Origin of the sequence: Streptomyces sp. NPDC087263 (genome assembly GCF_044744645.1) — a bacterium.
Taxonomy (GTDB): domain Bacteria; phylum Actinomycetota; class Actinomycetes; order Streptomycetales; family Streptomycetaceae; genus Streptomyces.
On the sequence record NZ_JBIUYT010000007.1, the window covers coordinates 1 to 56,178 of the forward strand.

The following is a 56,178-nucleotide window of genomic DNA, read 5'->3' on the forward strand; positions in this document are numbered from 1 at the left end:
TTATCCCCATCGGCGCCCCGGGGGTGGCCCCCCCCCCCCCCCCCCGCGCCCGCGCCCCCCCCCCCCCCCCGGGGGGGGGGGGGGGGGGCCCCCCCCCCCCGCCCCCCCCCCACCACCCCTCGACCATTCCTGCATCACGTCCCGGCTCAGGCCACCGCGTCGATCCATGTCCTGATGTCGTCCGGCGAGAGCGTCCCCTTGGCCGCCACATGATCCCCGGAGGACTCGCCGCGCAACCGCCGCCCGATCCACGGGACCAGGTATTCGCGCGCCCAGTGGATGTTGTCGCGCCGGACCTCGAGCGTGCCGCGCGGTGGGAGCGGCGGCCACGGCTGGTCAGGGTCGGCCGGCACTTCGAGGCCGAGGACCTGGCCGGCCCGGAGCGCGACGCGGGTGTGGCCCTCGGGTGACAGGTGGAGGCGGTCGCCGTCCCAGGCGCGGCGGTCCTGAATCGTCTTCAGGGACCACAGGTCCAGGACAGGGCAGCCGTACCTGTCGGCGATGGCCCGTAGGTGCCCGTTGTACGTGGCGATCTTGCCGCGCATGTGTTTCAGCACGGGCACGCCACGGGTGTCGAACCCGGTCGTCACCAGGACGGTGCCGACGACGGAGGTGAGGTCGGCGACCGCGCGCTCGAAGCGCTCCGCGACCTCGTCGGGGTCGACGCCGGGCCGGATGATGTCGTTGCCGCCCGCGCAGAAGGAGACCAGGTCCGGCGCCAGCTCCTTCGCCCGCGAAAGCTGGTGCTCGATGATCTGGTCGAGCAGTTTGCCGCGGACGGCGAGATTGGTGTAGGTGAAGTCGCCCTCGGGGCGCCGGTCCGCGAGCAGTACCGCGAACCGGTCCGCCCAACCGACAAAGGCCCCGTCAGGCCCGGGGTCGCCGACGCCCTCGGTGAAGCTGTCCCCCACCGCTACGTACGACCCGATCACTGATCTGTTGCCACTCTTCGAATCGTCTGCCACAACAACCCATGATTCACCTTCGAGTGTGACCTACGCGACCGTATTATGGGGTTGACGGGTGGTGACATAAGCCACGCATAAAGTCTGGGTCAAGCTCGGAATAAGGGCCCACCAGGGGTAGTTGAACAGCCACCGCGTCTGGAAGGGAATGCCCGAGGGCGCGACATCCTGAGCACGAAACGCCGAAGGCCGGACCCTGGGGATCGTGGGGTCCGGCCTTCGGCGGCGAGCGAGAGACGTCAGCCGACGGTGACACCGTGGGAGCGCAGGTACGCAACCGGGTCCACGTCCGAGCCGTAGTCCGGCGTCGTGCGGATCTCGAAGTGCAGGTGCGGTCCGGTGACGTTGCCGGTCGCCCCGGAGAGGCCGATCTGCTGCCCCTCGGTCACGGTCTGGCCCGCCGAGACGGAGAGGGAGGAGAGGTGGGCGTACTGCGAGTACTGGCCGTCGGCGTGCTGGATGACGACCTGGTTACCGTACGCGCCACCCCAGCCCGCCGAGACGACGGTGCCCGCGGCGACGGACTTGACGGTGGTGCCGGTCGGGACCACGAAGTCCACGCCCGTGTGGTAGCCGCTGGACCACATGCTGCCGGCGACCTTGTAGCCGGTGCCGATGGTCGCGCCCTCAACCGGCAGCGCGTAACCGGAACTGCTGCTGGAGGCCGCGGTGTCGTCGGCCTTGGCCGTGGGCTCGGCCGCCGTCTTGGCGGACGACTCGGACGCCTTCGAGGACTTCGTCGACTTGGACGACTTGGTCGCGCTACTCGACGCGGCGGCCTTCTTGCCGATCGTCAGCTTCAGACCCGGGTGGATGAGCGCGGGGTCCTCGCCGACAGCCTTGCGGTTGTCCGAGTACAGCTTCTTCCAGCCGCCACTGACGCTCTGATCGCCGGCGATCTTCGAGAGGGAGTCACCGGCCTTTACCGCATAGGTCTTCGTCGCGGTCTTCTCGGCCGCGGCGGGAGCGGAAGTGGCGGCCTTTTCGGCAGCCGTGGCAGCCTTTTCCGACGCCGTGGAAACAGTGGAAGCCGTGGAAGCCGAGGTCGCGGCATGGGCCCCGGTGGCTCCCATGAGCGGCAGCGCGAGCGCGGCGCCACCCGTTCCGGCCACGGCGATCGAGCGCGTGAAACGCTGGGACTTGGGACGGCGGTGCTTACCCTTCGCGGGCATGACGAATTCCTCTCCGGCGCCTGCGAGGTGAGCTGTCGGGTGCGGGCTGGAGATGCCCGGCCGCGCTGCTGCGCGGCTATACCCCTAGCCGTTCCGGAGACCGGAACAGGCGTCTTACCTGTGGGTCCCCCGCTCCTGCCACATACGGGTGAGTGTGCGGATTCCGGTCGGCGGCAGGATTGGGCGTCCGTCCGGATTGAGGGTGAACGTAAGCTAAATAAGACCGCGTCGACAAGCATGTGGATTTTCTGCGCCTGCGCCACCCTTGATCCACGCCGGAATTACCGTCACCCTCCGTCGACGGAGGGCCTTTCCGGCCCGGCAATTCACCAGAGAATCCGGGCAGGTTGACAAAGAGGCGCCGCAACACATCGTCACGAATATGACGCTGCTCACGCACGTTGACCCAGGATGCCTTATTACAGGGCCAGTTGTAATGAAACAGCTAATCCGGACAGAACAGCCAGATGCGACGCAGTCGGATAACTACCGCATCATCGTCCGCACCGATCTCCCCCATCGAGCCTCCATAGATGCGGACAGACAGGAATAAATCCTCACACCATCGCGCACCCGGCAGTTCCGGAGGCGACGGCCCGCACCTGCGAAGACAACGCCTGTGGACAACTCATTGCCCCAGGAACCCATGTCGTATCGTCGAGAGCGCAACGTCCGTCGGCGGGCGACGCCGAGCAGCGCCGACGGCTGACCGGGAGGAGCCCCCGTGACACAGCAGGTCCCGTCGACCGAACCCGAGCTGACCGCTGTGCGCAACTTCCGGGACGTGGGCGGCCTGCCCACCGTGGACGGCCGTCGGGTGAAGTACGGGGTGCTGTTCCGCAGCGGACATCTCGCGCATGCCACGGAGGACGACGCCGCGTTCCTCGCCTCCCTCGGCCTGCACACGATCTTCGACTTCCGCAACGCTTCGGACCAGAAGCTGGAGGGTCCGGACGTCGAGCTGCCGGGCGTGCGCAACGTGAATCTGCCGCTGACCGACCCGGCCGACGGCTCCGAGTTCTGGAAGATGGTCCGCGACGGCGATCTCGAACAGCTGCGCACGCTCCTCGCGGACGGCAAGGCGGCGAACCGGATGATCAACTCCTACCGCGCCATCGTCAAGGAGCGCACCGCCGAGCATTCCCAAGTGCTGCACTCGATGGCCGAGGACAGTGTGCCCGCGCTGATGCACTGCGCCGCGGGCAAGGACCGCGCCGGCCTCTCCATAGCCGTGACACTCCTGGCCGTCGGCGTCGAGCGCGAGGCCATCGTGGCCGACTACCTGGAGTCGAACGCCCTGCACCGTCGCTACAAGGTCCACCGCAGCAGCTCCTCCGCGTCGGCGTACTCCCCGGAGGTCATGGAGCTGCTCAGCCCGCTGTTCGACGCCCGCGCCGAGTACCTGACCGCGGCCTTCGAGACGATCGAGGAGACCTGGGGCAGCGTCGACGTGTACCTGGAGCGGGGCCTTGGGCTCACCCCGGAGCTGCGGGCCGGGCTGCGCGAGCGGCTCCTCGACTGACACGGCACAGGTCTCCCGGTCCCGGCCGACGGGTGCCTACTGGTTCTGTGCGCCCAGCGTGAACAGCAGGTAGACGAAGGCCGCGAAGAGGTGGCCGACGGCGACGTAGATGATCAGCCGTACCCACAGTGCGCGGGGGAGCTTGTCGTCCATGGAGCGGCGCGGGCCGGATTCCGTGGGATCGGTCATGGCGTCTTCTCTCCCAGGGTCGGGTGGTCGGTCGCCGGGCCGAGGCACAGCGCGGCGGTGGGGCTCTGTAGCAGGGTGTGTACGAAGAGCAGCTCGGCGCCGTCCCGGTCGGCGGCGGCGATACGGTGCGGGGTGAGCGAGTCGAAGTGCGCGCTGTCCCCCGGGGCGAGCACATGCGCGCGGTCACCGAGGCGCAGCCGCAGTCGCCCCCTCAGGACGTGGAGCCACTCCTCACCGGGGTGGACGCGCACGATGTCGCCCTGCGAGCCGTACGGGACGTGCACGCGCAGGGCCTGCATCCCGCGGCCCGAGCCGCCCGCCTGCCAGTAGGTCCAGCCGCCCGCCGCGGTCGGCTCCATGTCGGCGGCGCGCACCACGGCGTCCCGCTCGGGGACCGTCTCGCCGAGCAGCTCGGAGACGGTCGTACCGTAGATACGAGCGAGTGCGAGCAGCATCGGCAGCGAGGGCTGGCGCTGCCCGGTCTCCAGGCGCGAGAGGTGGGCGGGCGAGAGCCCGGCGGCACGGGCCGCGGACTCCAGGGTCAGGGAGGCCCGGCGGCGCAGCCCACGCAGCTGGGGTGCGACGACGTGCAGCTCGTCGGCGGCTCCCTGCGGGGAAGGGTTCATACCCTCGGCGGTGCTCATGCCTCCATTGAGCCCGAGCCTTACCTCTGGGGCAAACTTCTTGCCCCAGAGGCAAAAGTCAAACGGTTCGGCACCCCTGCGGTCTCAGCAACCGCTCCGTCACCGGTTCGCCACCGCCTGCTTCACCAGGGTCTTCCCGAAGTCCCACATCAGCCCGCCCCCGCCGTGCGCGTCGTCCATCACGGCCGTGAAGGCATCCACGAAGCGGTCCACGTCCCCCTCATCGATGACCAGCGGCGGGATCAGCTTGATCACCTCCAGATGGTCACCGGAGACCTGGGTGAGGATGCGGTGCCGTTGCAGCAGCGGCACGACCACCATCTGGGCGAACAACCCCTTGCGCGCGGCTTGCAGCATCGTCCAACGACTGCGCAGCTTCAGCGACTTGGGCCGCCCGAACTCGATGCCGATCATCAGCCCCCGGCCGCGTACGTCACTCAGCAGCTCGTACTTGTCCACGAGCGCCGCAAGCCGGGACTTCAACTGCTCTCCCGTGGCACGGGCGTTGGCCACGATCTGCTCGTTCTCCATGACCGAGAGCACGGCAAGGCCTGCCGCCATGGCCTGCGCGTTCGACCCGAAGCTCGCCGAGTGCACCAGGACCCGGTCGATCGACGAGTAGACCTTCTTGAAGATCCAGTCCTTGCCCAGCGTGGCGCCGACCGGCACATAGCCGCCCGACAACGCCTTGGCCACACACACCAGGTCCGGTTCCACACCCTCCTCGTGCTGATAGGCGTAGAAGTCCCCGGTCCGCCCCAGGCCCGTCTGCACCTCGTCGACGATGAGCAGCGCCTTGTGTTTGTGCAGCAACTCCTGGGCGGCGCGCAGATATCCGGGCGGTGTCTCGTGCACCCCCTTGCCCTGGATGGGTTCGACGATGAGCGCGGCGACGTCGCCCTTCTTCAACTCCCGTTCCAGGGCGTCGAGATCACCGAGCGGGACGGCCGTGTCGGGGAGCAAGGGCGCGAAGCCGTCGCGGAAACCGTCCTCGCCGTTCACGGACAGCGACCCGGTGGTCAGCCCGTGGAAGGCGTGCGGGCAGTACAGGATCCGCGGTTTCCCGGTCGCGTACCGGGCGAACTTCAGCGCGGTCTCGACAGCCTCCGTGCCGCTGTTGCCGAAGAACACCCGGTCCAGGTGCGGACTGTGGACGAGCAGCCGCTCCGCGAGCAGCCCGGGCAGCGGCTGGCAGTCGAAGCGGGTGAGGTCGGCGAGCGAGGCGTCGAGGACGTCGTGCAGTGCCTGGCGGACCACGGGGTGATGGCGGCCCAGGCCCATCACCCCGAACCCGGCGAGCATGTCCAGGTAGTCCGCTCCGTCCGCGTCCCAGAAGTGGGCGCCCTCGGCCCGCTCGTACACCTTGTCGAAGCCGATGGTGTGCAGCATGCGCGGGAGCTGGTGGTTCAGGTACTTGGTGTGCAGCTCGTAGCGCTCGGCTCCGCGTTCGGCGAGCAGCGCGCCGAGGTCGAACTCAGGCTTCGCGGAAGGGGACTTCACCGAGTTCGACTTCTCGGAAGAGGGCTTCCCCGAGGAGGAGGTCTCCCCAGAAGGCGCCTTCCCTGAAGGGATGGTCATTCCTGTTTCTCCTTGGACAGCTCGTCCTTGACTGCCAGACCGGCGCTGATCCGCCCGGCGATCTCGACCGGCGTGAGACCTATGTCGGCCAGCACCTCACCACGCTTGGCATGCGCGAGGAACTGCTCCGGAATGCCGAACCGCCGTACGGGTACGTCGACGTCCGCGTCCCCGAATGCCAGCGCGACCGCCGCGCCGACACCGGCCGCCCGGCTGTTGTCCTCGACGACGGCCACCATGCGGTGCTCGGCGGCGAGTCCAGGCAACGAGGGGTCGACCGGCTTGACCCAGCGCGGGTCGACGACGGTGCAGCCGATACCGCGGGCTTCGAGCAGTTCGGCGGCCTGGAGGCAGACCGGTGCCATGACACCGACGGCCACCAGGAGCACCGACGGCCGGTCCCCCCGGTGCAGGACGTCCATGCCGCCCACGTGGTCGACGGCGGGAATCGCCGGCCCCACCGACTCCTTCGGGAACCGGATCAGCGTCGGCGCGTCGTCGACGGCGACCGCCTCCCGCAGCTGCGCCCGCAGTTGGTCGGCGTCGCGCGGCGCGGCGATCCGGAGCCCCGGCACGACCTGGAGGATCGACATGTCCCACATGCCGTTGTGCGAGGCGCCGTCCACGCCCGTGACGCCCGCCCGGTCAAGCACGAAGGTGACACCGCACCGGTGCAGTGCCACGTCCATCAGTAGCTGGTCGAAGGCACGGTTGAGGAAGGTGGCGTAGACGGCGACGACGGGATGCAGGCCGCCGGTAGCCAGCCCTGCCGCGGACACCGCGGCATGCTGCTCGGCGATGCCGACGTCCCACACCCGGTCGGGGAACTTCTCGGCGAACTTGCCGAGCCCCACCGGATGCAGCATGGCCGCCGTGATCGCCACGACGTCCTCGCGCTCCGCCCCGATCCTGACGATCTCGTCGCCGAACACGGAGGTCCAGGAAGGCCCGTTGGCGGGCGCGAGGGGCTCGCAGGTGAGCGGGTCCATCACGCCGACCGTGTGGAAGTGGTCCTCCTCGTGCGCGAGCGCGGGCTCGTATCCACGTCCTTTCTCCGTCAGGCAGTGGATCAGCACAGGCCCGTGGAAGCGTTTCGCACGCCGCAGCGCGGATTCCATGGCCCGCACGTCGTGCCCGTCGATCGGCCCGACGTACTTGAGCCCGAGATCCTCGAACATGCCCTGCGGCGCGAAGGCGTCCTTGAACCCCTTCTTCGCGCCGTGCAGCGACTCGTAGACGGTGTTCCCGATGACCGGCGTGCGCAGGAGTACGTCCTTGCCCCAAGCGAGGATCTGCTCGTAACTGTCCGTCGTCCGCAGGGTCGCCAGGTGATTGGCGAGACCGCCGATGGTCGGCGAGTACGAGCGCTCGTTGTCGTTGACGACGATGATCAGCGGCCGGTCCTTGGCGGCGGCGATGTTGTTCAGCGCCTCCCACGCCATGCCCCCGGTGAGCGCGCCGTCGCCGATGACCGCGACGACATGCCCCTTCTCGCCCTGCACCTGGCGGGCCTTGGCAAGACCGTCCGCCCAGCCGAGCGCCGTGGAGGCGTGGCTGTTCTCGATGATGTCGTGCTCGGACTCCTCGCGCGACGGGTAGCCGGACAGGCCGCCCTTGCCGCGCAGCTTGGAGAAGTCCTGACGTCCCGTCAGCAGCTTGTGTACGTAGCTCTGATGGCCGGTGTCCCACAGGATGCGGTCGACGGGCGACTCGAAGGCCCGGTGGAGCGCGATGGAGAGTTCCACCACCCCCAGATTGGGCCCGAGGTGACCGCCGGTCCTTGCGACCGCGTGCACCAGGAACTCCCGGATCTCGTCGGCCAGTTCACCGACCTCCGCCTCGGACAGCGCCTTCAGGTCGCGTGGTCCCCGGATGCTCTCCAGAATCGTCACGCTCGGGCCCCCTCTCGGTCCGTGCTGATCAACTCACGGTGACGGCCGGTTCGCCGGACGCGACGCCGTCGTTCTCCATCTGCTCGGCGATCTTCATCGCCTCTTCGATGAGGGTCTCCACGATCTTCGACTCAGGCACGGTCTTGACGACCTCGCCCTTGACGAAGATCTGCCCCTTGCCGTTGCCGGAGGCGACCCCCAGGTCCGCCTCCCGCGCCTCACCGGGGCCGTTGACGACGCAGCCCATGACCGCGACGCGCAACGGGACCTCCATCCCCTCCAGGCCGGCCGTGACCTCGTCGGCCAGCTTGTACACGTCGACCTGGGCGCGCCCGCAGGACGGGCACGAGACGATCTCCAGGCGCCGCTCCCGCAGCCCGAGCGACTCCAGGATCTGCATGCCGACCTTGCACTCCTCCGCGGGCGGCGCGCTCAGGGACACCCGGATGGTGTCCCCGATGCCCTCGCTGAGCAACGCCCCGAAGGCGACAGCCGACTTGATGGTCCCCTGGAACGCCGGTCCTGCCTCCGTCACACCGAGATGCAGCGGATAGTCGCACTGGGCGGCCAGCTGCCGGTACGCGTTCACCATGACCACGGGGTCGTTGTGCTTCACCGAGATCTTGATGTCCCGGAACCCGTGCTCCTCGAAGAGCGACGCCTCCCACAGCGCCGACTCGACGAGCGCCTCGGGCGTCGCCTTCCCGTACTTCTTCAGCAGCCGCTGGTCGAGCGACCCGGCGTTGACGCCGATCCGGATCGGGGTGCCCGCGGCGGAGGCCGCCCGCGCGATCTCCCGCACCTTGTCGTCGAACTGCTTGATGTTGCCCGGGTTCACCCGGACCGCCGCGCACCCGGCGTCGATGGCCGCGAACACGTACTTCGGCTGGAAGTGGATGTCCGCGATCACCGGGATCTGCGACTTCCTGGCGATGGTCGCGAGGGCGTCCGCGTCGTCCTGTGTGGGACAGGCGACGCGGACGATCTGGCAGCCGGACGCGGTGAGTTCCGCGATCTGCTGCAGGGTGGCGCCGATGTCCGACGTACGCGTCGTCGTCATCGACTGCACCGACACCGGCGCTCCGCCCCCGACCGCCACCGGTCCGACCTGGATCTGCCGCGAGAGGCGGCGCTCCGCGATCGGTCGGACCGGCACCTCGGGGAGGCCCAAGGAAATGGCGGTCATGACGTCACACGCGGCTTTCCATGAAGGTCTCGCGTGAGGCGCGGATGGACTCCTTGAGGGAGCTCATGGTGGCGAGGACGGCCGTCGGCTCGTAGCCGCAGTGCGCCATGCAGTTGGCACACCGGTCGTCCTTGCCGCGGCCGTAGGAGTCCCAGTCGGTCTCCTCCAGGAGTTGCTTGTACGTCTGGACGTACCCGTCGCTCATCAGATAGCAGGGTTTCTGCCAGCCGAAGAGCGAGTAGCTCGGGATCGCCCAGGCCGTGCACGGGAAGTCGACCTTGCCCTCCAGGAAGTCGAGGAAGAGCGGGCTGTGGTTGAGGCGCCAGCGGCGCCGGTTGCCGCCCGCGAAGGCCTTCTTGAAGAGCTCCCGGGTCTGCTGGACGCCGAGGAAGTGCTCCTGGTCGGGAGCCTTCTCGTAGGCGTAGGCGGGCGAGAGCATCATCTCGTCGACCTTCAGGTCGTCGTTGAGGAAGTTGAGGACCTCGATGATGGTCTGCGGGGTGTCGGTGTTGAAGAACGTCGAGTTGGTGGTGACCCGGAAGCCGCGGCGCTTGGCCTCCTTGATGGCTTCGACCGCCTCGTCGAAGACGCCTTCCTTGGCGACGGACTCGTCGTGCCGCTCGCGCAGCCCGTCGATGTGCACGGCCCACGCGAAGTACGGCGAGGGCTTGAACTTGTCCATCTTCTTGCGCAGCAGCATCGCGTTGGTGCACAGGAAGACGAACTTCTTCTTGGCCACCAACTGCCGCACGATCTCGTCGATCTGAGGGTGCATCAGCGGTTCGCCGCCGGCGATGGACACCATCGGCGCGCCCGACTCGAGCACGGCGCCCACGGCCTGGGCCACGGGCATCCGCTGCTTCAGCACCCCGGCGGGGTGCTGGATCTTGCCGCAGCCCTCACATGCGAGGTTGCACGCGAAGAGGGGTTCCAGCTCGACGATCAGCGCGAATTTGTCCCGCTTCCTGAGCTTCTGTTCAAACAGGTATGCAGCGACCTTCATGGACTGCCGAAGCGGCATGGCCATCTGGCTCACCTCCGAGGGAGCAGCAAAGAACGGTGCCATTCATAAAAAGCGGGAAGGACGGCACGAAGAACACGGAAAGCTGATATTCCACCGCGCACCGTACCGATACGGACGAGTTCATGTTCTGGAGCGTCCACGACCACCCGTACGGCCGCAACCGGGCGCACGCCCGTGCGCACGGCGCTCCGGAGCGTGGACGCCGATTCCATGTCGACCGCGATCGCGCCGGTTGCGAGCAGAGCCGCCCGTTCGTGACCGCGTACGACGTGATCGGAGCCCACGAGCGGCCCCGTGTGGACGGTGCGCCCGGGCAGGGCACGCACCAGTTCCTTGACCAGTAGTTCGGTGCCCACGCACGGCGTGCTGCCGTGCGTGTCCCGAGTCTCTTCGGCGACGACCAGGTCCCCGGGGTGCATGCCCGGGGCGAGCCCCGCGCAGAACCCCGTGGCCAGGACGGCCGCCTCGCTCAGTGCCGGGTCCGCGAGGATCCGGGTGACCGCCCGCTCGGCGGCCCGGGGCCCCATGCCCGTACGCAGCACGGTGACGGACCCGTCGGCGCCGCCACGGTCGCCGCTGCGCAGCGCGAGGTGCTCGATGCCGAGCGCGCAGGCGATGAGCAGCGGGGCCGGTTCGGGCTTCGTACTCATCAGCCCCCCTTGGCCACGGCGAAGGGTTCGCCGTGGACGTACCGGCCGAGCGCGGTGAGGGGGAAGACCTGGCGGTAGAGGTGGTAGTTGATCGAGAAGTCCCACGGGAACCCGGTGCCGGTGAAGTACGGCTCGTCCCAGGAGCCGTCCGCCAGCTGGGTCTCCGCGAGCCAGCCGACCCCGCGCTCGGCGGCCTTGGAGTCGCGCTCCCCCGCCGCGAGCAGTGCGAGCAGCGCCCACCCGGTCTGGGAGGCCGTCGAAGCGCCGCGGCCGCTCCACTCGGGGACGTCGTGGTAGGAGCGCAGGTCCTCGCCCCAACCCCCGTCGTCGTTCTGTACGGTCTCCAGCCAGGCCACGGCCCGCCGGATCGCCGGGTGTGAACCGGGCAGTCCGGCGGCGACCAGCGCGGGCACCACCGACCCTGTGCCATATACGTAGTTGACGCCCCAGCGCCCGAACCAGGAGCCGTTCGCCTCCTGTTCGGCGAGCAGCCACTCGATGCCCCGGCGGGTGCGCGGATCGTTCGAGAGCCCCTCGAAGGCGAGCATCTCGACGACATGCGCGGTGACGTCGGCGGACGGCGGGTCGATGACCTCTCCGAAGTCGCAGAACGGCAGCCGGTTGGGGAAGGCGCTGGTGTTGTCGACGTCGAAGGCGCCCCAGGCACCGTTCTTCGACTGCATGCCGAGGTTCCAGCGCACTCCGCGCCCGATGGCGTTCTCCAGGCGCTCAGGGTCGTGGTGCTTGACCCGGCGCAGCGCGAGGACGACCTCGGCGGTGTCGTCGATGTCGGGGTAGTTGTCGTTGTGGAACTCGAACGCCCAGCCGCCCGGCTGAAGATGAGGCCGCTTGACCGACCAGTCGCCGGGCCGGACGATCTCCTCCCCCAGCATCCAGTCCGCGGCCTTCACGAGCTGCGGGTGGTCGGCGGGTACGCCCGCATCGGCGAGGGCGATGGTGGCCAGACAGGTGTCCCACACCGGTGACTGACAGGCCTCGATCATCCGGGCGCCGTCCTCCCGCCAGATGGCGAAACGGTCCAGCGACTCCAACCCGGCGCGAATCACCGGGTGTTCGAGGTCGTAGCCGAGCAGATGGAGTGCGATGACCGAGTACACGGCGGGCGGCTGGATTCCTCCCCAGCAGCCGTCGTTCTCCTGCCGCTCGATGATCCAGCGCCCTGCCGTGTTCATCGCGGCTCTGCGCAGCCGTCGTGGCGCGAACCTGCGGTAGTGGTGCAGAGCCCTGTCGAGGCGTTCGAACACGCCGCCCCAACTCGCCACCGGCGCAAGAGGCTTGACCGGGTTGGGATTGCGGGCGTCGGTGTGCAGCTCGTCGAGCGGGAACGGCGCGGGGCGTACCGGACGCTTCGCCGAGACGATGGTGAGCGGCACGATCGTCTGCCGCGCCCAGCACCCGAAGTCGTAGATGTTGAGTGGCATCCACTTCGGGAAGTAGATGAGTTCCGGAGGGAGTTCGGGCAGGTCGTCCCACTTCCACCAGCCGAACAGGGCGAGCCAGATCCGGGTGAAGACACGGGCCGAGGCGATACCGCCCCGCTCGCGGATCCACGCGGACGCCTTCGCCATGTGCGGCTCGTCCGGGCCGTCCCCGGCCAGCCGCAGGGCGACGTACGCCTCGATGGTGGTGGAGAGTTCACCAGGTCCGCCGTAGAACGTGGCCCAGGTACCGTCGTCGCGCTGCTCGCCGCGGATGAAGAGGCCGGCGGCGCGGGTGGTCGTCTCGTCGAGGATGCCCAGGAACTGCCGCAGGAGCAGGTCTTCGGCGTCCATCGTGACGTTCGTCTCGAGGTCGCCCTTCCACCAGCCCTGGGGGTCCTGCCGAGAGAGCAGGAAGTCGGTGGCACGCTCTATCGCGCGCGTGGCGGCGTCTCGGGTCTCGACTGTCCCGGCCGCCCCGGGAGTTGTCGTTTCTGCGGTTTCGCGGGCCGAGGCAGTGCGGGGCGGCATGGCCCCGGTACTTCCGTCGGTCGTCGCTGTCATGGCTTCCCCTTCGTGCAGTGGCATGTCTCTGCTGTGGGTCCGCCGTCGGCCGGTGCGCGTTCTCCCACGGCACCGGCCGGCGACTACGCGAGGTTTATTCGACCGATACTGATCATCTCTTTCGTACGACGACGAAGTCGGCGAGCTCCACGAACTGGGCCCGCACCTGTTCCGGCATGCGGATCGTGTCCAGGGCCTCGACGGCGATCGCGTGCTGGCGACGCGCCTCCTGGGCGGTCCAGTCGCGGCCGCCGGCCTCCTCGATGAGCGCGGCGCGCACGGCGAACTCCTCCTCGGAGAAGTTCTCGAAGTCACTGGACTTGGCGTCGGCCGCGAGCAGTTCGCCGAGGCGCTCGGAGGCCGGGCCGCCCGCGGCGAGCGCGGCCACCACCGGCAGGGACTTCTTGCGCTGGCGCAGATCGCTCCAGGTCTGCTTCCCGGTGGCTTCCGGGTCGCCCCAGATGCCGAGAAGGTCGTCGACGGCCTGGAAGGCGAGGCCGAGGTGGTAGCCGTACTTCTCCAGGGTGTCGGCCATGTGGTCGTCCGCGCCGCCGAGCACCGCGCCGATGGAGCAGGCGCAGGCGAGCAGGGCGCCCGTCTTGTTGCCCTCCATCTCCAGGCACTCCTCGACGGTGACACGCTCGCGGTGCTCGTAGGAGATGTCCTGGGCCTGGCCGTCGATGAGGGCGCGGGTGGCGGCGGTCAGGCGCCGGGTGGCCCGGCCCGCCTCGGCCGTGCCGAGTTCCAGCAGGACCTCGTTGGCCAGCGCGAACAGGGCGTCGCCGACGAGGATCGCCTGAGCGGGGCCGTGCACCTTCCAGACGGTGTCGCGGTGCCGGCGCTGTTCGTCGCCGTCCATCAGGTCGTCGTGCAACAGCGAGAAGTTGTGGACCAGTTCGACGGAGACCGCGCCCGGCACGCCCACCTCGGGAGCGGCACCGGCGGCCTGCGCGGACAGGACGGCGAGCGCGGGGCGTACGGCCTTGCCGCCGTCGCCGTCCGCGGGGTTTCCCTCGGCGTCGATCCAGCCGAAGTGGTAGGCGGCGACAGTGTCCATGGGAGGCGCCAGGCGGTCGACGGCCGCCCGCAGCACCGGTGTGGCCAGGGTCCGGCCGCGCTCCAGGAGCGCGGTCACGTCCACCGCGTCGGCAGCCGTTTCGGCCGTGGGCACAGTGGGCACAGTCTCTCCTCTTGTTGCGGTACCGGGGGTGCGGGGGCCGGCCGCGCGCTGATCGAGCATCAGGCTGCCACCTCTGCTTCGAAGAGATGGTCGCGAGGCCGGCCCAGGGCGCCCAGCGCGGCTTCCGCCGCACCGACACCACTGCGGACCGCACTCTCCATGGTCGCGGGCCACCCTGTGGCGGTCCACGCTCCGGCCAGATACAGACCGGGAGCCTTGGTGCGAGCGCCGGGCCGCAGCCGCCCGACGCCTGGGGTGGGGGCGAACGTCGCCGTACGCTCCCGGGTCACGAAGAAATCCTTCACTTCCGCACCGCGCGCGCCGGGCAACAGCCGCTCCAGCTCCGGCAGATAGCGCTCGCGCAGCACGGACACCGGCTCGTCGATCTCGTCCTGCGCGGCCGACTGCGAGAGGGCCAGGTACTGCCCCTCCCGCAGCCCGGAGGCCTCGGTGCGGTCGAAGACCCACTGCACCGGGGAGCCGAGCGCCGCGAAGAAGGGCCGCGTGAGCACCGTGCGGTCGTAGACGACATGAACGTTGAGAATCGGCGCCGTGCCGATCTCCAGGAGCCGCTCCGGGGCGTCGAGCGCGCCCTCGGGCAGCAGATCGTGTGCTTCACGATGCGGTACGGCGAGGACGACCGTGTCGGCGTCGAGCGTCTCGCCGGGAACCTGAACCCTCCAGCGCCCGTTTCCGTTGGGGGAGATGGAGGTGACGCGTGTACGGACTTCGGTACGCACGCCCGCGGAGTCGAGCGCCTTGCGCGCCAGCGTGTCGTGCAGTTCGCCCAGCGGGACGCGCGCCCAGCCGATGTCGGCCGCGCCCGGGTCGGACAGCAGACCGGTCTTGAACACCATCGCGGCGAGCCCGAGCGAGGAGTCTTTGGCCACCGCGTTGAGGGTGGCGACCCCCACCAGGTCCCACAGTGCCTCGACGGCACGCTCCGACTGACCGTGCGCGGCCAGCCAGCTGCCGAAGTTCTGCGCGTCGAGCGCCGGATCGGCGAGGTCGAGCCCCTTGAGCGCCAAGGCGGCCCGCCCGACTTTGGCGCGCTCGAAGAGCGACAGGTGTGGATACGTCGCCAGGCTTTTCGCCAGATGCAGCGGGACCGGCAAGGCGGTGCGGCCGATTCTGCCGAGCCGCCGCCCCGGTTTCGCCTCGGCGTCGAGAACGGGCACGTCGAGACGATCCTGCAGCGGCGCGAGCGCGGTTGCGTCGACGCGGTCGAGGAACCATCGGTAGGCGGTGCAGCAGCGCAGATACACATGCTGCCCGTTGTCCACGGTGAGGTCGCCGCGCTGGAAGGAGAAGGCGAGCCCGCCGAGCCTCGGTCGGCCTTCGAGCAGCGTCACGCGCACCCCGGCGTCGGCGAGTGCCAGCGCGGCGGTGATCCCGGCGAGCCCTCCGCCGACCACCACGGCGGTTGCCGTGCCCGGGCGACCCGCGGTGTCCGCGGGCTGCGTGACGTCACTCATCGTGCACTCTCCCCCTGGGCCGTAACGCGAAGATCGAACGGTGCGCGGCAGGCCATTGAAGTCAGGGACGCCCCGCGACGGCGGAGGGTTGCGTGCCACTTTTCGCCAATGGAATCACCTTGGCCCAGATTGTCCATCAGGCGCGCCTCCTGACGGTCCGGCGGGATACATGCCGGGCGTCGAGTCCCGAGAGGCCGCGCACGGCGACGTACGCCTTCTCGCGGCCCGGCAGGGAGACACGGCCGCGCAGCACGGCCTCCGGCTCGCGCTCGATGCGGTCCAGGAGGCGGCGGTAGATGCCGGCCATGGCCGCGACACAGGCGCCGCTGCGCCGGTCCAGCATGGGCAGCAGCCCGTAGCCCTCGGCGAAAAGAGCGCGGGCCCGACGCACTTCGAAGTGCACGAGGCCCGCGAAGTCGGAGCCGGGCGGCGGCGTCGGCCCGTTGAACCCGGCCGAGCAGCCGAACTTGGCGAGGTCGTCGGCGGGCAGATAGGTACGCCCGCCCTCGGCGTCCTCACGCACGTCCCGCAGGATGTTGGTGAGTTGGAGCGCGAGCCCGAGCGTGTCGGCATACTCCGGCGCGCGCTCGACCCCGCGCGCCCCCGGTTCCGTACCGAACACGCCGAGCGAGAGCCGCCCGATCGCTCCCGCCACACACCGGCAGTACACCTTCAGGTCGTCCCACGTCTCGTACGTCTCACCGCGTACGTCCATCAGGACGCCGTCGATGAGTTCGTCGAGGCCCTCGAGGGGGACCGGGAAGTACTCGGCGGTATGACTGAGGGCGACCGCGACCGGGTCGGTGTCGTCCTCGTCGACGGAACCGTCACGGACCCGGGCGAGCAGTGCCCGGGTGTCCTCCAGGCGGGACGCCTTGACGTCCGTCGGGAGCGCACCGTCGCCGATGTCGTCCACACGCCGTGAGAACGCGTAGAGCGCCGACATGGCGCGGCGCTTGGACGTCGGCAGAAGTCTGATGCCGTACGCGAAGTTACGCGCCTGCTGACTCGTCACTGCTTCGCAGTAGCTGTAAGCGGCGAGTACCGGTGCAGGCACGTGCTGGTCCGACTCCACGGTCCGGATCACCCCTTTCCTCGCAGGGTCACTCCCACCTCGCGCAGCAACTGGAGCTTGCCGGGCTTCGGCGGGCCGGGAAGTACGTCATATTCGGCGGCGGCGATCGCATGGATCGCCGCCCTTCCCCCCGCAACGAACCCCGCGAGCAGCAGCTTCAGCCTGCCGTGGACGCTACCCACGAGGGGGGTGCCTTCATTCAGGAGGTGCCGGGCGCGTTCTGCTTCGTATGCAACCAGTGCACGCACCGATGCGCCTGCCGTGGGCAGGGCCAGATCCGTCTCTTGGACATGAAAGCGCTTCATGTCCTCGGCGGGGAGATAGACACGGTCGCGGCCGAGGTCCTCGGCGACGTCCTGGAGGTGTTCGACGATCTGCAGCGCCGTGCACACCGCGTCGGAGTGGCGGACGCGCTCGGGGGTCTCGGTGCCCGTGACGGCCAGGACGAGACGGCCGACGGGGTTGGCGGAGAGTTCGCAGTAGGCGAGGAGATCGTCGTAGGTCTCGTACCGCGTGACCAGCTGGTCCTGGCGGTTCGCCGCGATCAGGCCGAGAAAGGGCTCGGGGGTGAGGCCGGCGCGCCGGACCGTGGGCTGGAGGCGGCGCAGCAGCGGGTGGCGCGGGGTCGAGTCGAACACGCGGTGCAGGTCGGCCTCGAAGGCGTCGAGGAGGGCGAGGCGGTCCTCGGCCTCGGTGGGCGGTACGCCGAGCAGGCGGGCATCCGCGCCGCCCGGGGCCAGGTCGCCGTCACCGATGTCGTCGACCAGGCGGGCGAAGCCGTACACGGCCATCAGGTCGTCGCGCCAGACCTTGGGCAGGAAGAAGGGCGCCACGGGGAAGTTCTCGTCCGCGGCCTTGTCGAGGGTGTCGCGCTCCGGGTCACCGGTGCGCGCCGTCCCGGCTTCGGTCACCGCTCGCCGCCCGGCGCGGCGACGGCACACGCATCGCGGAGCTGGAGAGTTTCCGTAGCCATTGCCGTCACATCTCCCGTTCTACACTGCTCACCCAATAGTGCCCATTTCGGACACGCCGCGCATACGTCCGCGCGGCGCAGCCGTGCCGGGTGCGCGCATTATCGCCCTACTTGCCGCGAATCAGCACCGGTACAGCTTACGTTGTACAACGCGACACAGTCCGTCGGGGTGTCCTGCACATCACAAGAACACACCGATTGGCGTCAAGATTCCTAAGCGCGCCAGGAGTTGGCGTTTCCTTTGCAGACGCAGGGCCCCGCCGAAGAGTTCCGGCGGGGCCCTGGGCCCTGTCGTCGGACTCCCGCCTCCGGCGGACGACAGGAGTCCGACGACAGGGCCCAGGCGAAATGGGCTACTTGCCCGTGAACTTCTCGTACTCCTTGAGGACCTCTTCGGTGGGGCCGTCCATCCGCAGCTCACCGCGCTCCAGCCAGAGAACTCGGTCGCAGGTATCCCGGATCGACTTGTTGTTGTGACTGACCAGAAACACCGTGCCGGCGCTCTTGCGCAGCTCCCGGATGCGCTCCTCGGAGCGCCTCTGGAACTTGCGGTCACCGGTGGCCAGCGCCTCGTCGATCATCAGCACGTCGTGGTCCTTGGCGGCCGCGATGGAGAAGCGCAGGCGGGCCGCCATGCCGGACGAGTAGGTGCGCATGGGGAGGGTGATGAAGTCACCCTTCTCGTTGATACCCGAGAACTCGACGATCTCCTCGTAGCGCTCCTTGATCTGCTCGCGGGACATGCCCATCGCGAGCCCGCCCAGGATGACGTTCCGTTCGCCCGTCAGATCGTTCATGAGGGCGGCGTTGACGCCGAGCAGGGAGGGCTGGCCGTCGGTGTAGACCTTGCCCTTCTCCGCGGGCAGCAGTCCGGCGATGGCGCGCAGGAGGGTGGACTTGCCTGAGCCGTTCGAGCCGATCAGGCCGACGGCCTCGCCCCGGTAGGCGGTGAAGGAGACGCCTCGGACGGCGTGCACCTTGCGCACCCCGCGCTCCTCGCCGCGCCTGAGGATGCGGCTGAGCGCGGAGGTGGCGCTGCCCTTTCCGGCCTTGGTGCCGTTGACGCGGTAGACGATGTGCAGCTCGTCGGCGATGACGGTGGGAATGTGCGAGTCGGTGCGCTGCTCAGCCACGTCCGTACCTCTCTTCCGCCTTCCAGAAGTACACGAACCCGCCGACCGCGACGAGGACGGCCCAGCCGCCGGCAACGGTCCAGACGTGCGGGGGCAGGTTCTCGGAGCCGTAGGAGTCGATGAGCGAGAAGCGCATCAGGTCCATGTAGATCGCGGCGGGGTTCCACTGCAGGATGTCGGCGATCCACTTCGGCTTTTCGGCGAGCATCACAGGGATGGAGTACATGACGCCTGACGCGTACATCCACGTACGCATCACGAACGGCATGAGCTGCGCCAGGTCCGGGGTCTTGGAGCCCAGCCGCGCCATGATCAGCGCGAGGCCGATGTTGAAGAGGAACTGCAGTGCGAGGACCGGGACGATCAGCAGCCACGAGGGGCTCGGATAGCTGCTGAAGCCGATCGCCACGGCGAACAGCACGATCATCGAGAACAGCAGCTGCTGGAGCTGTTGCAGCGAGAAGGAGATGGGCAGGGCGGCGCGCGGGAAGTGCAGCGCCCGGACCAGTCCGAGGTTGCCGGAGATGGCCCGGACCCCCGACATCACCGAGCTCTGGGTGAAGGTGAAGGTGAAGACACCCGTCACCAGGAACGGGATGTACACCTCGACCGACATACCGCGGTCGGCCTGCAGGATCAGACCGAAGATCAGGAAGTACACGAACGCGTTGAGCAGTGGTGTCACGACCTGCCAGAGCTGGCCCAGCTTCGCCTGGCTGTACTGGGCGGTCAGTCTCGCCTGCGAGAAGGCGAGGATGAAGTGCCGTCTTCCCCACAGTTGACGCACGTACTCGGCGAGCCCCGGCCGGGCGCCGCTGACCGCGAGCCCGTATTTGGCGGCGACCTCGGCCGCGGAGAGCCCGTCATCGGGCGACGGTCGTTCGCTCACCGCGACTCCGCCGTCATGCGTTGTCTCACTCACAAGTGGAAACTTTCGTCTTCAAGGTGCGCACAGCCTGGTCGGGCGTAGGCATGAGCCAGGGACCTGGGTACGGCCACGAACGGTCTCAGAAATGAGCTTGTCAGATGACAGGAGGTCGGCCCAGTCGGGTCAGCCGCCACACCGTACGCCACTTCATGGGACGCCTGGGGCCGCACGGACTGGTCCAGCCTTCCCGGAATCCGCCGAACCAGGCCCGCAGCGCGGGCTTCGAGGGGCGGCGGGCCAGGGTCAGGAGCATCCACACGCCCAGGTAGACCGGGACGAGGGGGGCGGGGAGGTTGCGGCGCGCGAGCCAGACGCGGTTGCGGGCCACCATGCGGTGGTAGACCGCGTGCCGCGAGGGCTCGGTCGTGGGGTGGTTCAGCACCATGTCGGACCGGTAGTCGATCATCCAGCCCGCGTCGAGAGCCCGCCATGCCAGGTCGGTCTCCTCGTGTGCGTAGAAGAACTCGTCCGGGAGTTCGCCGACTTCGGAGAAGACCTTCGTACGGACGGCGTTGGCGCCGCCGAGGAAGGTGGTGACCCGGGAGTTGCGCATCGGGTCGGAGGCCCGCAGCCGCGGGACGTGGCGGCGCTGGGTCACGCCCGTCTTCGGGTCGGCGATGCGGAAGCTGATGATGCCGAGCCGCGGGTCGGCCGTGAAAGCCTGGCGGCACATCTCGGCGGTGTCGTGGCGGGCGAGGAGGCCGTCGTCGTCCAGGAAGAGGAGGACGTCGACCTCGCTGCCGCCGGGGCCGAACGCCTCTATGCCGACGTTTCGGCCGCCGGGTATCCCGAGGTTCTCGGGCAGTTCGACCGTGCGTATGCCGTCGGGGACGACGGGCAGGGGCGAGCCGTTGCCGACCACGACCACCTGGACCGCGTCGCCGTCCTGCTTGGCGACCGAGTCGAGGAGGGCCCGGAGTTCCTCGGGGCGGTTGCCCATGGTGATGATGACCGCGCCGACCTTCATCGCCGCGCCCGCCTCCACCGCCGCGTCCACCTCCATCGCCGCGCTCACTTCAGCCTGCTGGAGGCGAGGATGGACACCAGGTGCAGCAGGGTCTGCAGGATCGCGATGCCTGCCAGCAGTGCGATGCCGAGGCGGGTCCAGAAGAGGTCGCCGCCGATCAGGTCGAGGACCGCGACGAAGAGGATGAAGAGGCTGGCCTCGACGCCGCCCACCAGCCGGTGGAACTTCAGGGCCGCGGCCGCCCGGCGGGCCAGGGCGAGACCCGAGGAGCGCGGCGTGGATGCCTCGTCCTTGACCGCCGCCAGGCCGCTGCGGGCCCGCGCCACGTCGACCAGGTCCGTCTCGGCCTTGATCAGGATCGCGCCGAGCGCGGCCAGGGTGCCCACGAAGGCCCACAGCCACTCGGGGCTCTCGGAGCCGTCCCACAGGTCCGCGCCGCGCAGGCCGAAGCCCACGAGGAGGGCCGCCTCGGACAGGTAGTGGCCGATGCGGTCCAGGTAGACGCCGGTGATCGAGGTCTGCCTGCGCCAGCGGGCTATCTCGCCGTCGACGCAGTCAAGCAGCAGGTACAGCTGGATCAGGACCGCGCCGAGCAGCGCCCCGGTCAGACCCGGCACAAGTAGCACCGCACCCGCAAGGACACCGGCGACGACCATCAGATGGGTGAGCTGGTTGGGCGTGATCCTGGAGTTGACCAGGAACGGGTCCACCCGCAGCGAGATCTCTCGCATGTACAGGCGTCCCGCCCAGTGCTCGCCGCTGCGCCGGTCCTTCACCCCTTGGGGGTGAACGACGGGGCGGAGTTCAGCTACTGATGGCCTTGGCATAGTCGGCGTAGATGTCCTTGATCTGGTGGGTTTTCAGGTCTAGGTGTTCGAGGATCGTGTAGCGGCCGGGCCTGGTCTGCGGGGCGAACTCCACGACCTGGCAGAACTCGTCGACGGTGAAGCCGATCTCTTCCGGTGTCACCGGCAGCCCGTGCCGGTGGAGCACCTCGGCCATGTACGCCGACTCCTCGTGCGCCCCGCGCAGATACATCGCGAAGGCCGCGCCCAGGCCGCACTGCTCGCCGTGGCTCGCCGCACGCTTGGGGAAGAGGAGGTCGAAGGCGTGGTTGATCTCGTGGCAGGCGCCGGAGGAGGGGCGTGAGTCGCCCGACACCGACATGGCGACACCGCTGAGGACCAGGGCCTCGGCGAGCACCTGGAGGAAGCCGTTGTCGCCGATGCCGCCGGGGTGCCGCAGCACGGCCTCACCGGCCTGGCGCGCCATCGCGGCGGCGAGGCCGTCGATCCGCTCGCCGTTGACATGATTCGCCAGTTCCCAGTCCGCGATCGCGGAGATGTTGGAAACGGCGTCGCCGATACCGGCGCGCACGAAGCGCGCGGGGGCCTCCCGGATCACGTCGAGATCGATGACGACCGCGATGGGGTTCGGCACACCGTACGAGCCGCGCCCGGCGTCGTTGTCGAGTGTCGCGACCGGCGAGCACAGGCCGTCGTGCGCCAGGTTCGTGGGCACCGCGACCAGCGGGAGGCCGATGCGTGCCGCGGCGAACTTCGCGCAGTCGATGATCTTGCCGCCGCCCAGGCCCACGACCGCGTCGTAGTGCCCGGCCTTCATGGCCCCGGCCAGTTCGATCGCGTCGTCGAGTGTACCGCCGCCGACCTCGTACCAGGTGGCGCCGGGCAGATCCGGGGCGATCCGTTCGCGCAGCCTGGCCCCGGAACCGCCGCTCACCGCGACGGCCAGCTTCCCCGAGTGCGAGATCCGCTGGTCGGAGAGCACCCCCGCCAGGTCGTCCAGGGCACCCGGACGGATGTCGACGACGACTGGCGAGGGGATGAGCCTCGTCAGTACCGGCACGCGATCTCACGTCCCTTGGCAAGGTCCTCGTGGTTGTCGATCTCGACCCACGGGACGTCCCCGATCGGTGCGACGTCGATCTGGAAGCCGCGGTTCACGAGCTCCTGGTAGCCGTGCTCGTAGAACTGCTGCGGGTCGGTCTCCCACACCGTCTTCAGGGCGTCGGCCAGCTCGTCGGCGGCCGCACCCTCGATCAGGGTGACACCTATGTACTCGCCGGTGGCCTCGCTGGGCTCCATGAGCTTGGTGATCTTCCGGACGCCCTTGTCGGGGTCCACGACGACCTTCATCTCCTCGTCGGCGAGCTTCTTCACCGTGTCGACGGCGAGGATGATCTTCTTGCCCTCGCCGCGGGCGGCGAGCAGTGTCTTCTCGACGGAGACCGGGTGCACCGTGTCGCCGTTGGCGAGGATCACGCCGCCCCTGAGGGCGTCACGGCCGCACCACAGGGAGTAGGCGTTGTTCCACTCCTCGGCCTTGTCGTTGTCGATGAGGGTGAGCTTGAGGCCGTACTTCTCCTCAAGGGCCGCCTGACGCTCGTACACGGCTTCCTTGCGGTAGCCGACGATGATGCCGACCTCGGTCAGACCGATCTCCGCGAAGTTGCCGAGGGTGAGGTCCAGAACCGTGATGCTGTCCTCCACACCCGCCGGGCCCACCGGCACGAGAGCCTTGGGGAGGCTGTCGGTGTAGGGGCGCAGACGCCGGCCTGCGCCGGCCGCCAGCACGAGGCCGATCATGCGGGTTCTCCTTCATCGTGTACGGCGGGTGCGCCGCCCAAATGAGCGGTCACCCAGAAGCGGATGCTCTCGGTGAGCACCAGCAGGGCGACGGCCACGGCGAGAGCCGTGAGCGCGACCTTGAACTGCACGACGGTGAGCAGCCCGGCCAGAACGACGACCAGCAGCGTCCTGCCCTCGTGCCCGCCGATCGCCCGCACCAGCCAGTGCGGCGGCGCGCCGGCGTTGCCGCGAATGCGGTACACCGTGTCGTAGTGATGGTAGGCGACAGCGGCCACCAGGCCGAAAGCTGCGGGAAGTGCTCCGTTCACCTCCGCTTTGGCCGCAAGCACCAGAACGGTGCCGTATTCGGCCGCGCGGTAGATCGGCGGGACCAGCCAGTCGAGGGCGCCTTTGAGGGGGCGGGCGAGGGCCACGGGCGACAACAGTACGTAGATCACGGCACCCAGGACGGGCCACCCGCTGCCGTACGGGGCAAGCGCGGCGCCGAGCACGACGAGGGCTCCGGCGAGGAGCGCGACGTACGCCGGACCACGGCTCAGGGCCCCGCGCGTGAAGCGGGTCAGCAGCTCCGCGAGCGGGCCCGAGTCGGTGAGGTCGGCGAGGGCCTTGGCCGCGCGGTCGGTGCGTTGGGCCTTACGGGTGAGGGAGCGGAGCACGCGGCCCGCCGTGGTGTACGTCGCCGCGAAGGCGCAGCCGATGAGCAGCGCGTAGAAGGTGATGCGCGGTGTCGTCAGCGCGGTGAGGACGGCGATCATGGCCCAGCGTTCGCCGATGGGCAGGACGATCATGCGGCGCAGCCAGACCGTCCAGCCGACGCTGTCGAGCCGGTCCGAGAGGGCCGCGGTGGGGCTGGTGTTGGCGGTGGCGTCGTGATTCGCCTCGTTGAAGGAGAAGTCGACGACGTGACGGCAGGTCTGCAGCACCATCGCGCCGAGGGCGAGCGCCCATACGTCATCGCCGCCGCGAGCCGCTCCGAGGGCGAGGCCCGCGTAGTAGGCGTACTCCTTGGCACGGTCGAAGGTCGCGTCGAGCCAGGCGCCGAGGGTGGAGTACTGGAGGGAGTAGCGGGCGAGCTGTCCGTCCGTGCAGTCCAGGACGAAGGAGAAGAGGAGCAGCAGGCCGGCCGCGACGAAGCCGACGCGGGTGCCGGTGGCGGCGCAGCCGGCGGCTATCAGGGCGGTGAGCAGTGAGGCGGTCGTCACCTGGTTGGGGGTGAGGCCGCGGCGGGCGCACCAGCGGGCTATGTAGCGCGAGTACGGGCTGATGCAGTACGTCGTGAAGAAGCCGTCGCGGGCCTTGACGGCGCTGCGCAGTCGTACGGCCTCGTCGTCGACGGCGGAGACGGCCTGCCGTGCCTCGTTGCGTTCCTGCGGATCGGTCGGGACGGCGGCGACGAGCGTGCCGAGCTCGGGGCGGTGAACGTCCACGCCGTCGGCGTCGAGAGCCGTGGTGATGCGGTCGGCGAGGTTCTCCGTGGCTATGGCGAGGCCGCCCGCGGTGGAGCTCTCGCGGGCGACCGCCCCGGTCAGCGCCCGGCGGGCGGCGGGCTGCACCGAGACGGCGCCGGGCAGTGCGGCGACGGGGAAGCGGGGGTCCGTGAGGCCCAGGCGCAGCGCGTGCACGTGTCCGACGAAGCGGGCGTCGACGACGGCGACCCGTTGGTCGGCCGGCACGGCGGCCAGGAGTGTCCCGGCGTCACCGGCGTCGTGGGCGAGCCGCACGTCGAAGCCGAGCGACCGCAGATCGCCCTCGAGCGACGATCCGGGGACCGGCTGACCGGTGAGGATGGCGGTCGACAGCGAACTCACTCCCTGGGTGCCCGGCGCGGCCTGGCGCCGGGCGTGTACGTGACGTGGACGCCCAGAGGCTGGTCCGGGCGGCGTGTCGGCAGAGGCTATCGGATGAACAGAAGCGGCTGTTCACCGATCGTTCAGGCCCGATCAACCAGATCTGCCTAGTCGCCTCCGCCGCGATCATCATCAGGGATCCGGGGTCCGCGTCACAAACCGGGCCGCCATATCATCTGATTTCCGGCATCCTGTTACGGACCTTCGCGCGCCCCTCCGCACCGACCGGCACCGGCGCAGGGCCGCCGGACCGGAGCACCGGCATAGGGTTGGCGCCCATGACATGGCTGATCACAGGCGGAGCCGGATACATCGGTGCTCACGTGGCGCGGGCGATGGCCGGGGCCGGGGAGCGTGTCATCGCGCTCGACGACCTCTCGGCCGGCGTTGCGGACCGGCTCCCGGAGAACATCCCGCTCGTTCAGGGCTCGACGCTGGACGAGGACCTGGTGAAGAAGGTCCTCGCGGAGCACGCGGTGACGGGGGTGGTGCATCTCGCCGCACGCAAGCAGGTCGGCGAGTCCGTGGAGCGGCCTGCGTACTACTACCAGGAGAACGTGGGCGCTCTCGCGACGCTCCTGGAGGCGGTCGCCGAGGCGGGCGTGAAGCGCTTCCTCTTCTCTTCCTCGGCGGCCGTCTACGGCAACCCGGATGTGGATCTCATCACGGAGGACACTCCCTGCGCCCCGATGAGCCCGTACGGCGAGACCAAGCTCGCCGGGGAGTGGCTGGTCCGGGCGGCGGGCCGGGCGCACGGCATCGCGACCGTCTGCCTGCGCTACTTCAACGTGGCGGGCGCGGCCACACCCGAGCTGGCCGACACCGGCGTCTACAACGTCATCCCGATGGTCTTCGACCGCCTCACCCGCGGCGAGGCCCCGCGGATCTTCGGCGACGACTATCCGACGCCGGACGGCACCTGCGTACGCGACTACATCCATGTCGCCGACCTCGCCGAGGCCCATCTGACGGCCGCCCGGCGCCTCACCGAGGGATCGACCGGCGACCTGACGGTCAACATCGGCCGCGGGGAAGGCGTTTCGGTGCGCGAACTGATCACGCTCATCGCGGAAGTGAGCGGCGACACCGCATCCGCGGCCGTCGGGCCGCGCCGCCCCGGTGACGCGCCGCGTGCGGTCGCCTCGGCCGAGCGGGCCGCGCGGGAGCTGGGCTGGGCCGCGCGGCGCGGGACACGCGAGATGGTGGAGTCGGCGTGGCAGGGGTGGCAGGCGCAGCGTTCCCGGACACCGGCCCAGTGATCTTGCCGACGCTCTGACCTGCGTATCGTTTCCGCAGGTCAGAGCATATGACAACGGTGTTCAGTGCCGCGTTGCCGGATGCCACCTGCCCGTAGTTCACTGTGATTCCGGGCAGCGGGATTCGCTGCGCTTCAGGGCAGCGAAAAGGGAGGCGGCTTCCATGGGAGCTGGGCACGATCACGGGCACGCGCATGCCGCTCCCACCACGGGTACGGCGGCAGCGGCGTACCGCGGAAGGCTGCGCATCGCGCTGTCGATCACGCTCACCGTCATGGTCGTCGAGATCGTGGGCGGTCTGCTCGCCGATTCGCTCGCGCTGATCGCGGACTCGGCCCACATGGCGACGGACGCGCTGGGCCTCGGCATGGCCCTGCTCGCCATCCACTTCGCCAACCTCCCGCCCACCGGGAACCGCACCTTCGGGTACGCGCGGGCCGAGATCCTCGCCGCCCTCGCGAACTGCCTGCTGCTGCTCGGCGTCGGCGGCTACGTCCTGTACGAGGCGATCCAGCGCTTCATGACGCCCGCCGACACCTCGGGCGGTCTGACCATCGTGTTCGGTCTGATCGGTCTGGTCGCGAACATGATCTCGCTCACGCTGCTGATGCGCGGGCAGAAGGACAGCCTGAACGTGCGCGGCGCGTTCCTGGAGGTGGCGGCGGACGCCCTGGGTTCGGTGGCGGTGCTGATCTCCGCCGTCGTCATCATGACCTCGGGCTGGCAGGCCGCCGACCCGATCGCCTCCATCGCCATCAGCCTCATGATCGTCCCGCGTACCTGGAAGCTGCTCCAGGAGACGCTCAACGTGCTCCTGGAGGCGGCTCCCAAGGACGTCGACATGGCGGAGGTGCGCGCGCACCTCCTGGCGCTGCCCGGCGTGGAGGACATCCACGACCTGCACGCCTGGACCATCACGTCCGGTATGCCGGTGCTCTCCGTCCACGTGGTCGTCAGCTCGGACGTCCTGAACGCCATCGGCCACGAGAAGATGCTCCACGAACTTCAGGTCTGCCTCGGCGACCACTTCGACGTCGAACACTGCACCTTCCAGCTGGAGCCGAGCGGACACGCGGAGCACGAGGCGAAGCTGTGCCACTGACCCGTCACCTTTCGGCGTCACTGCCCCGTCACCTTTCGGCGTCGCCGACCCGTCACCGTACGACCGTGGTGAGCCGGACCGGCCGCCGTACGGGTGGTACACGCGGTACGCCGTCCGCCCGCTTCGGCGTAACGCATCCGGCCCGGATTCGGCGTGCCGTCCGAACACCTGACGACACCCGCCCCGGACGGTTCCTGGTCCGTGACACCGGGCACGATCTGGTATCCGGCGCTTTCGGTGCGTGACATACGTCGGCCCGCGCATCCGGTTCCGGGCTACCGGAGCGGGACATGCGGGGAGCCGCGAAGTGCCGGGAGTGCCGGTTTCGTACGGCAGACTTGAGGCTTGAAAACCGATGCGAAGGATGGGTATGCCGATCACACCTGCCACCGCGACGCACAGTTCGTCGAACGGCACCGTTGAAGCGATCCTGCTGGAACTGGTCGACGAGGACGGCAACACGATCGGTACGGCGGAGAAGCTCGCCGCCCACCAGGCGCCGGGCCAGTTGCACCGGGCGTTCTCGGTGTTCCTCTTCGACGAGCGCGGGCGGATGCTGCTCCAGCAGCGTGCCCTCGGCAAGTACCACTCCCCCGGCGTCTGGTCCAACACCTGCTGCGGCCACCCCTACCCCGGCGAGGCGCCCTTCGCGGCGGCCGCCCGGCGGACGTACGAGGAGCTGGGCGTCTCCCCGTCGCTACTCGCCGAGGCCGGCACGGTCCGGTACAACCACCCGGACCCGGACTCGGGCCTGGTGGAGCAGGAGTACAACCACCTCTTCGTCGGAATGGTGCAGTCGCCGCTGCGCCCCGACCCGGAAGAGGTCGAGGCGACGGCATTCGTGAGCGCCGCCGAGCTGGCGGAGCGCCACGCCAAGGAGACCTTCTCCTCGTGGTTCATGACGGTCCTGGACGCGGCGCGTCCGGCGGTCAGGGAGCTGACAGGCCCGTCCGCCGACTGGTGAACGGAGCACCCAGGGCCTGCCCGACCATTCCCGGCGTCGCCCGCGCGGGGCAGACGGGAATGGTCAGACAGGCCCTGGCTGGACCATGCTCGGAGTGAGCGGCAGGGCGGCCCAGATCACCTTGCCGCCGCTCGACGTGTGCTCGACGTCGCACACCCCGCCCGACTCCCGGGTGACCTCCCGCACGAGCAGCAGACCACGTCCACCGGTCTGCCCGTGGTCGGCCTCCAGCGCGGTCGGGCGGTAGGGGTGGTTGTCCTCCACGGAGACCCGCACCCACTCGGCGCCGACGGCGACCTCCACGGCCAGCACCGGCGAGAGGAGCGCCGCGTGCCGGACCGCGTTGGTGACCAGTTCGGAGACGATCAGCAGGAGCCCCTGGACGAGTTCGTCCGAGACGGGCACCCCTTGGCGGACCAGCAGATCCCGCACGGCATGCCGCGCCTGCGGAACCGAGGCGTCGACAGCCGGGGCGGTGAACCGCCACACCCCCTCGTACGGAAGCGGGCCCGGAGGTCTTTCGTGGGGAGGCATCTCCCCGCCGTCCCCGGGGCTCGGGTCGGACCCCCGCCCGGGGTTGTCCATCGTCCGGTCGCCGCCCTTGCGCTCGATTGTCACCACGCAATCAGTGTTGATAGAGGGCAGGTCCGTACCGGATAACTGAACAGAAGTCAGCGACTATCGACGGCTTCTGATCGTCGGCGTATGACACGGTCAGTTGAAGGACTGTTCCTGTCCCTGTTGTGCCAACTTCGGGATCTGTTCAGGTTGTACGGGTTTGACACCGGGCTCGTCCGATTCGTTCCGCAGGGTGCGGTGACCCGGGGTGGATAGCATCCGGTTCATGGAGCCGCAGCTGCAGCACAGCGTCACCGACGGGGTCGCCACCGTTGTCATTCACCACCCGGCCAAGCGCAACGCCATGACGGCCGGCATGTGGCGGGCGGTGCCGTCTCTGCTCGACGAGTTGACCCATGACGCCGATGTGCACGCGCTGGTGCTCACCGGTGAGGGTGACACGTTCTGTGCCGGGGCCGACATCTCGACGCTGCGGAGCTCGCCGGACGAGGCACAGGGCCTGGCCGTGCTCGCCGAGGAAGCGCTCGCGGCGTTCCCGAAGCCGACGCTCGCGGCGGTCCGCGGGTACTGCGTGGGCGGCGGGTCCCAGCTCGCGGCGGCCTGCGATCTGCGGTTCGCGGAGGAAGGGGCGCGGTTCGGGGTGACTCCGGCGAAGCTCGGGATCGTCTATCCGTCGTCCTCCACCAGGCGGTTGGTGTCGCTGGTGGGTCCGGCGACTGCCAAGTACCTGCTGTTCTCGGGCGAGTTGATCGACTCGGAGCGGGCCCTGCGCACGGGTCTCGTGGACGAGGTGCTGCCCGGGGGCGAACTCGACAAGCGCGTCGACGAGTTCACTCGTCTGCTGACCACCCGGTCACTGCTGACGCAGGCGGCGGCCAAGGAGTTCGCCAACGGGCACCTGGACCGGGACGCGTACTGGACGGAGCGGGCGCGGGGCAGCGGCGACACCGCGGAGGGGGTCGCCGCGTTCCTTGAGCGCCGGGCACCGCACTTCTCGTGGATCTTGCCTACGTCAGGGTGAAGCGGCTCCCGGAGCGGAGCTTCTCGACCAGGTCCGCGGGCGCCTTCTGCGGGGACCCGGCGTCGTAGGGCGGCTGCGGGTCGTACTCCGTCGCGAGCTGTACGGCCCTGGCGTGGTCGTCACCGGCGATCCGGCCGACCAAGGTGAGGGCCATGTCGATTCCGGCGGAGACACCGGCTGCGGTGACGTACTTGCCGTCGAGGACGACCCGCTCACCGGTGGGCTCGGCGCCGAAGCGCGCGAGCTGGTCGAGGGCCAGCCAATGCGAACTCGCGCGGCGGCCGTCGAGCAGTCCGGCGGCGGCGAGCAGCAGGGAGCCGGTGCACACGGACGTCGTCCAGGTGCTGGTCGCGTCGGCGGTGCGCAGCCAGTCCCGGAGGGGCTCGTCGTCCATCTGCTCCTGCTGGCCCGGGCCGCCGGGGACGACCACGATGTCGGGGCGGGGCACCTCGGCGAGGGTTCTGTCCGCGGTGATCGCGAGGAATCCGGTGTCGGCGCGAACGGGGCCGGTCCGCTCGGCGACGAAGACGGTCTGCGCGTCCGGCAGGCGGCTGAGGATCTCGTACGGGCCGACGGCGTCGAGGGCGGTGAAGCGGTCGAAGAGCACGATGGCGATCTGCATGGAGGTGTTCCCTTCAGAGGGTGGTCGCCGGGCGGAAGCGGCGGCGGTACTCGGCCGGTGCCGCGCCGAGGGTTCTGACGAAGGCGCGGCGCATCGCCTCCGGAGTGCCGTAGCCGCAGGTGCGGGAGATCTCCTCGATGCCGTCGCTGGTCTCCTCCAGGAGGCGCCGGGCGTGTTCGAGGCGGACCCGTTCGACATACCGGCCGGGTGTCACGCCGGTCTCGGCCTGGAAGGCGCGGGCGAAGTGGCGGGGCGAGAGCCGGGCGCGAGCGGCGAGGGAGTCGACGCTCAGGTCCGCGCCGGGCTGCTCGGAGATCCACTGCTGGACCTCGCGCAGGGGTTCGCGCTGGGCTGTCTGGGCGGCCAACTGGGCGCTGAACTGGGCCTGGTTGCCCGGGCGCCGGAGGAAGACGACCAGCTGACGCGCGACGGTGAGCGCGACCTCGCGGCCGAGGTCCTCCTCGACGAGCGCCAGGGCCAGATCGATACCGGAGGTGACACCCGCCGAGGTGGAGACATTGCCGTCGCGTACGTAGATGGGGTCCGGGTCGACCTCGATCGCCGGGTGGTCGCGGGCGAGCTTGTCGCAGTACGCCCAGTGGGTCGTCGCGCGCCGGCCGTCCAGGAGGCCCGCCCGCGCGAGCAGTACGGCACCGGTGCAGACCGAGACCAGACGCTCGGCGCGCGGCCCGTGCTCGCGCAACCAGTCGGTCAGGCGGGGGTCGGGGTGCCGACTGCCCGCGCCGCCGGGGACGAGCAGGGTGTGCGGGGCGGGCGCGTCGGCGAGTGCGTGGTCCGGGACCAGGGTGAGGCTGCTGGAGGTCCGTACCGGGGCGCCGTCCAGGGAGGCGGTGCGGATGCGGTACGAGCCGGCCCGGCGGGTCTCGGCTCCCGCGAAGACCTCCACGGGGCCCGTGACGTCGAGGCTCTGCACGTCGTCGAAGAGGACGACCAGGACGGTTCGCATGTCCTAGATTGTTGGCGTGCGGGGTGATGTCCGCAATGACGAACAGCCCACCTTTCCTGCCATCCGCGATCCCACCATTCCCGCCGTACCAACCAGTCGGTAATGTGCCGGGTATGACCACTCCCCTGCCGGAACGCGCCGGGCGGCGCTGCCACAACGTCCTCAATTCGATTGCGGCGACGCTGTACTTCTCGCCCGACCTGGGCCGGGAACTGGACTCGCTCGGGATCAAGGACAGCGACGGCGCGTACTTCGCGACGCGGGCGGCGGCCATGGGCGCGGTGGGCCCGGGCACGGTGACGGCGACGTTCTACAACTTCAGCCACGCGCTGGTGGCATCGCATGTGCCGGCGGTGTGGCGGGCGGCCTCTCCCGAGACCGTGCTCGCGGCACGCGAGCGTGCCATCGACACGACGCTGCGCCGGCTGCTCGGCGACGAGGGTGTCGCGTCCAAGGAGCTGGCCGAGGCGGCGGAGCTCGGGCTGCGGGCGGCCGAGGCCTGCACCAGGAGTGCCCGCCCGCTGTACGCCGCCCACGCGGACCTGCCCGTCCCCGACGCGCCGCACCTCGCCCTCTACCACGCGGCCACACTGCTGCGTGAGCACCGCGGCGACGGCCACCTCGCGGCACTGCTCGAAGCCGAACTCGGCCCGGTCGAGGCCCTGGTGAGCCACACCGCGACCGGCAGGGGCATGACCCCGAAGTGGGTGCTGGGCACGCGCGGCTGGTCGCGCACGGACTGGGACGCGGCGGTCCTACGGCTGCGGGAGCGTGGGCTGCTCGACGCCGAGGGCGAGCTGACCGAGCCGGGAGAGGCCCTCCGCAAGGAGATCGAGGCGCGGACGGACCGGCTGGACCGTGCGCCGTACGAGCATCTGGGCGCCGCGGGCGTGGAACGGCTCACGGAGCTGGCGAAGAAGCCGCTGCTGACGGCATTCGCCGCCGGTGCGTTCCCGGAAGGCATGATCGGCAAGGGATGAGGTACCCGTACGTCTCCTGGCTGCACCGGTCGGGAGACGAAAGGGGAGACATAATGTTCCGCGCGATCGCAGACGTCCTGCGGCAGATCGGCTCGGCCATCGCCACGGTCGTCACGCTGCCGTTCCGTGCACTGGCACGGCTGTTCGGGGGCGCGTCCCACTCCGGGCGGACCCGCAGGACCTGAGGATCCCGTTCGGGGGTTGGTCTCGGGCCCCGATCCCGGTTCCGGTGCCGCCCTGATCCACCGTTGTCGGTGTCACCTGCCACAATTGCCGCGCAACCCAGTGGAGAAGGCGGTACGGGATCGTGACGACACCCCTCGTAGGGTCCATCGAAGGCAGGATCGCCGAGGAGCTCGGCGTACGGGAGCGGCAGGTCAAGGCCGCCGTCGACTTGCTCGACGGCGGATCGACGGTGCCCTTCATCGCCCGCTACCGCAAGGAAGCGACCGAGATGCTCGACGATGCGCAGTTGCGCACCCTCGAGGAGCGGCTGCGCTATCTGCGGGAGCTGGAGGAGCGGCGCACCGCGATCCTCGAATCGGTCCGCGAGCAGGACAAGCTCACCGCGGAGATCGAGGCACAGATCCGGGGCGCCGAGACGAAGGCGCGTCTTGAGGACATCTACCTGCCGTTCAAGCCGAAGCGCCGCACGAAGGCGCAGATCGCGCGTGAGGCGGGCCTGGAGCCGCTGGCCGAGGGGCTGCTCAGCGACGCGTCGGTCGATCCCCTCGCCGCCGCGGCGCCCTTCGTCGACGCCGACAAGGGCGTCGCCGATCCGCAGGCCGCCCTGGACGGCGCCCGGTCGATCCTCACCGAGCGGTTCTCCGAGGACGCCGACCTGGTCGGCGAGCTGCGCGAGCGCATGTGGGTGCGCGGACGGCTCATCGCCAAGGTGCGGGACGGCAAGGAGGAGGCCGGCGCGAAGTTCGCCGACTACTTCGACTTCGCCGAGCCCTTCAAGGCGCTGCCCTCGCACCGCGTCCTCGCCATGCTGCGCGGCGAGAAGGAGGACGTCCTCGACCTCGTCCTGGAGCCCGAGGAGCCGTCCGAGCAGCCCGGTCCTTCCTCGTACGAGGGGATCGTCGCCCACCGTTTCCAGATCGCCGACCGCGGCCGCCCCGCCGACAAGTGGCTCACGGACACCGTCCGTTGGGCCTGGCGGACCCGCCTTCTCGTGCACCTCGGCATCGACCTCCGGCTGCGGCTGCGGACGGCCGCGGAGGACGAGGCGGTCAACGTGTTCGCGTCGAACCTGCGGGACCTGCTGCTGGCCGCCCCGGCGGGCACGCGCGCGACGCTGGGTCTCGACCCCGGATTCCGTACCGGGGTGAAGGTCGCCGTGGTCGACGCGACCGGCAAGGTCGTCGCCACGGATGTCATCCACCCGCACGTCCCGGCCAACAAATGGGACGAGGCCATCGCCAAGATCGCGCGGCTCGCCAAGGAGCACGCGGTCGAGCTGATCGCGATCGGCAACGGCACGGCGTCCCGCGAGACGGACAAGCTCGCCGGTGAACTCATCACCAAGCACCCGGAGTTGAACCTCACCAAGGTGATGGTCTCCGAGGCCGGGGCGTCGGTGTACTCGGCGTCCGCGTTCGCCTCGCAGGAGCTGCCCGACATGGACGTGACGCTGCGCGGCGCCGTGTCCATCGCGCGCCGGCTCCAGGACCCGCTGGCCGAGCTGGTGAAGATCGACCCGAAGTCCATCGGGGTCGGGCAGTACCAGCACGACCTGTCCGAGGTGAAGCTGTCCCGGTCGCTGGACACGGTGGTCGAGGACTGTGTGAACGGCGTGGGTGTGGACGTGAACACCGCGTCGGCGCCGCTGCTCTCCCGTGTCTCCGGCATCACCTCCGGGCTCGCCGAGAACATCGTGTCCCACCGCGACGCGAACGGGCCCTTCCGGTCCCGTACCGCCCTCAAGAAGGTGGCCCGGCTCGGCCCCAAGGCGTACGAGCAGTGCGCGGGCTTCCTGCGGATCCGGGGCGGGGACGATCCGCTGGACGCGTCCAGCGTGCACCCCGAGGCCTACCCGGTGGTGCGGCGCATGGTGAAGACGGCGGGCAACGAAGTCGCTTCGCTGATCGGCAACACCGGTGTGCTGCGCTCGCTCAAGCCGGTCGACTTCGTGGACGAGACGTTCGGTCTGCCGACCGTGACCGACATCCTGAAGGAGCTGGAGAAGCCCGGGCGTGACCCCCGGCCCGCGTTCAAGACGGCCACCTTCAAGGACGGTGTCGAGAAGCTCTCCGACCTGGTGTCCGGGATGGTGCTCGAAGGGGTCGTCACGAATGTCGCCGCCTTCGGGGCGTTCGTGGATGTGGGTGTCCACCAGGACGGGCTTGTGCATGTGTCCGCGATGTCCAAGACCTTCGTCAAGGACCCTCGGGATGTGGTGAAGCCCGGGGACATCGTCAAGGTGAAGGTGCTTGAGGTCGACATTCCGCGGAAGCGGGTTTCGCTGTCGCTCCGCTTGGATGACGAGGCGGTGCCCCAAGGGGAGCAGCAGGGGGGCGGGAGGCCCCAGCGTGGGGGGCGTCCGCCTCAGCAGCGGCAGCAGCGTGAGCAGCAGCCGCGTCAGGGGCGGGCCGGTCAGGGTGGCGGGGCGCGGCCGGCGGCGGCGCCTGCCAACAGTGCGATGGCGGATGCGTTGCGGCGGGCCGGGTTGACGGATCCCAAGCGGGGGCGGGCCTGACCTTGTGGCGTCCGGTGCCGGGTCCCCTACCGACAGGGAACCCGGCACCGGGGCTGTGCTTGGGAGTTCTCGCCCCTTCCGCCCCTACCCGCCCCTTGTCCCTGGAGGCTCCGCCCCCCCAGACCCCCGTATCGCGCTGAACGCGCTCGTCCTCAAACGCCGGACGGGCTGACAGCTACCGCTCCGTCACCTTGCCCCCCGCCACCTCCAACCGTCGCGTCGTATGGACCGCGTCCAGCATCCGGCGGTCGTGCGTGACCAGGAGCAGCGTGCCTTCGTAGGAGTCGAGGGCCGACTCCAGTTGCTCGATCGCGGGGAGGTCGAGGTGGTTCGTCGGCTCGTCCAGGACCAGGAGGTTGACGCCTCGGCCCTGGAGGAGGGCCAGGGCGGAGCGGGTGCGTTCGCCCGGGGAGAGGGTGGCCGCGGGGCGCAGCACATGGTGGGACTTGAGGCCGAACTTGGCGAGGAGGGTGCGGACTTCGGCGGGCTCGGTGTCGGGGACGGCCGCGCAGAACGCGTCGAGCAGGGACTCGCCGCCGAGGAAGAGCTTGCGGGCCTGGTCGACCTCGCCGACGACGACCCCGGGGCCGAGGGCGGCCTGGCCGGTGTCCAGCGGGACGCGGCCGAGCAGGGCGCCCAGGAGCGTCGACTTGCCCGCGCCGTTCGCGCCGGTGACCGCGACGCGGTCCGCCCAGTCGATCTGCAGCGTCGCCGGACCGAAGGTGAAGTCACCACGGCGCACCTGAGCGTCACGCATCGTGGCGACGACCGCGCCGGACCGCGGGGCCGACGCGATCTCCATCCGCAGTTCCCATTCCTTGCGCGGCTCGTCGACGACATCGAGCCGTTCGATCATGCGCTGGGTCTGCCGGGCCTTCGAGGCCTGCTTCTCGCTGGCCTCGCTGCGGAACTTGCGGCCGATCTTGTCGTTGTCGTTGGCCGCCTTGCGCCGGGCGTTCTTCACGCCCTTGTCCATCCAGCCGCGCTGCATCTGGGCGCGCCCCTCCAGCGCCGACCGCTTGTCGGCGTACTCGTCGAAGTCCTCGCGGGCGTGCCGGCGCGCGGTGTCGCGCTCCTCCAGGTAGGCCTCGTAGCCGCCGCCGTACAGCGTGATCTCCTGTTGCACCAGGTCGAGTTCGAGCACCTTGGTGACCGTGCGGGTCAGGAACTCGCGGTCGTGGCTGACGACGACGGTGCCCGCGCGCAGGCCGCTCACGAAGCGCTCAAGCCTCTCCAGGCCGTCCAGGTCCAGGTCGTTCGTCGGCTCGTCGAGGAGGAACACGTCGTAGCGGGAGAGCAGGAGGGAGGCGAGTCCGGCGCGGGCCGCCTGGCCACCGGACAGGGAGGTCATCAGCTGGTCGAGGCCGACGCCGAGCCCGAGGGAGTCGGTGACCTCCTCGGCGCGCTCGTCGAGGTCGGCGCCGCCGAGGTCGAGCCAGCGCTCCAGGCTGGTGGAGTACGCGTCGTCCGCACCGGGCGCGCCGTCGACGAGCGCCTGGGTGGCCTCGTCCATCACGCGCTGGGCCTCGGCCACGCCCGTGCGGCGCGCGAGGAAGTCCCGTACGGACTCGCCCTCCCGGCGCTCCGGTTCCTGCGGCAGATGTCCGACGGTCGCGGACGGCGGGGAAAGCCGCAGCTCGCCCTGTTCCGGCGCGAGAAGCCCGGCGAGCAGGCGGAGCAGGGTGGACTTGCCCGCGCCGTTGGCACCGACCAGCCCGATCACGTCGCCGGGCGCGACGACAAGGTCGAGCCCGGCGAAGAGGGAGCGGTCGCCGTGTCCGGCGGCGAGATTCTTGGCGACGAGGGTGGCAGTCATCAGATGGCCGATCCTAACGGCCCGGCCGCCGTCCCACCGCCCCGGTTTCGGTGGGCCGTCGCCCCCGGTTTCCAGTGGGCCATCGTCAGTGGACCATCGCCTCCACCAGCACACTCCCCGACGTACGCGCGACGATGAAGGACTCCCCCCGCACGGCCTTGGCGTCCAGCGCGAGCCGGTGCCGGCCCGCCTCCAGGACGCCGTCGAAGACCTCCTGCGCGTGGGTGCGGTACAGGCGGTCGAGGCGGTACGCCGTCAGCTGGACGCGGCAGGTCGAGGTGACCTCGATGCCCGCCTCGCCGTCGGCCGCGACCAGCCGCGTCAGCCGGCGCAGCTCAGGCGGGCTGCGGTCCAGGGCGTGTTCCATCTGGGCCACGAGGAGCGGAATGATCGGGGCGAGGCCTTCGACGTACGCCACCTCGACGCTCGCGCGTTCGAAGGAGCGGCGTACGGCGGCACGTTCCTCCTCGCCGACGGCCCGGCCGAAGGCCACCGCGCCATAGTTGCGGAGTTCGTCGGGCAGGACGTCCGTGGCGTCCCGGGTGATGTCGGCGCCGATGCCGATGGTGCGCAGGGCGGCGGCGAGCTTGGCGAGGACGGCGACGCGGGCGCCGATGAGGAGGACCCGGCGGCGAGGTCCGGAGTCTCCGTCCAGGAGGGAGTTCAGGGCGCTGCGGTACTCGGCGCCGTGGAAGCGGAACGGGCCTATCCCGTGGTAGCCGTTGAGCTCCAGGTCGGGCCGCTCGTCGGTCTGCCAGGCGAAGTCGCGCCACACATAGTCGTCGCCGGCCTTCTCGATGACGGCCGTGACGGCGCCGCATTCGAGGCCCTCGCATTCTGGGCAGCCGTAGATGACGTACCGGCCGCCCACGAGCGGAGCGTCGGCCTCCAGCAGGAGGCTGCGCACCTGGGCGGTGAAGATCGCGGGTGGTACGTCGGAGGCGAGCGGTGAGACGGCGTCGAGGTCGGAGAGCTGGAATAGCAGCGGGCGGCCGTCGACGATGAAGTCGACGAAATCCCGGTGCACTTGGTAGTCACCGTTGGCGAGGACTCCACCGGCACGCATCGCCGGTGCCAGGCCAAAGGTCGCATACTCGGCAGACATGCTGTGAGTATCCCCAGAGTGGGAGTGATCTGAGCACGGCATGACATATTCCGCTACCGTCGCCGCGTGAAGACCGAGCGAGGCGACGAGGTGATCGTGGTCGGCAGCGGCGTCATCGGGCTGACGACGGCCGTTGTCCTGGCCGAGAGCGGCAGACGCGTACGGGTGTGGACGCGGGAGGCCGCCGAGCGGACCACCTCGGCGGTTGCGGGCGCGCTGTGGTGGCCGTACCGCATCGAACCGGAGGCACTGGCCCGCGACTGGGCCCTCCAATCACTCTCCGTGTACGAGGAGTTGGCGGCGCGGCCCGAGGAGTCGGGCGTACGCACGGTCGAGGGCGTAATGGGCGAGTCCCGGCTGGACGAGGCCACGTGGGTGGCCGCCCGGCTACCGGGACTGCGCACGGCGACGGCCGAGGAATATGCGGGAACAGGTATGTGGGCCCGGCTGCCGCTGCTGGACATGCCGGTGCATCTGCGGTGGCTGCGCGAACGGTTCCTGCGGGCCGGCGGGGTGTTCGAGGTGCGCCCGGTGACCGACCTCGCGGAGGCGGCGGCACCGGTCGTCGTCAACTGCACGGGGCTCGGCGCCCGCGAACTCGTACCGGATCCGGCCGTACGGCCCGTGCGCGGGCAGCTCGTGATCGTGGAGAACCCCGGCGTCACCACCTGGCTGGTGTCGACCGACGCGGACGCCGGGACGACGACGTACCTCTTCCCGCAGCCCGATCGGCTGATCCTCGGCGGCACGACCGACGAGGACGACTGGTCGCTGACGCCCGACCCGGCCGCGGCCACCGAGATCGTCGAGCGGTGTGCGGCACTGCGCCCCGAGATCGCCGGGGCGCGGGTGCTCGGCCACCGGGTGGGTCTGCGGCCGGTGCGCGGTGCGGTCCGTCTGGAGCGTGAACCGCTGCCGGACGGGCGGGTGTTGGTGCACAACTACGGTCACGGCGGTGCGGGTGTCACGGTGGCGTGGGGATGCGCGCGGGAGGCGGCGGCGCTCGCCTCCCGCTGACGGTCGTCCGTTCCCGCACACGGTCACCGCGGGCGGGCCGAACCAGGTCCCCGGCCCCCGGACGGTCGCCCGCGGGCGGGCCGGATCAAATGCCCAGCCCACGGACCGTCGCCCACGGACGGGCCGTAGAAAGTCCCCGGCCCACGGCCGGTCGTCACCCGTGGTCGTGCCCGAGCGGGTCTCCCTCCGTGTCCGTACCGGGCCCTGGGCCGATGGTGATCTCGAACTCGCCGTCGTACTGCTTGTGCCCCTCGATCACGGCGAGTTCGACGGCCTCGGAGGCCATCTCCCCCCGCACGATGAGCGGGTCCTTGCGCAGGTCGCGCAGGAGCGCGACACACATGCCGATCATGACGATGACGAAGGGCGCGGCGGCGAGGATCGTGAGGTTCTGCAGGCCGGTGAGGGCGTCGCCCTGGCCGCTGCCGACGAGCAGCATGATGGCGGCGACCGCGCCGGTCAGGACACCCCAGAACACGACGACGAACCGGCCCGGTTCGAGCGCGCCCTTCTGGGAGAGCGCGCCCATCACGATGGACGCCGCGTCCGCTCCCGAGACGAAGAAGATGCCGACCAGGATCATCACGAGCAGGCTGGTGGCGGTGGCGATGGGGAACTCGGCCAGCACACCGAAGAGTTGACCCTCGGGTGTCGACTCGCCCCCGAGGTGCCCGGTCTCCTTCAGCTTCATCGCCGTACCGCCGAAGATCGCGAACCAGACCAGGCTGACACTGCTGGGGACGAGGATCACGCCGCCGACGAACTGGCGGATGGTGCGGCCGCGGCTGATGCGGGCGATGAACATGCCGACGAACGGCGTCCAGGAGATCCACCACGCCCAGTAGAAGACGGTCCAGCTGCCCAGCCAGGCCGCGACGCCCTCGCCACCGCTGGCCTCGGTGCGGCCGGCGAGCTGGGGCAGGTCACCGAGGTAGGCGAAGATCGAGGTGGGCAGCAGGTCGAGGACGATGATGGTCGGTCCCGCAATGAACACGAAGACGGCGAGGATCAGCGCGAGGACCATGTTGATGTTGGACAGCCACTGGATGCCCTTGTCGACGCCGGAGATCGCCGAGGCCACGAACGCCACCGTCAGCACGGCGATGATCGTCACGAGCAGGCCGTTGCTCACCTTGTCCATCCAGTCCAGCTCCTTGAACCCGGAGCCGATCTGGAGCGCGCCCAGGCCCAGTGAGGCGGCGGAGCCGAAGACGGTGGCGACGATCGCGAGGATGTCGATCACCCGGCCCCAGGCGCCGTTCGCGTGCCGCTCGCCGATGAGCGGTGTGAAGACCGCGCTGATCGTCTGGCGCCGGCGCTTGCGGAAGGTGCTGTAGGCGATGCCGAGGCCGACCACCGCGTAGATCGCCCAGGGGTGCAGCGTCCAGTGGAAGAGGGTCGTGGCCATCGCCGTCTCCATGCGTTCACCGGAGTCGGCGGGGGTGGTGCCCGGCGGGGGCGTGATGTAGTGCGCCAGCGGCTCGCTCACGCCGTAGAACATCAGGCCGATTCCCATTCCGGCGCTGAACATCATCGCGACCCAGGACACCGTGTGGAACTCGGGCTCCTCGCCCTCGGCTCCCAGGTGGATCTTGCCGTAGCGGCTGACCGCCAGCCAGAGCGCGAAGACCACGAAGCAGGAGGCGGCCAGCATGAAGGCCCAACCGCCGTTGTGGATCAGGCCGTTGAGCATCGTGGTGGAAGCGCTCTCCAGGGAGTCGGTCGCGACTGAACCCCAGATCACGAAGGCCACGGTGAGCACGGCGGTGACGCCGAACACCACGCGATCGGTTCGCCCGCCGTGAGCCGTCTCTTCTTCTTGCCCCGTCATGGGCGGCACCTTTCGCGCGAGGGCGTATGGGAGTTTTTGCCCCCATACGCCCTATCACAGGTGCGCTCCCGCTCAGCGTCTCAGCAGTCGGTGTCGGGCTCCGCTGCCGTGAGGTGGTACGGCGCGCGCTCGTCGAGGAGCAGCGGGACGAGAGCGCGCAGGGACTGCCGCAGCGGTACGAGTACGCCGTCGCCCTCGCGTTGTACGCGGACGCCGTGCAGGCTCAGCTCGTCGTGCAGGTCCGTGTACTGGTCCGCCGTGAGCCGGTAGTCGCAGGGCGGGTCCTGGATCACCTCGGACGGTTCGGCCGGGTCGTTGTCGGCGCCGCTGAGGTAGACCGGGCCGGTGTCCAGGTAGCCCGTGAGCCGGGCCGCCGAGGTGGCCCTCTCGACCTGCTCACGGCGTTCACCGGTAAAGGTGAACAGGCCCCCGAGCGCGGCCGGTTGGGAGTCGACGCGGCGGCGGTGGTTCAGGGCCGGGTCCGCCTCTTCGGCGTCCGCGAGGGGGTCGACCCGGCTCTCGATGATGAGCCCCGCGGAGTGTTTGACGCCCGACATGTTCCGCAGGATGCGTTCCTGCCCGTCCCCCGCCACCTGCTGGACCGGATCACCGGTCACGGGGTCGGTCCAGATGCCGTACGTGCCCGTCGAGTACCCCTCGTCCTGGGCGGCGGGCCGTACATAGTCCAGCGACAGGGTCTGCGCCTCGTCGTGCACGGCCGTGGCCGTGTTGAGGTTGCGCGGCCGGAGGTCGAAGAGGTCCTTGTCGTAGTACGGGGGTGTGGCGCCGTATTCGTGCAGGTCGTAGACGATGTCGGGCTTGCGGTCGCGCAGGACCGCGGCCGTCGCGCGGGCTTCGGCGGTCTGCAGGGCCAGGTGGTCGCGGTTGATGTCGACGCCGTCGCTGTTGCCGCGGGTGTCGGCGGCGCGGCCGTCCGGGTTGGCGGTGGGGACGACGAGCAAGGTGGTGGTCTTCAGGAAGCGCAGGGTGCGCTGGTCCTTCGTGTACGCCAGGTCGCGGATCATGGTGCGGCAGGCTTCGCGCCCGGACGGCTCGTCGCCGTGCCGGCTGCACACGAGGTGCACGGTGGTGGCTGCTCGAGTGCGCCGACCCGAACGAGCTGGAGCGGGCGGCCCTGCTCGGTCGTACCGATCTCGGACACGGCGACACGGTCGCTCGCCTTGCCGAAGGCTGCCAGGAAGTCCTGTTCCTCGCTCTGGCTGGTCCAGCGGGCGCCGTTGGTCTGCTCGAAGCCGGTGCGCGGCGGGCTCTCCGCCGCGTACGCGGGTGCGGTCAGCAGGGGCGCGGCCAGGGCCGTGGCGGTGACCGCCACGGCCAGGGCACGGATGGGTAAGCCGGTCAACTGCTCGCTCCCGGGACTCGGGGGGCGGTGCGCGGGTCGCGTACGCCGTCGAGGACGGCGACGCTCGGAGCCGCGGCGGACCCGGTCGTCGCCTTGGTGAAGGCCTTGGCGCCGCCGACCAGCGGGACCTTGGCCGAGGTACGGGCCAGGTCGAGCGTCAGGGTCGGGGTGGTGGACGGCGGGTCGATGAGGTCCTTGTCGGTGCCCGCGACGATGAGGGCGAGCCGGTGGCCCTTGGGGACGACGTGGTCGGTGGCGGCGAGGTCGAGGGTGATCGTGTACGCCTTGCCGGGGGTGAGCGGGACGCCCTTCGCCGCCGAGGCGTAGGTGCCGAGGTCGGCCCAGCCGCGGCTGAAGACCGTGTAGTCGACGTCCGCGTTCTTCGACTGGGTCACCTTGAAGCAGGAGCTGTCGCCGGTCGTGCTCGGACCCCAGCAGGTGCGGTCGGTGAGCGTGCTGATGCCCTCGCCGGAGGCCGCGTAGTCCCGGATGGTGTCCGGGCCGAGGTCGACGAGTACCGCGGTGAGATGGGCCGTTGAGGTCGTCGGGGTGGCGGTGACCGTCACCTTGGAGGAGCCGGACACACGCAGGTCCTTGGTCAGCGGTTGCGTGACGAAGCCGGCCTTCTCAGGGGTCGACTGATCGATGTACGCGGCCCAGTCGGTCTCGCTCAGCTGCGGGTTGTCGGTGAAGGACTCGGTGCCGGAGCTCTTGGCCAGTCCGAGGGTGCCGACGCCCGCCGTGTCACCCGTGGCCGGGCGGAGGGTCGTCGTGTCGGTGGCGCGGGGCGGCCAGACGCTGGAGGTCACCCACTGGTCGGGGTGGCGCTCGATGTCGGCCATCGGCTCGTCGTCGATGCCGTTGTCGTAGCCGAGGAGTTCGTGGTCGAACCAGCGGTGCAGGGTGTCGACCCACTCGGCGCGGCGGAAGTCGAAGGGGTCGACATGGCCGGTCTGCGAGATCCAGATCTTGCGGTCGACGCCGTTCTCGGCGAGCGCGTCCCACCACGGACCGACGTGCTGGGTACGGACGTTGAGGTCCTGGGCGCCATGGATCAGGAAGACGCTCGCCTTGACCTTGCTCGCGTCCTTCACATAGTCACGCTCGGTCCAGAACGAGGTCCAGTCGCCGGTGCGCGGTGCGCCGTCGACGATCTTCTGCTGGACCGCGGCGCACTTGGCTCGGGCGTCGGGGCTGTCGACGTAGTCCGACAGCCAGTCCGGGCCGGAGTCGTACAGCGGGGCGCCCTCGCTGAAGTAGTAGTCGTACCAGGAGGAGATCGCGCTGATCGGCACGATGGTCTCAAGGCCCTTGACGCCGGTTGCGGCGACGCCGTTGGCGATGGTGCCGTCCCAGCTCTTGCCGATCATGCCGGTCTTGCCATTGGTCCAGGTGGCCTTGGACGTGGCGGCGCCCGTACGGGTCGTGTACGCCTTGGCCCGGCCGTTCAGCCAGTCGACGACCGCCTTCGCGGACTGGATGTCGGAGCGGCCTCCCACGTCCACACAGCCGTCTGAGCGGTTGGTTCCGGCCAGATCGACGCCGACGAAGGCGTAGCCGCGGGGCACGAAGTAGTTGTCGTAGAACAGCGGCATCTGGACGACGTTGCCGTTCGCGTCGTACGTCTTCTTCTGGCTCTCGTTGCCGCGTCCGCAGCAGGAGTAGTACGGGCTGGCATCCATGATCACGGGTATCTTGCGACCCGACGCGGCGAGTTCGCGGGGGCGGACGATGTCGACGGCGACGCGGTCGGTCTTCCCGTCGCTGTCGCCGTCGAGGCCGGTGTCCACCCACACAGACTCGCGGATCGCGTTGTCGTAGGAGTAGATCGGGGTGCTCTCCCGTGGGGCGCTGTGTGCAGCGACCGGGGTGAGCAGAGTCGCCATCAGGGCGGCCGTGGCCGCCGTCGCGAGCGATCTCCAGGTCGTGAAGCGCGTACGGCGCGCACGTATCGGCATGGGCGGAAGGTACCCCGGGTCAACTCCCGTGCAAAAGAGGGTTTGTGAAAGGTCTCTGGGACGGGATTGCTCATGACGGCCGAATGGCGATCGTGTGACAGGAGTGGCCGTGGACATGACCGGGGCCATAGCGGCTGAATAGGCTCCGAACAGACTTCACGGCCCTACGACTTGGAGCTTGACGTGCACCGCAGACTCATCGCCCCGGGCGCTCTCGCGGCCTCCTTCCTGCTGGCGATCCCGGCATCGGCGGCCAGTTACTCCCCCGGAGCGCCGGGCATCGGCGACCCCTACTACCCGGACTACGGCAACGGCGGCTATGACGTCTCGCACTACGATCTGCGCCTCCAGTACCAGCCGCAGACCGATGAACTGGAGGGCACGGCAACCCTCCTGGCGACCACCACGCAGGATCTCTCGCGCTTCGATCTGGACTTTCTGCTCGATGTGAGCGAGGTGCGGGTCAACGGCGTGAAGGCGTCGTTCGCCACCTCCGGCGAGGAGGAGCTGGAGGTCACCCCGAAGACCCCGCTGGCCAAGGGCAAGTCCGTCACCATCGTGGTGCGCTACAGCGGTGTGCCGTCGTCGAAGACCGCGTACGGCTTCACCAGCTGGCACCGCACTGCGGACGGCGGCGTCGGCGCGAACGAGCCCGAGTCGGCGGCGTGGTGGTTCCCCAGCAACGACCACCCGCTCGACAAGGCGACGTACGACGTGTCGGTCAATGTCCCCGACGGCACCCAGGCGATCTCCAACGGCACGCTCCAGTCGACCAGTTCGAAGCTCGGCTGGACGCGCTACAACTGGCGGTCCAACAAGCCGCAGGCCACGTATCTCGCGACGCTCGCGATCGGCAGGTTCGACATCACGACCGGGACGACCGAGAGCGGCATCCCGATCACCAACGCGTACAGCAAGGACCTGGGCGACAACGACGGGGCGGTCCGGGCGAGCGTCGAGCGCACCGGTGAGGTCGCCGACTTCCTCACCGAGTACTTCGGTCCGTACCCCTTCAACGCGCTCGGCGGGTACGTCCCGAACACCAACACCGGGTACGCGCTGGAGACGCAGACGCGGCCGTTCTACAGCCCGCGACAGTTCGCGAACGGCTCGAACGTGTCCGTCGTCGTCCACGAGCTCGCCCACCAGTGGTACGGGGATGAGGTGTCCGTCGCCGGGTGGAAGGACATCTGGATCAACGAAGGCTTCGCCCGCTACGCGCAGTGGCTGTGGTCGGAGCACGAGGGTGAGGGGACGGCGCAGGAGCTCGCGGACTACGTGTACGCGCTGCACCCGGCGGACGACGCCTTCTGGACGGTCGCGCCCGGCGATCCGGGTCCTGAGAACCAGTTCGACATCGCGGTCTACGACCGGGGGGCACTCGCCATTCAGGCGCTGCGCAACGAGGTCGGGGACGACGCGTTCTTCGCCATCCTGAAGGGGTGGCCGAGCGAGCACGCGTACGGGAACGCATCGGTCGCCGACTTCCAGAAGTACGCGGAGGAGGTGTCGGGCCAGTCGCTCGGCTCGTTCTTCGACACGTGGCTGTTCGAGCCGTCGAAGCCGGGGGTGCCTGCGGCGCAGGGCGCGTCGATCGCCCGCGCCGCGGGGACGGACGGGACTTCTTCCGGGGTTCCTGCCCAGCCGAAGTCGTGGAAGAAGATCGCCGCGACCGATTCGGTTCACGATCACTGAGGTGTGCCGTACGGCGGGCGGGCGCCGTCGCGTTCCAACTCCTTGACCCTGGTCAGGAGTTCGTCGCGGCTGATGGCGTCCGCCCGCGTCGCCGGCACCGTGCAGGCATGGGCGCCGGCGACCGCGCCGTACAGGGCGCAACGGTGTGGCGGTTCACCGGCCAGCCATCCGAGGAGGAAGCCGGCGGCGAAGGCGTCGCCGGCGCCGTTCGAGTCCACGACCGCGGCCGGAGGTGTGACCGCCGGGATATGGGTCACCTCCTCGTCCGCCAGCAGATACGCGCCGTCGGCTCCGGCGGTGGCGACGACCACCTCCGCCCGGCCCCGCTCGACGATCTGCCGCATCGTCCGCTCCGGGTCGGGGAGCGCGGTGGTGGACAGGAACACGAGGTCGGCGGCGTGGGCGAACGGCTCGTGGTAGGGATTCTCGCCGTCCCAGTCATGCAGGTCGGTGGAGAGGGTCACCCCGGCCTCCCGCAGCGTGGGCAAGGTGTGGGCGCACGGGTGGGTGATGACGACGTGCGCGTGGCGGCTCGCTCCGGCCAGCGCGCGGACGCTCTCCTCCGGCAGCCGGTCGTCCTCCCGCGAGCGGCTCGCGTCGTACAGCGACAACCGCCGCCCTTCCGGGTCCACGAGGTTGACCGCGCGCTTGGTGCCGCCGGGCTGGCGGACATCCGTGAGCGGGATGCCGCGTTCCCGGTGCAGGGCGCGGACCAGCTCACCCTCGTGGTCGTCACCGATCATGTCGAGGTGGTGCGTGCGCAGGCCCAGCGCGTGCACGCCAAGAGCGACGAAGTCGCCACTCTGGCCTGCCCGCGTCTCGATACCGGGCCGGATCATGTAGCTGTCGGCGAACGGGAGCGGCAGCCCGGGGACGTACACGATCGTGTCCACACCCGCGCCGCCAAGGACGAGGACGTCGATCTCGCTGGTCATGGGGGTTCCTCTCGCCTCCGGCCAACTCCCGAGAGCGGTCGCCGAGCGACTCTGTACGGGAGCGCCGCGATCGCATCTCGTCGACTGCGCCTGTCGGCAGGTGAGTCAAGCAAGGTCTTGGAGGCATCGGCAATGACTTGCGGAATCTTTCCGCAAGTTGTTGCTACTGCGCTCGTCGATCGCTGACCGCTGACCGCTGACCGCTGACGATGCTCAGCCCTCGTGGTCGTACACCGCCACGGCTATCCCCGGCTTCACCAGGCGCTCCGCGATGAGCGGCTCCACACCCGGCCACTTGCCGCCCGCGAGACCGCAGCCGATGCGGGGCATGTGAACGGAGGCGCCAAGCTCGGCGGCTTTGCCGGCCAGCAGTCCGAGGGCCTCGTCAATGGCCTCGTAACGCACGGGCACCCCTTTGCTACCCGTGCGTATCCCCCGCCGGCCGACCAGATTCGCCACCCACACATACCGCGCCACCTGGATGAACTGGGCCGCGCCCAGGCCGAAGTCGTTGTGCGCGCGGCCCCGGTGCCAGGCGCGATACGCAGCTTCCGGCTCCGGCCAGCGGCGCGAGACGGCGAGTACGAAGCCCTTCCCCCATCCCCCGATGTCATTGCAGACATGGGCGATCACCTTGACGCCCTTCCCCAACGGAGCGGTGGCGTCGCCTCTGACGTACGCGATCTCGGACATGACGCCACCGTAGGCGCCGGCACTGACAGTGGCGGCAGGCGCAGTACGCACCCCGTCGGGCGGCGCTTTCGCAACACCGGTGAGACAGCAATACTGTTGCACCAGATCGCTGCACAACCCGGAGAGGCAGGGCCCGCCATGACGACCGACACCGAGGAGCCGGTGCTCACGGTCGACGAGTTGGCCGCCCGGGCCGGCGTCACGGTCCGTACGGTGCGCTTCTACAGCACCAAGGGGTTGCTGCCACCGCCGGTGATCGGTCCCCGGCGGGTGGGCCACTACAGCCAGGAGCATCTTGCCCGGCTCGCCCTCATCGAGGAGTTGCAGCACCAGGGCATGACGTTGGCGGCGATCGAACGGCACCTTCAGCAGCTGCCGCCCGATCTGAGCGCCCACGATCTCGCCATCCACCGTGCGGTGGTGGCCTCCTGGGCGCCCGATGCGGCGGAGTACGTGACGGGCGAGGAGCTGGAGCGGCGGGCGGGGCGCTCGCTGGGCGAGGAGGAGCTGGACCGGCTCACCGCGATGGGCGTCATCACGCGGACCACGGACTCCTTCCGCGTGGACCCGGGGCTGCTGCGGCTCGGCGTACAGCTTCTCGACGTGCCCATCGCGCACGAGACGATCCTCGCGGCGCGGACCGTTCTGCTGGAGCACTCGCGCGCGGCGGCCCACGAGTTGTCCACGCTACTGCGTGACGCGGTGGGCGAGCGCGAGTCCGTGGCAGCCGTGAAGTCGCTGTCGGCGCATATGCAGCCGCTGGTGGTGCAGGCGCTGCTGACGACGTTCCAGCGCTCGCTGAAGGAGGAACTCCGGGAGTGGCTCAAGGAGTGAGTCCTGAGCCGACCGGCTCCACAAGCGGCTTTCGACCTCGGTGGTCCTCGGTGAGCACGTCCATGGGTACGGCGAGGAACACCGGTCCCGCGGACGGTCGTACGGCGAGGGCGACGGCACGGCGCACGGCGAGTGACAGGTCCGGGCCTGCCCTCGCCGCGCAGGAACTCCAGCAGGGCGAGGGCGGGGCGGCGACCCAGGGGAACTCCATCAGTGGGGGCGGGGACCGGTGTTCCTCGCCGTACCCATGGACGGCGTGTCGCTCAGCGATACGCCGTCGTCATCGGGCGTCGGTGAACCGCTCCCCCTTCTCCGCCTTCTCGACCAGCAGCGCCGGAGGCGTGAACCGCTCCCCGTAGCGCTCGGCGAGTTCACGCGCGCGTGCCACGAACGCGGGCAGACCCCCGGCTTCGCCGGTGCCGGAACCCGCCCCGGCACCGCCGCCGTACCCGTTGATGTACTGCAGGACACCGCCGGTCCAGCCCGGGAAGCCGATCCCGAAGATGGAGCCGATGTTGGCGTCCGCGACGGACGTCAGTACGCCCTCCTCAAGGAGGCGGACGGTGTCCAGGGCCTCGGAGAAGAGCATGCGCTCCTGCATGTCCGCGAACGGGATCCCGGATCCGGGCTTGGTGAAGTGCTCGCGCAGGCCGGGCCACAGCTTGCCGCGCTTGCCGTCCGCGCCGTACTCGTAGAAGCCCGCGCCACCGCTGCGGCCCGTCCGGCCGAACTCGTCGACCATGCGGTCGATGACCGCCTCGGCCGGGTGCGTCACCCAGGTGCCGCCCGCCTCCTCGACGGCCTGCTTGGACTCCTTGCGGATCTTGCGCGGCAGGGTGAGTGTCAGCTCGTCCATGAGGGACAGGACCTTGGCCGGGTAGCCGGCCTGGGCGGCCGCCTGCTCGACGGACGCGGGCTCGATGCCCTCACCGACCATCGCGACGCCCTCGTTGATGAACTGCCCGATGACGCGGGAGGTGAAGAACCCGCGCGAGTCGTTGACGACGATCGGGGTCTTGTTGATCTGGCGTACGAGATCGAAGGCGCGGGCCAGCGCCTCGTCGCCGCTCCGCTCGCCCTTGATGATCTCGACGAGCGGCATCTTGTCGACCGGCGAGAAGAAGTGGAGCCCGATGAAGTCGCGCTGCCGCTCCACGCCCTCGGCGAGCACGGTGATCGGCAGGGTCGAGGTGTTGGAGCAGAGCAGCGCGTCGGGCTCGACGAGGTGCTGGATCTCCTGGAACACCTTGTGCTTGAGCGCGGTGTCCTCGAAGACGGCCTCGATCACGGCGTCGCAGCCGGCCAGGTCCTGAGGGTCCGCCGTGGGTGTGATGCGGGCGAGCAGCGCGTCGGCCTTCTGCTGCGTCGTACGCCCCCTGGAGACGGCCTTCGCGCAGAGCTTCTCGGAGTACGCCCTGCCCTTGGCCGCCGCCTCGGCGGTCACGTCCTTGAGGACGACGTCGATGCCCGCGCGAGCACACGAGTACGCGATGCCCGCGCCCATCATCCCGGCGCCGAGGACGGCGACCTTGCGGACCTGGCGCGGTGCGATGCCCTTGGGCCGGTTGGCACCGGAGTTGACCGCCTGGAGGTCGAAGAAGAACGCCTGGATCATGTTCTTGGCGGTCTGCCCGGTGACCAGCTCGGTGAAGTAGCGCGCCTCGATGACCAGCGCGGTCTCGAAGTCGACCTGTGAGCCCTCCACGGCGGCCGCGAGGATGTTGCGCGGGGCCGGGTAGGGGGCGCCGTTCAGCTGCTTCTTCAGGTTGGCCGGGAACGCGGGCAGGTTGGCGGCGAACTTCGGGTTCGACGGCGTACCCCCCGGGATCCGGTAGCCCGGCTTGTCCCACGGCTGCTGCGACTGGGGGTTGGCGTCGATGAAGGCGCGCGCCTTGGCGAGCAACTCCTCGGGCGTGGCCGCCACTTCGTGGACGAGACCGTTCTCCAGCGCCCGCTGCGCGGAGTACTGGGTGCCCTGGAGCAGGACCTTCAGCAGCGCGTCCGCGATGCCCATCAGCCGGACCGTGCGGGCGACGCCGCCGCCCGCCGGGAGCAGGCCGAGGGTGACCTCGGGCAGGCCGATCTTCATGCCGGGGGCGTCGAGGGCGACGCGGTGGTGGGAGGCGAGGGCGATCTCGTAACCGCCGCCGAGTGCCGCGCCGTTGATGGCGGCGACGACCGGCTTGCCGAGGGTCTCGATGCGGCGCAGGGAGGACTTGATGGCCGTACCGGTCTCGAACGCCTGCTGAGCGTTCTCCGGACCGACCCCCATCATCTCCTTGAGGTCGCCGCCCGCGAAGAAGGTCTTCTTGGCGGAGGTGTAGATGATTCCGCGGATGGAGTCCTTCTCGGCCTCGGCGCGTTCCGCGATCGCCGCGATCGAGGCCTGGAAGGCCTGGTTCATGGTGTTGGCGGACTGGTTGGGGTCGTCGAGGACGAGGGTGACGACGCCGGTCTCGTCCTGTTCCCAGCGGATGGTGGTGGGCTCAGTGCTCATCAGGGGTTGCTCCGTTGATCCGTGGATCCGATGTCCGTGGATCCGTTGTCCGTAGATCTGTAGACCGTGGATCCGATGTCCCTGGATCCGATGTCCGTTGATCCGTTGGGAAAGGTCAGACGCGCTCGACGATCGTGGCGACACCCATGCCGCCGCCCACGCACAGCGTGGCGAGGCCGTAGCGCTTGTCCTGGCGCTCCAGTTCGTCGACGAGGGTGCCGAGGATCATGGCGCCGGTGGCGCCGAGCGGGTGGCCCAGCGCGATCGCGCCGCCGTTGACGTTGACCTTGTCCAGGGACAGGCCCATGTCCTTGGCGAAGCGCAGGACGACCGCCGCGAAGGCCTCGTTGATCTCGACGAGGTCGATGTCGTCGATGGTCAGACCGGCCTTGGCGAGCGCCTTGCGGGTCGCCGGAGCGGGTCCGGTGAGCATGATGGTGGGCTCGGAGCCGGAGACGGCCGCGGAGACGATCCGCGCGCGCGGGGTGAGCCCGTAGCGCTCGCCGACCTCCTTGGAGCCGACGGCGACGAGCGAGGCGCCGTCCACGATGCCGGAGGAGTTGCCCGCGTGGTGGACGTGGTCGATCGCCTCCACCCAGTGGTACTTCTGCAGCGCCACGGCGTCGAAGCCGCCCAGGTCGCCGATGTCGGCGAACGACGGCTTCAGCCTGGCGAGCGAGTCGGCGGTGGTGCCGGGGCGCAGGTGCTCGTCGTGGTCGAGGACGACGAGGCCGTTGCGGTCCTTCACCGGGACGACGGACTTCTCGAAACGCCCGTCCTTCCACGCGGCGGCGGCCCGCTCCTGGGACAGCGCGGCGTACTCGTCGACATCGCGGCGCGTGAAGCCCTCGATGGTGGCGATGAGGTCCGCGCCGATGCCCTGCGGCGCGAAGTTCGTGGCCATGTTGGTCATCGGGTCGGCGAACCAGGCGCCACCGTCCGAGCCCATCGGCACCCGCGACATCGACTCGACGCCGCCCGCGAGCACCAGGTCCTCCCAGCCCGAACGGATCTTCATCGCGGCCAGGTTGACGGCTTCCAGGCCCGAGGCACAGAAGCGGTTCTCCTGGACCCCGGCGACCGTGTCGGGGAGTCCGGCGGCGATCGCGGCGATCCGGGCGATGTCGGAGCCCTGGTCGCCGACCGGGCCCACCACACCGAGCACGATGTCGTCGATCGCGGCCGGGTCGAGGCCCGGGAAGCGACGCTGTACCTCGTGGATGAGCCCGACGACAAGATCGATGGGCTTGGTGCCGTGCAGGGCGCCGTTCGCCTTGCCGCGGCCGCGCGGGGTGCGGATCGCGTCGTACACATACGCTTCGGTGCTCACTGATCAAGCCTTTCAGGAGGGTTAACCAAGGAGGGAACGGCCGATGATCTCCTTCATGATCTCGGTGGTCCCGCCGTAGATGGTCTGGATACGGCCGTCGGTGAAGGCCCTGGCCACGCGGTACTCGGTCATGTAGCCGTAGCCGCCGTGCAGTTGGAGGCAGCGGTCCGCCACCCGCTTCTGTAGCTCGGTGGCCCACCACTTGGCCATCGAGGCGTGTACGGCGTCGAGTTCCCCGTTCGAGTGATCGACGATGCAGCGGTCGAGGAAGGTCCGGGTGACGGCGCACTCGGTGGCCATCTCGGCTATCTCGAAGCGGATGTGCTGGAGCTTGGACAGCGGCCGCCCGAAGGCCTCCCGCTCCTTGACGTACTCCATGGTGATTTCGAGCAGGTATTCGGCGGCGGCGATCCCGGCGACGGCGATACCCATGCGCTCCTGCGCGAGGTTGGTCATCAGATGGACGAAGGCGCCGTTCAGCTCGCCGAGCAGGTTCTCCTTGGGCACGGCGACGTCGTTGAAGAACAACTCGGCCGTGTCCTGGGCCTTCTGGCCGATCTTGTCGAGGTTGCGCCCGCGCTCGAAGCCCGCCATGCCTCGCTCGACGACGAGCAGGGACAGCCCCTTGGCACCGCCTTCGGGGGTGGTCCTCGCCACCACGATCACCAGATCGGCGAGGATCCCGTTCGAGATGAAGGTCTTGGAGCCGTTGAGCAGCCAGTGGTCGCCCCGGTCCTCGGCGTGGGTCGTGATGCCCTGGAGGTCGGATCCGGCGCCGGGTTCGGTCATGGCGATCGCCGTGATCAGCGAGCCGTCGCAGAACCCGGGCAGCCAGCGCCGCTTCTGCTCCTCGGTGGCGAGGCCCGTCAGATACGGCCCGATGATGTCGTTGTGCAGTCCGAGCGCGATTCCGGCGGCCCCCGCGCGCGTGAACTCCTCGGCCAGTACGGCGCTGTAGCGGAAGTCGGCGTTGCCGCCGCCCCCGTACTCCTCGGGCACCGCGAACCCGAGCAGCCCCTGCTTCCCGGCCGCCCGCCAGGCGTCACGCGAGACGATGCCGTCCTTCTCCCACTGTTCGTAGTACGGCAGCACCTCCTTGGCCAGGAAGGTGCGCACCGTCTCGCGGAAGGCGTCGTGCTCGGGCGCGAAGATCTGCCGCTTCATTCGGGGCCGCCCTTCAGGAGGTCGGGTACGTCCCAGTCGCGGGCCACCTCCGCCGTGTCGGCGCCCGGCTGGGCGGGCCCGCTGCGGACGGACGTGTGGGTGACGGAGAAGCGGGGCGCGGGGGCGGGCTGGGTGATGCCACCGTGGTCGGTGAAGGTGCCGCGGGCGGCGAGGTGCGGGTGGGCGGGGGCCTCGCGCAGCGAGAGGACCGGCGCCACGCACGCGTCGGAGCCCTCGAAGACGGCCGTCCACTCGTCCCTCGTACGGGACTTGAAGCGGGCCGCGACGGTCTCACGCAGCTCGCCCCAGCGCGACAGGTCCTTGCGGGCCGGTGCCTGGTCCTCGATGCCGAGAAGTTGCACGAACTCGTCGTAGAACTGCTGCTCAAGGGGGCCCACGGCCATGTACTGCCCGTCCGACGTCTCGTACGTCCCGTAGTACGGGCAGCCGCCGTCCAGCAGGTTGGCGCCGCGCCGGTCCTGCCAGGCGCCGGCGGCGAGCATGCCGTGGATCATCGTGGAGAGGTGCGCCGTGCCGTCGACGATGGCCGCGTCCACGACCTGTCCGGCGCCGGTCGCGCGCGCGTGGTGGAGCGCGGCGAGGACGCCGACGACGAGGTAGAGCGAGCCGCCCGCGTAGTCGCCGAGGAGGTTCGCGGGGGCCACCGGCGGCTCGTCCGGCTTGCCGATCATCCCGAGCGTGCCGGTCAGGGCGATGTACGCGATGTCGTGCCCTGCGCGCTGGGCCAGCGGTCCCTCCTGCCCCCAGCCGGTCATCCGGCCGTAGACGAGCCCCGGGTTGCGGGCGTGACAGGTCACCGGGCCCACGCCGAGGCGCTCGGCGACGCCCGGGCGGTAGCCCTCGATGAGGATGTCCGCGCGGTCGACCAGGTCGAGGACGCGGGCGGGCCCGTCCTCGGCCTTGAGGTCGATCACCACCGACCGCTTGTTGCGGTTGGTGACGTCGTACTCGGGATTGATCGCGAGCCCGGCGCCACCAGGTCGGTCCACGCGGACCACGTCAGCACCGAGGTCGGCTAGGAGCATCGCGGCGAACGGCCCGGGGCCGATCCCCGCCAGTTCGACGACGCGCACTCCGGCGAGCGGGCCATGCCCTGCCGTACCCGTCACTGCCATCAAGCCCCCAGCACTGTGACACCACTGATGTGACATCAGTGATGTTAAGAACGTGTTCCACATCGGGCAAGCCCTCAACGAGCAAGCGCTTAGTTAAATTCCGGGGCGTCGACGGGCGAGCGGGACTTCTCGGCGGGCCGGGGAACTCCTCGATGGCGCCAGGCAGCACGTGGGTGGACCGGCGTGCCTTCTCCCACTTTTTCAGGGCGTCCTTCGGCACGGCCACGGCGACCTCCGACCTCTTCGTCCGACCTCGTTGTCCGGCTGCTCGTACATCACGCTAGCCTCAGCCACCGACAACGGCGCTTCGCGCACGGCTGCGCGGTCCAGGAGCAGGAGTGTCATGAGCAGGCCGAACGGGACGGATCGCGCGGATCGCGCGTACGACATCGTGCTCTTCGGAGCCACGGGGTTCGTCGGGGAACTCACCGCGGAATACCTCGCCTCGCACGCGCCCAAGGGGCTGCGGTGGGCGATCGCGGGGCGGAGCCAGGAGAAACTGGACCGGCTGCGGGAGCGGCTGGCCGGCACTGCCGAGGTACAAGACGCGCCCGGTGCTTCGGGAGTCCCCGACGCCCCGGACGTCCTTCGCGCGGACGTGTCCGACCCGGAGTCGCTGCGTGAACTCGCCCGCCACGCGCGCGTGGTCGCCACGACGGTCGGACCGTACGTCACCTACGGCGAGGAACTGGTGGCCGCCTGCGCCGACGCCGGTACGGACTACGTAGACCTCTCCGGTGAGCCCGAGTTCGTCGACCTGACGTACGTCCGGCACGACACGCGCGCGCGGGAGACCGGCGCGCGGCTCGTGCACGCCTGCGGTTTCGACTCGATTCCGCACGACCTGGGTGCGTACTTCACCGTGCAACAGCTTCCGGAGGGCGTTCCGTTGCGGGTGGACGGGTTCGTGCGCGCCCAGGCGATGTTCTCGGGCGGCACGTTCGCCTCGGCGCTCGGCCAGTTCTCGCGCGGACGGCAGCTGCGGGCCGCGGCCCGCGACCGCGGGCGGCACGAGCCTCGGCTGGTGGGACGGCGGGCGGCGGCACCCCCGAGCGCTCCGCGGTTCGCCAAGGAGATCGGGGCGTGGGCCCTGCCGCTCCCCACGATCGACCCTCAGGTGGTGCGGCGGTCCGCACGGGCCCTGGAGCGGTACGGGCCCGACTTCCGCTACCGCCACTACGCGGCCGTCGAACGGCTGCCCATCGCGCTGGGCGGCGTCGCCGCGACGGGTGCGCTCTTCGCGGCAGCCCAGCTGCCGCCCGCCCGCCGCTGGCTGTCCGACCGGTTCAAGCCCGGGGAGGGACCGAGCGCGGCGGTGCGCGCGAAGAGCTGGTTCTCGGTGCGGTTCGTGGGCGAGGGCGGCGGGCGCCGCGTCTTCACGGAGGTCGCGGGTGGCGACCCCGGCTACGGCGAGACCGCCAAGATGTTCGCGGAGTCCGCGTTGTCGCTGGCCTTCGACGAGCTGCCGGAGACGACAGGGCAGGTCACGACGGCGATGGCGATGGGGGACGCGCTGACGGCGCGGCTCCGAGGGGCGGGGATCACCTTCCGGGTGGCGGCCGCCCTGTAGCGGACCTTCCAGGGGCTCAGAACGTCCACT

At 69.8% G+C, this 56,178-nt stretch carries 49 protein-coding genes, 1 pseudogene and 1 riboswitch (1 of these 51 only partly in view); of the genes and pseudogenes, 12 read left to right on the forward strand and 38 right to left on the reverse strand.

The features are described 5' to 3' along the window. Window positions 1–146 precede the first annotated feature (146 nt). Both ACIPC1_RS22705 and ACIPC1_RS22710 read right to left on the reverse strand, forming a co-directional pair. Window positions 147–932 carry an SGNH/GDSL hydrolase family protein gene (locus ACIPC1_RS22705; protein WP_402520560.1) on the reverse strand — a complete coding sequence of 262 codons (786 nt, stop codon included), beginning with the start codon at window positions 930–932 and terminating at the stop codon, window positions 147–149. Window positions 933–1,204: 272 nt separating this feature from the next. Then, the gene (locus ACIPC1_RS22710; RefSeq protein WP_402519599.1) at window positions 1,205–2,137 is read right to left on the reverse strand and encodes a peptidoglycan DD-metalloendopeptidase family protein; all 933 of its coding nucleotides are present in this window, start codon (window positions 2,135–2,137) and stop codon (window positions 1,205–1,207) included. 4 nt (window positions 2,138–2,141) lie between these two features. Beyond that, a riboswitch (cyclic di-AMP (ydaO/yuaA leader) is annotated at window positions 2,142–2,306 on the reverse strand. 555 nt (window positions 2,307–2,861) lie between these two features. Between ACIPC1_RS22710 and ACIPC1_RS22715 the strand changes: the two genes are divergently transcribed. Beyond that, complete coding sequence (locus tag ACIPC1_RS22715; protein ID WP_402519602.1) at window positions 2,862–3,659, forward strand: tyrosine-protein phosphatase; 798 nt, start codon at window positions 2,862–2,864, stop codon at window positions 3,657–3,659. A gap of 36 nt (window positions 3,660–3,695) precedes the next feature. On the opposite strand, the gene ACIPC1_RS22720 is transcribed toward ACIPC1_RS22715, so the two are convergent. From ACIPC1_RS22720 to ACIPC1_RS22815, 20 genes are all read right to left on the reverse strand, one after another. Next, the gene (locus tag ACIPC1_RS22720; protein ID WP_384393498.1) at window positions 3,696–3,812 is read right to left on the reverse strand and encodes a DUF6126 family protein; all 117 of its coding nucleotides are present in this window, start codon (window positions 3,810–3,812) and stop codon (window positions 3,696–3,698) included. Window positions 3,813–3,844: 32 nt separating this feature from the next. Further along, window positions 3,845–4,492 (reverse strand): helix-turn-helix domain-containing protein, encoded by a 648-nt coding sequence (locus ACIPC1_RS22725; protein ID WP_402519604.1) that lies wholly within the window; start codon window positions 4,490–4,492, stop codon window positions 3,845–3,847. A gap of 99 nt (window positions 4,493–4,591) precedes the next feature. Continuing rightward, the gene (locus tag ACIPC1_RS22730; protein WP_402519607.1) at window positions 4,592–6,070 is read right to left on the reverse strand and encodes an aspartate aminotransferase family protein; all 1,479 of its coding nucleotides are present in this window, start codon (window positions 6,068–6,070) and stop codon (window positions 4,592–4,594) included. Continuing rightward, window positions 6,067–7,962, reverse strand: a complete 1,896-nt coding sequence (gene dxs / locus ACIPC1_RS22735; RefSeq protein ID WP_402519610.1) for a 1-deoxy-D-xylulose-5-phosphate synthase — start codon at window positions 7,960–7,962, stop codon at window positions 6,067–6,069. Before dxs ends, ACIPC1_RS22730 begins: the two co-directional genes overlap by 4 nt. Before the next feature lie 28 nt (window positions 7,963–7,990). Further along, window positions 7,991–9,148 (reverse strand): flavodoxin-dependent (E)-4-hydroxy-3-methylbut-2-enyl-diphosphate synthase, encoded by a 1,158-nt coding sequence (gene ispG / locus ACIPC1_RS22740; RefSeq protein WP_402519613.1) that lies wholly within the window; start codon window positions 9,146–9,148, stop codon window positions 7,991–7,993. 4 nt (window positions 9,149–9,152) lie between these two features. After that, window positions 9,153–10,175: an adenosyl-hopene transferase HpnH gene (gene hpnH / locus ACIPC1_RS22745; protein WP_365431267.1), complete on the reverse strand. Its 1,023-nt coding sequence runs from the start codon at window positions 10,173–10,175 to the stop codon at window positions 9,153–9,155. Window positions 10,176–10,180: 5 nt separating this feature from the next. Continuing rightward, window positions 10,181–10,822 carry a 1-hydroxy-2-methyl-2-butenyl 4-diphosphate reductase gene (locus ACIPC1_RS22750; protein WP_402519616.1) on the reverse strand — a complete coding sequence of 214 codons (642 nt, stop codon included), beginning with the start codon at window positions 10,820–10,822 and terminating at the stop codon, window positions 10,181–10,183. Further along, window positions 10,822–12,825 (reverse strand): squalene--hopene cyclase, encoded by a 2,004-nt coding sequence (gene shc / locus ACIPC1_RS22755; protein ID WP_402519619.1) that lies wholly within the window; start codon window positions 12,823–12,825, stop codon window positions 10,822–10,824. Before shc ends, ACIPC1_RS22750 begins: the two co-directional genes overlap by 1 nt. Before the next feature lie 112 nt (window positions 12,826–12,937). After that, window positions 12,938–14,065, reverse strand: coding sequence for a polyprenyl synthetase family protein (locus ACIPC1_RS22760; protein WP_402519622.1), 1,128 nt, complete (start codon window positions 14,063–14,065; stop codon window positions 12,938–12,940). Next, window positions 14,065–15,480 carry a hydroxysqualene dehydroxylase HpnE gene (gene hpnE / locus ACIPC1_RS22765; protein WP_402519625.1) on the reverse strand — a complete coding sequence of 472 codons (1,416 nt, stop codon included), beginning with the start codon at window positions 15,478–15,480 and terminating at the stop codon, window positions 14,065–14,067. The genes ACIPC1_RS22760 and hpnE overlap by 1 nt, the downstream gene beginning before the upstream one ends. Continuing rightward, window positions 15,477–15,617 carry a DUF6380 family protein gene (locus ACIPC1_RS22770; RefSeq protein WP_402519628.1) on the reverse strand — a complete coding sequence of 47 codons (141 nt, stop codon included), beginning with the start codon at window positions 15,615–15,617 and terminating at the stop codon, window positions 15,477–15,479. Before ACIPC1_RS22770 ends, hpnE begins: the two co-directional genes overlap by 4 nt. Beyond that, the gene (gene hpnD / locus ACIPC1_RS22775) at window positions 15,617–16,567 is read right to left on the reverse strand and encodes a presqualene diphosphate synthase HpnD (RefSeq protein WP_402519631.1); all 951 of its coding nucleotides are present in this window, start codon (window positions 16,565–16,567) and stop codon (window positions 15,617–15,619) included. Before hpnD ends, ACIPC1_RS22770 begins: the two co-directional genes overlap by 1 nt. Further along, window positions 16,564–17,466, reverse strand: coding sequence for a squalene synthase HpnC (gene hpnC / locus ACIPC1_RS22780; RefSeq protein WP_402519634.1), 903 nt, complete (start codon window positions 17,464–17,466; stop codon window positions 16,564–16,566). Before hpnC ends, hpnD begins: the two co-directional genes overlap by 4 nt. Window positions 17,467–17,881: 415 nt before the next feature. Continuing rightward, complete coding sequence (locus ACIPC1_RS22785) at window positions 17,882–18,661, reverse strand: ABC transporter ATP-binding protein (RefSeq protein ID WP_402519637.1); 780 nt, start codon at window positions 18,659–18,661, stop codon at window positions 17,882–17,884. Beyond that, complete coding sequence (locus ACIPC1_RS22790; RefSeq protein ID WP_402519639.1) at window positions 18,654–19,583, reverse strand: ABC transporter permease; 930 nt, start codon at window positions 19,581–19,583, stop codon at window positions 18,654–18,656. Before ACIPC1_RS22790 ends, ACIPC1_RS22785 begins: the two co-directional genes overlap by 8 nt. Window positions 19,584–19,683: 100 nt before the next feature. Beyond that, window positions 19,684–20,556: a glycosyltransferase family 2 protein gene (locus tag ACIPC1_RS22795; RefSeq protein WP_402520563.1), complete on the reverse strand. Its 873-nt coding sequence runs from the start codon at window positions 20,554–20,556 to the stop codon at window positions 19,684–19,686. A gap of 44 nt (window positions 20,557–20,600) precedes the next feature. Beyond that, the gene (locus ACIPC1_RS22800) at window positions 20,601–21,383 is read right to left on the reverse strand and encodes a CDP-alcohol phosphatidyltransferase family protein (protein WP_402519642.1); all 783 of its coding nucleotides are present in this window, start codon (window positions 21,381–21,383) and stop codon (window positions 20,601–20,603) included. Then, complete coding sequence (locus ACIPC1_RS22805; protein ID WP_384387784.1) at window positions 21,361–22,422, reverse strand: iron-containing alcohol dehydrogenase family protein; 1,062 nt, start codon at window positions 22,420–22,422, stop codon at window positions 21,361–21,363. Before ACIPC1_RS22805 ends, ACIPC1_RS22800 begins: the two co-directional genes overlap by 23 nt. Beyond that, window positions 22,410–23,162: a sugar phosphate nucleotidyltransferase gene (locus ACIPC1_RS22810; protein ID WP_402519646.1), complete on the reverse strand. Its 753-nt coding sequence runs from the start codon at window positions 23,160–23,162 to the stop codon at window positions 22,410–22,412. The genes ACIPC1_RS22805 and ACIPC1_RS22810 overlap by 13 nt, the downstream gene beginning before the upstream one ends. Continuing rightward, complete coding sequence (locus tag ACIPC1_RS22815; protein WP_402520565.1) at window positions 23,159–24,964, reverse strand: DUF5941 domain-containing protein; 1,806 nt, start codon at window positions 24,962–24,964, stop codon at window positions 23,159–23,161. The genes ACIPC1_RS22810 and ACIPC1_RS22815 overlap by 4 nt, the downstream gene beginning before the upstream one ends. 326 nt (window positions 24,965–25,290) lie before the next feature. On the opposite strand from ACIPC1_RS22815, the gene galE reads away from it, so the two are divergent. The 3 genes from galE (at window position 25,291) to idi (ending at window position 28,334) form a co-directional block, all read left to right on the forward strand. Then, entirely contained in the window at window positions 25,291–26,271 is a 981-nt protein-coding gene (galE, locus tag ACIPC1_RS22820) for a UDP-glucose 4-epimerase GalE (RefSeq protein WP_402519649.1), read from the forward strand. 160 nt (window positions 26,272–26,431) lie between these two features. Then, on the forward strand, window positions 26,432–27,370 hold the full coding sequence (locus ACIPC1_RS22825) for a cation diffusion facilitator family transporter (RefSeq protein WP_402519652.1): 939 nt from the start codon (window positions 26,432–26,434) through the stop codon (window positions 27,368–27,370). 370 nt (window positions 27,371–27,740) lie between these two features. After that, window positions 27,741–28,334 carry an isopentenyl-diphosphate Delta-isomerase gene (gene idi / locus ACIPC1_RS22830; RefSeq protein WP_384387794.1) on the forward strand — a complete coding sequence of 198 codons (594 nt, stop codon included), beginning with the start codon at window positions 27,741–27,743 and terminating at the stop codon, window positions 28,332–28,334. Between the two features lie 63 nt (window positions 28,335–28,397). Here idi and ACIPC1_RS22835 read toward each other — a convergent pair whose 3' ends face one another. After that, a complete protein-coding gene (locus ACIPC1_RS22835) occupies window positions 28,398–28,919 on the reverse strand; it encodes an ATP-binding protein (protein WP_402520567.1) in 522 nt (173 codons plus the stop codon). Between the two features lie 259 nt (window positions 28,920–29,178). On the opposite strand from ACIPC1_RS22835, the gene ACIPC1_RS22840 reads away from it, so the two are divergent. Then, a complete protein-coding gene (locus tag ACIPC1_RS22840) occupies window positions 29,179–29,934 on the forward strand; it encodes an enoyl-CoA hydratase/isomerase family protein (protein WP_402519656.1) in 756 nt (251 codons plus the stop codon). Here the strand turns inward: ACIPC1_RS22840 and ACIPC1_RS22845 are convergent. Together ACIPC1_RS22845 and ACIPC1_RS22850 are read right to left on the reverse strand one after the other, a co-directional pair. Then, entirely contained in the window at window positions 29,921–30,556 is a 636-nt protein-coding gene (locus ACIPC1_RS22845) for a DJ-1/PfpI family protein (protein ID WP_402519659.1), read from the reverse strand. The two genes, ACIPC1_RS22840 and ACIPC1_RS22845, sit on opposite strands and share 14 nt — an antisense overlap. Before the next feature lie 13 nt (window positions 30,557–30,569). Beyond that, a complete protein-coding gene (locus ACIPC1_RS22850; RefSeq protein ID WP_402519662.1) occupies window positions 30,570–31,523 on the reverse strand; it encodes a GlxA family transcriptional regulator in 954 nt (317 codons plus the stop codon). Window positions 31,524–31,636: 113 nt separating this feature from the next. On the opposite strand from ACIPC1_RS22850, the gene ACIPC1_RS22855 reads away from it, so the two are divergent. From ACIPC1_RS22855 to ACIPC1_RS22865, 3 genes are all read left to right on the forward strand, one after another. Then, entirely contained in the window at window positions 31,637–32,503 is an 867-nt protein-coding gene (locus tag ACIPC1_RS22855; RefSeq protein ID WP_402519666.1) for a hypothetical protein, read from the forward strand. Window positions 32,504–32,556: 53 nt separating this feature from the next. After that, a complete protein-coding gene (locus ACIPC1_RS22860) occupies window positions 32,557–32,688 on the forward strand; it encodes an LPFR motif small protein (protein WP_383688820.1) in 132 nt (43 codons plus the stop codon). Window positions 32,689–32,810: 122 nt separating this feature from the next. After that, on the forward strand, window positions 32,811–35,204 hold the full coding sequence (locus ACIPC1_RS22865; protein ID WP_402519669.1) for a Tex family protein: 2,394 nt from the start codon (window positions 32,811–32,813) through the stop codon (window positions 35,202–35,204). Between the two features lie 175 nt (window positions 35,205–35,379). Here the strand turns inward: ACIPC1_RS22865 and ACIPC1_RS22870 are convergent, their stop codons facing one another. Both ACIPC1_RS22870 and ACIPC1_RS22875 read right to left on the reverse strand, forming a co-directional pair. After that, window positions 35,380–37,020, reverse strand: coding sequence for an ABC-F family ATP-binding cassette domain-containing protein (locus ACIPC1_RS22870; RefSeq protein WP_402519672.1), 1,641 nt, complete (start codon window positions 37,018–37,020; stop codon window positions 35,380–35,382). An 85-nt stretch (window positions 37,021–37,105) separates the two neighbouring features. Continuing rightward, window positions 37,106–38,125: an oxidoreductase gene (locus ACIPC1_RS22875; protein WP_402519675.1), complete on the reverse strand. Its 1,020-nt coding sequence runs from the start codon at window positions 38,123–38,125 to the stop codon at window positions 37,106–37,108. 66 nt (window positions 38,126–38,191) lie between these two features. On the opposite strand from ACIPC1_RS22875, the gene ACIPC1_RS22880 reads away from it, so the two are divergent. Beyond that, on the forward strand, window positions 38,192–39,142 hold the full coding sequence (locus ACIPC1_RS22880; protein ID WP_402519678.1) for an FAD-dependent oxidoreductase: 951 nt from the start codon (window positions 38,192–38,194) through the stop codon (window positions 39,140–39,142). A gap of 154 nt (window positions 39,143–39,296) precedes the next feature. On the opposite strand, the gene ACIPC1_RS22885 is transcribed toward ACIPC1_RS22880, so the two are convergent. The 3 genes and pseudogenes from ACIPC1_RS22885 to ACIPC1_RS22895 all read right to left on the reverse strand — a co-directional run bounded on the left by ACIPC1_RS22885 (window position 39,297) and on the right by ACIPC1_RS22895 (window position 44,294). Further along, window positions 39,297–40,973 (reverse strand): BCCT family transporter, encoded by a 1,677-nt coding sequence (locus ACIPC1_RS22885; RefSeq protein ID WP_402519680.1) that lies wholly within the window; start codon window positions 40,971–40,973, stop codon window positions 39,297–39,299. Window positions 40,974–41,053: 80 nt separating this feature from the next. Beyond that, a pseudogene (locus ACIPC1_RS22890) lies at window positions 41,054–42,336 on the reverse strand (M14 family metallocarboxypeptidase). Then, complete coding sequence (locus ACIPC1_RS22895) at window positions 42,333–44,294, reverse strand: Xaa-Pro dipeptidyl-peptidase (RefSeq protein ID WP_402519683.1); 1,962 nt, start codon at window positions 44,292–44,294, stop codon at window positions 42,333–42,335. The pseudogene ACIPC1_RS22890 and the gene ACIPC1_RS22895 overlap by 4 nt, the downstream one beginning before the upstream one ends. A gap of 183 nt (window positions 44,295–44,477) precedes the next feature. Between ACIPC1_RS22895 and ACIPC1_RS22900 the strand changes: the two genes are divergently transcribed. Next, complete coding sequence (locus tag ACIPC1_RS22900) at window positions 44,478–45,989, forward strand: M1 family metallopeptidase (RefSeq protein WP_402519686.1); 1,512 nt, start codon at window positions 44,478–44,480, stop codon at window positions 45,987–45,989. On the opposite strand, the gene ACIPC1_RS22905 is transcribed toward ACIPC1_RS22900, so the two are convergent. Continuing rightward, window positions 45,983–46,924 (reverse strand): adenosine kinase, encoded by a 942-nt coding sequence (locus tag ACIPC1_RS22905; RefSeq protein WP_402519688.1) that lies wholly within the window; start codon window positions 46,922–46,924, stop codon window positions 45,983–45,985. The genes ACIPC1_RS22900 and ACIPC1_RS22905 overlap by 7 nt on opposite strands. Before the next feature lie 213 nt (window positions 46,925–47,137). Beyond that, window positions 47,138–47,617: a macro domain-containing protein gene (locus ACIPC1_RS22910; RefSeq protein ID WP_402519691.1), complete on the reverse strand. Its 480-nt coding sequence runs from the start codon at window positions 47,615–47,617 to the stop codon at window positions 47,138–47,140. 138 nt (window positions 47,618–47,755) lie between these two features. Here ACIPC1_RS22910 and ACIPC1_RS22915 point away from each other — a divergent pair, with 138 nt between their 5' ends. Beyond that, window positions 47,756–48,451, forward strand: coding sequence for a MerR family transcriptional regulator (locus ACIPC1_RS22915; protein ID WP_402519694.1), 696 nt, complete (start codon window positions 47,756–47,758; stop codon window positions 48,449–48,451). Here ACIPC1_RS22915 and ACIPC1_RS22920 read toward each other — a convergent pair. The 5 genes from ACIPC1_RS22920 to ACIPC1_RS22940 form a co-directional block, all read right to left on the reverse strand. Continuing rightward, complete coding sequence (locus ACIPC1_RS22920; protein ID WP_402519697.1) at window positions 48,441–48,662, reverse strand: hypothetical protein; 222 nt, start codon at window positions 48,660–48,662, stop codon at window positions 48,441–48,443. The two genes, ACIPC1_RS22915 and ACIPC1_RS22920, sit on opposite strands and share 11 nt — an antisense overlap. 69 nt (window positions 48,663–48,731) lie before the next feature. Beyond that, window positions 48,732–50,948 carry a 3-hydroxyacyl-CoA dehydrogenase NAD-binding domain-containing protein gene (locus tag ACIPC1_RS22925; RefSeq protein WP_402519701.1) on the reverse strand — a complete coding sequence of 739 codons (2,217 nt, stop codon included), beginning with the start codon at window positions 50,946–50,948 and terminating at the stop codon, window positions 48,732–48,734. Between the two features lie 115 nt (window positions 50,949–51,063). Then, window positions 51,064–52,278, reverse strand: a complete 1,215-nt coding sequence (locus tag ACIPC1_RS22930; protein WP_402519704.1) for an acetyl-CoA C-acetyltransferase — start codon at window positions 52,276–52,278, stop codon at window positions 51,064–51,066. A 21-nt stretch (window positions 52,279–52,299) separates the two neighbouring features. Beyond that, complete coding sequence (locus ACIPC1_RS22935; RefSeq protein WP_402519707.1) at window positions 52,300–53,442, reverse strand: acyl-CoA dehydrogenase family protein; 1,143 nt, start codon at window positions 53,440–53,442, stop codon at window positions 52,300–52,302. Then, entirely contained in the window at window positions 53,439–54,578 is a 1,140-nt protein-coding gene (locus ACIPC1_RS22940) for a CaiB/BaiF CoA transferase family protein (protein WP_402519709.1), read from the reverse strand. Before ACIPC1_RS22940 ends, ACIPC1_RS22935 begins: the two co-directional genes overlap by 4 nt. Before the next feature lie 343 nt (window positions 54,579–54,921). On the opposite strand from ACIPC1_RS22940, the gene ACIPC1_RS22945 reads away from it, so the two are divergent. After that, window positions 54,922–56,148, forward strand: a complete 1,227-nt coding sequence (locus ACIPC1_RS22945) for a saccharopine dehydrogenase family protein (RefSeq protein ID WP_402519711.1) — start codon at window positions 54,922–54,924, stop codon at window positions 56,146–56,148. 16 nt (window positions 56,149–56,164) lie between these two features. Here the strand turns inward: ACIPC1_RS22945 and mmpA are convergent, their stop codons facing one another. After that, a protein-coding gene (mmpA, locus tag ACIPC1_RS22950) for a morphogenic membrane protein MmpA (protein ID WP_402519714.1) crosses the window boundary here: on the reverse strand, window positions 56,165–56,178 show its 3' end. 133 nt of this gene lie beyond the right edge of the window; only the last 14 of its 147 coding nucleotides appear in the window; its start codon lies beyond the right edge, outside the window; its stop codon occupies window positions 56,165–56,167.

What these genes read in the sequence shown, in the direction of transcription:
- ACIPC1_RS22870 (WP_402519672.1), bottom strand. Translation starts at nt 37,020, where the DNA reads ATGACTGCCACCCTCGTCGCCAAGAATCTCGCCGCCGGACACGGCGAC.
- ACIPC1_RS22800 (WP_402519642.1), bottom strand. Translation starts at nt 21,383, where the DNA reads ATGCCAAGGCCATCAGTAGCTGAACTCCGCCCCGTCGTTCACCCCCAA.
- galE (WP_402519649.1), top strand. Translation starts at nt 25,291, where the DNA reads ATGACATGGCTGATCACAGGCGGAGCCGGATACATCGGTGCTCACGTG.
- ACIPC1_RS22860 (WP_383688820.1), top strand. Translation starts at nt 32,557, where the DNA reads ATGTTCCGCGCGATCGCAGACGTCCTGCGGCAGATCGGCTCGGCCATC.
- ACIPC1_RS22810 (WP_402519646.1), bottom strand. Translation starts at nt 23,162, where the DNA reads ATGATCGGCCTCGTGCTGGCGGCCGGCGCAGGCCGGCGTCTGCGCCCC.
- ACIPC1_RS22905 (WP_402519688.1), bottom strand. Translation starts at nt 46,924, where the DNA reads ATGACCAGCGAGATCGACGTCCTCGTCCTTGGCGGCGCGGGTGTGGAC.
- hpnE (WP_402519625.1), bottom strand. Translation starts at nt 15,480, where the DNA reads ATGAGTGACGTCACGCAGCCCGCGGACACCGCGGGTCGCCCGGGCACG.
- ACIPC1_RS22720 (WP_384393498.1), bottom strand. Translation starts at nt 3,812, where the DNA reads ATGGACGACAAGCTCCCCCGCGCACTGTGGGTACGGCTGATCATCTAC.
- ACIPC1_RS22725 (WP_402519604.1), bottom strand. Translation starts at nt 4,492, where the DNA reads ATGAGCACCGCCGAGGGTATGAACCCTTCCCCGCAGGGAGCCGCCGAC.
- ACIPC1_RS22885 (WP_402519680.1), bottom strand. Translation starts at nt 40,973, where the DNA reads ATGACGGGGCAAGAAGAAGAGACGGCTCACGGCGGGCGAACCGATCGC.
- ACIPC1_RS22760 (WP_402519622.1), bottom strand. Translation starts at nt 14,065, where the DNA reads ATGCTCGATCAGCGCGCGGCCGGCCCCCGCACCCCCGGTACCGCAACA.
- ACIPC1_RS22730 (WP_402519607.1), bottom strand. Translation starts at nt 6,070, where the DNA reads ATGACCATCCCTTCAGGGAAGGCGCCTTCTGGGGAGACCTCCTCCTCG.
- ACIPC1_RS22940 (WP_402519709.1), bottom strand. Translation starts at nt 54,578, where the DNA reads ATGGCAGTGACGGGTACGGCAGGGCATGGCCCGCTCGCCGGAGTGCGC.
- ACIPC1_RS22750 (WP_402519616.1), bottom strand. Translation starts at nt 10,822, where the DNA reads ATGAGTACGAAGCCCGAACCGGCCCCGCTGCTCATCGCCTGCGCGCTC.
- ACIPC1_RS22910 (WP_402519691.1), bottom strand. Translation starts at nt 47,617, where the DNA reads ATGTCCGAGATCGCGTACGTCAGAGGCGACGCCACCGCTCCGTTGGGG.
- ACIPC1_RS22875 (WP_402519675.1), bottom strand. Translation starts at nt 38,125, where the DNA reads ATGTCTGCCGAGTATGCGACCTTTGGCCTGGCACCGGCGATGCGTGCC.
- ACIPC1_RS22915 (WP_402519694.1), top strand. Translation starts at nt 47,756, where the DNA reads ATGACGACCGACACCGAGGAGCCGGTGCTCACGGTCGACGAGTTGGCC.
- ACIPC1_RS22855 (WP_402519666.1), top strand. Translation starts at nt 31,637, where the DNA reads ATGACCACTCCCCTGCCGGAACGCGCCGGGCGGCGCTGCCACAACGTC.
- ACIPC1_RS22710 (WP_402519599.1), bottom strand. Translation starts at nt 2,137, where the DNA reads ATGCCCGCGAAGGGTAAGCACCGCCGTCCCAAGTCCCAGCGTTTCACG.
- ACIPC1_RS22795 (WP_402520563.1), bottom strand. Translation starts at nt 20,556, where the DNA reads ATGAAGGTCGGCGCGGTCATCATCACCATGGGCAACCGCCCCGAGGAA.
- ACIPC1_RS22925 (WP_402519701.1), bottom strand. Translation starts at nt 50,948, where the DNA reads ATGAGCACTGAGCCCACCACCATCCGCTGGGAACAGGACGAGACCGGC.
- hpnH (WP_365431267.1), bottom strand. Translation starts at nt 10,175, where the DNA reads ATGGCCATGCCGCTTCGGCAGTCCATGAAGGTCGCTGCATACCTGTTT.
- ACIPC1_RS22945 (WP_402519711.1), top strand. Translation starts at nt 54,922, where the DNA reads ATGAGCAGGCCGAACGGGACGGATCGCGCGGATCGCGCGTACGACATC.
- idi (WP_384387794.1), top strand. Translation starts at nt 27,741, where the DNA reads ATGCCGATCACACCTGCCACCGCGACGCACAGTTCGTCGAACGGCACC.
- ACIPC1_RS22935 (WP_402519707.1), bottom strand. Translation starts at nt 53,442, where the DNA reads ATGAAGCGGCAGATCTTCGCGCCCGAGCACGACGCCTTCCGCGAGACG.
- ACIPC1_RS22840 (WP_402519656.1), top strand. Translation starts at nt 29,179, where the DNA reads ATGGAGCCGCAGCTGCAGCACAGCGTCACCGACGGGGTCGCCACCGTT.
- ACIPC1_RS22845 (WP_402519659.1), bottom strand. Translation starts at nt 30,556, where the DNA reads ATGCAGATCGCCATCGTGCTCTTCGACCGCTTCACCGCCCTCGACGCC.
- ACIPC1_RS22825 (WP_402519652.1), top strand. Translation starts at nt 26,432, where the DNA reads ATGGGAGCTGGGCACGATCACGGGCACGCGCATGCCGCTCCCACCACG.
- ACIPC1_RS22895 (WP_402519683.1), bottom strand. Translation starts at nt 44,294, where the DNA reads ATGCCGATACGTGCGCGCCGTACGCGCTTCACGACCTGGAGATCGCTC.
- ACIPC1_RS22920 (WP_402519697.1), bottom strand. Translation starts at nt 48,662, where the DNA reads ATGGAGTTCCCCTGGGTCGCCGCCCCGCCCTCGCCCTGCTGGAGTTCC.
- ACIPC1_RS22850 (WP_402519662.1), bottom strand. Translation starts at nt 31,523, where the DNA reads ATGCGAACCGTCCTGGTCGTCCTCTTCGACGACGTGCAGAGCCTCGAC.
- ACIPC1_RS22770 (WP_402519628.1), bottom strand. Translation starts at nt 15,617, where the DNA reads ATGGACAATCTGGGCCAAGGTGATTCCATTGGCGAAAAGTGGCACGCA.
- ACIPC1_RS22835 (WP_402520567.1), bottom strand. Translation starts at nt 28,919, where the DNA reads ATGGACAACCCCGGGCGGGGGTCCGACCCGAGCCCCGGGGACGGCGGG.
- shc (WP_402519619.1), bottom strand. Translation starts at nt 12,825, where the DNA reads ATGACAGCGACGACCGACGGAAGTACCGGGGCCATGCCGCCCCGCACT.
- ispG (WP_402519613.1), bottom strand. Translation starts at nt 9,148, where the DNA reads ATGACCGCCATTTCCTTGGGCCTCCCCGAGGTGCCGGTCCGACCGATC.